Annotated in this window: 49 protein-coding genes, 2 tRNA genes and 2 pseudogenes (2 of these 53 only partly in view); 26 read left to right on the forward strand and 27 right to left on the reverse strand. The window is 73.6% G+C overall.

Annotated elements, in window-relative coordinates:
* From ACPYO4_RS04540 to ACPYO4_RS04555, 4 genes are all read right to left on the reverse strand, one after another.
* Window positions 1-1417, reverse strand: partial view of a DEAD/DEAH box helicase gene (locus tag ACPYO4_RS04540; RefSeq protein WP_425708029.1) — the 5' portion only. Its footprint begins 1190 nt before the window's first position; 1417 of the gene's 2607 nt are visible here — the first part of the coding sequence; the start codon lies at window positions 1415-1417; its stop codon lies off the left edge, out of view.
* 25 nt (window positions 1418-1442) lie between these two features.
* The gene (locus ACPYO4_RS04545; protein WP_425708030.1) at window positions 1443-2120 is read right to left on the reverse strand and encodes a GOLPH3/VPS74 family protein; all 678 of its coding nucleotides are present in this window, start codon (window positions 2118-2120) and stop codon (window positions 1443-1445) included.
* Window positions 2121-2212: 92 nt separating this feature from the next.
* On the reverse strand, window positions 2213-2965 hold the full coding sequence (locus tag ACPYO4_RS04550; protein WP_425708031.1) for a hypothetical protein: 753 nt from the start codon (window positions 2963-2965) through the stop codon (window positions 2213-2215).
* Between the two features lie 14 nt (window positions 2966-2979).
* Entirely contained in the window at window positions 2980-3954 is a 975-nt protein-coding gene (locus tag ACPYO4_RS04555) for a hypothetical protein (protein WP_425708032.1), read from the reverse strand.
* Window positions 3955-4197: 243 nt separating this feature from the next.
* On the opposite strand from ACPYO4_RS04555, the gene ACPYO4_RS04560 reads away from it, so the two are divergent.
* Complete coding sequence (locus ACPYO4_RS04560; protein WP_425708033.1) at window positions 4198-6495, forward strand: sodium-translocating pyrophosphatase; 2298 nt, start codon at window positions 4198-4200, stop codon at window positions 6493-6495.
* 137 nt (window positions 6496-6632) lie between these two features.
* A complete protein-coding gene (locus ACPYO4_RS04565) occupies window positions 6633-8144 on the forward strand; it encodes a DUF7059 domain-containing protein (protein ID WP_425708034.1) in 1512 nt (503 codons plus the stop codon).
* Between the two features lie 132 nt (window positions 8145-8276).
* On the opposite strand, the gene ACPYO4_RS04570 is transcribed toward ACPYO4_RS04565, so the two are convergent.
* Window positions 8277-8846 (reverse strand): dihydrofolate reductase family protein, encoded by a 570-nt coding sequence (locus tag ACPYO4_RS04570; protein WP_425708035.1) that lies wholly within the window; start codon window positions 8844-8846, stop codon window positions 8277-8279.
* Between the two features lie 35 nt (window positions 8847-8881).
* Window positions 8882-9478, reverse strand: a complete 597-nt coding sequence (locus ACPYO4_RS04575) for a CGNR zinc finger domain-containing protein (protein WP_425708036.1) — start codon at window positions 9476-9478, stop codon at window positions 8882-8884.
* Between the two features lie 156 nt (window positions 9479-9634).
* Between ACPYO4_RS04575 and ACPYO4_RS04580 the strand changes: the two genes are divergently transcribed.
* Window positions 9635-10651, forward strand: a complete 1017-nt coding sequence (locus tag ACPYO4_RS04580; RefSeq protein ID WP_425708037.1) for an LLM class flavin-dependent oxidoreductase — start codon at window positions 9635-9637, stop codon at window positions 10649-10651.
* A 205-nt stretch (window positions 10652-10856) separates the two neighbouring features.
* Here ACPYO4_RS04580 and ACPYO4_RS04585 read toward each other — a convergent pair.
* The 4 genes and pseudogenes from ACPYO4_RS04585 to ACPYO4_RS04600 form a co-directional block, all read right to left on the reverse strand.
* Window positions 10857-11144: pseudogene (locus ACPYO4_RS04585) on the reverse strand (23S rRNA (uracil(747)-C(5))-methyltransferase); the annotation flags it as partial.
* Window positions 11145-11626: 482 nt separating this feature from the next.
* Window positions 11627-12058: a winged helix-turn-helix transcriptional regulator gene (locus ACPYO4_RS04590; RefSeq protein WP_425708038.1), complete on the reverse strand. Its 432-nt coding sequence runs from the start codon at window positions 12056-12058 to the stop codon at window positions 11627-11629.
* Between the two features lie 3 nt (window positions 12059-12061).
* Window positions 12062-12823, reverse strand: coding sequence for an alpha/beta fold hydrolase (locus ACPYO4_RS04595; RefSeq protein WP_425708039.1), 762 nt, complete (start codon window positions 12821-12823; stop codon window positions 12062-12064).
* 289 nt (window positions 12824-13112) lie between these two features.
* Entirely contained in the window at window positions 13113-14315 is a 1203-nt protein-coding gene (locus ACPYO4_RS04600) for a methyltransferase domain-containing protein (RefSeq protein ID WP_425708040.1), read from the reverse strand.
* A 262-nt stretch (window positions 14316-14577) separates the two neighbouring features.
* Between ACPYO4_RS04600 and topA the strand changes: the two genes are divergently transcribed.
* The 8 genes from topA (at window position 14578) to ACPYO4_RS04640 (ending at window position 23345) form a co-directional block, all read left to right on the forward strand.
* Window positions 14578-17301, forward strand: coding sequence for a type I DNA topoisomerase (gene topA / locus ACPYO4_RS04605; protein ID WP_425708041.1), 2724 nt, complete (start codon window positions 14578-14580; stop codon window positions 17299-17301).
* A 62-nt stretch (window positions 17302-17363) separates the two neighbouring features.
* Window positions 17364-18095 (forward strand): dTMP kinase, encoded by a 732-nt coding sequence (gene tmk, locus ACPYO4_RS04610; protein WP_425708042.1) that lies wholly within the window; start codon window positions 17364-17366, stop codon window positions 18093-18095.
* Window positions 18092-19276 (forward strand): DNA polymerase III subunit delta', encoded by a 1185-nt coding sequence (locus ACPYO4_RS04615; RefSeq protein ID WP_425708043.1) that lies wholly within the window; start codon window positions 18092-18094, stop codon window positions 19274-19276. Before tmk ends, ACPYO4_RS04615 begins: the two co-directional genes overlap by 4 nt.
* 87 nt (window positions 19277-19363) lie before the next feature.
* Window positions 19364-20932, forward strand: a complete 1569-nt coding sequence (locus ACPYO4_RS04620) for an alpha/beta hydrolase (protein ID WP_425708044.1) — start codon at window positions 19364-19366, stop codon at window positions 20930-20932.
* Window positions 20933-21079: 147 nt separating this feature from the next.
* Window positions 21080-21152, forward strand: a tRNA-Thr gene (locus ACPYO4_RS04625).
* Window positions 21153-21562: 410 nt separating this feature from the next.
* Window positions 21563-21808, forward strand: coding sequence for a hypothetical protein (locus ACPYO4_RS04630; RefSeq protein WP_425708045.1), 246 nt, complete (start codon window positions 21563-21565; stop codon window positions 21806-21808).
* Window positions 21809-22156: 348 nt separating this feature from the next.
* Window positions 22157-22501 (forward strand): histone-like nucleoid-structuring protein Lsr2, encoded by a 345-nt coding sequence (locus tag ACPYO4_RS04635; RefSeq protein WP_425708046.1) that lies wholly within the window; start codon window positions 22157-22159, stop codon window positions 22499-22501.
* Between the two features lie 106 nt (window positions 22502-22607).
* A complete protein-coding gene (locus ACPYO4_RS04640) occupies window positions 22608-23345 on the forward strand; it encodes a phosphoglyceromutase (protein ID WP_425708047.1) in 738 nt (245 codons plus the stop codon).
* A gap of 67 nt (window positions 23346-23412) precedes the next feature.
* On the opposite strand, the gene phoU is transcribed toward ACPYO4_RS04640, so the two are convergent.
* Window positions 23413-24132 carry a phosphate signaling complex protein PhoU gene (phoU, locus tag ACPYO4_RS04645; RefSeq protein WP_425708048.1) on the reverse strand — a complete coding sequence of 240 codons (720 nt, stop codon included), beginning with the start codon at window positions 24130-24132 and terminating at the stop codon, window positions 23413-23415.
* Between the two features lie 163 nt (window positions 24133-24295).
* Here phoU and ACPYO4_RS04650 point away from each other — a divergent pair, with 163 nt between their 5' ends.
* Window positions 24296-25510, forward strand: coding sequence for a sensor histidine kinase (locus ACPYO4_RS04650; protein ID WP_425708049.1), 1215 nt, complete (start codon window positions 24296-24298; stop codon window positions 25508-25510).
* Window positions 25510-26199: a response regulator gene (locus ACPYO4_RS04655; RefSeq protein WP_425708050.1), complete on the forward strand. Its 690-nt coding sequence runs from the start codon at window positions 25510-25512 to the stop codon at window positions 26197-26199. The genes ACPYO4_RS04650 and ACPYO4_RS04655 overlap by 1 nt, the downstream gene beginning before the upstream one ends.
* A gap of 94 nt (window positions 26200-26293) precedes the next feature.
* On the opposite strand, the gene ACPYO4_RS04660 is transcribed toward ACPYO4_RS04655, so the two are convergent.
* The gene (locus tag ACPYO4_RS04660; protein WP_425708051.1) at window positions 26294-26794 is read right to left on the reverse strand and encodes a hypothetical protein; all 501 of its coding nucleotides are present in this window, start codon (window positions 26792-26794) and stop codon (window positions 26294-26296) included.
* A gap of 164 nt (window positions 26795-26958) precedes the next feature.
* Between ACPYO4_RS04660 and ACPYO4_RS04665 the strand changes: the two genes are divergently transcribed.
* Genes ACPYO4_RS04665 through ispF form a run of 3 tightly spaced genes read left to right on the forward strand, consistent with a single transcriptional unit; the run spans window position 26959 to window position 28893 of the window.
* A complete protein-coding gene (locus ACPYO4_RS04665) occupies window positions 26959-27495 on the forward strand; it encodes a CarD family transcriptional regulator (protein WP_425708052.1) in 537 nt (178 codons plus the stop codon).
* Between the two features lie 23 nt (window positions 27496-27518).
* Window positions 27519-28343, forward strand: a complete 825-nt coding sequence (locus ACPYO4_RS04670; RefSeq protein WP_425708053.1) for an IspD/TarI family cytidylyltransferase — start codon at window positions 27519-27521, stop codon at window positions 28341-28343.
* A 10-nt stretch (window positions 28344-28353) separates the two neighbouring features.
* On the forward strand, window positions 28354-28893 hold the full coding sequence (gene ispF / locus ACPYO4_RS04675) for a 2-C-methyl-D-erythritol 2,4-cyclodiphosphate synthase (RefSeq protein ID WP_425708054.1): 540 nt from the start codon (window positions 28354-28356) through the stop codon (window positions 28891-28893).
* Here the strand turns inward: ispF and ACPYO4_RS04680 are convergent.
* Window positions 28835-30244 (reverse strand): MFS transporter, encoded by a 1410-nt coding sequence (locus tag ACPYO4_RS04680; protein ID WP_425708140.1) that lies wholly within the window; start codon window positions 30242-30244, stop codon window positions 28835-28837. The genes ispF and ACPYO4_RS04680 overlap by 59 nt on opposite strands.
* 274 nt (window positions 30245-30518) lie before the next feature.
* Here ACPYO4_RS04680 and cysS point away from each other — a divergent pair, with 274 nt between their 5' ends.
* From cysS to ACPYO4_RS04695, 3 genes are read left to right on the forward strand one after another with little or no spacing between them, the layout of a single operon-like run.
* On the forward strand, window positions 30519-31964 hold the full coding sequence (cysS, locus tag ACPYO4_RS04685; RefSeq protein ID WP_425708055.1) for a cysteine--tRNA ligase: 1446 nt from the start codon (window positions 30519-30521) through the stop codon (window positions 31962-31964).
* The gene (gene rlmB / locus ACPYO4_RS04690) at window positions 31964-32992 is read left to right on the forward strand and encodes a 23S rRNA (guanosine(2251)-2'-O)-methyltransferase RlmB (protein ID WP_425708056.1); all 1029 of its coding nucleotides are present in this window, start codon (window positions 31964-31966) and stop codon (window positions 32990-32992) included. The genes cysS and rlmB overlap by 1 nt, the downstream gene beginning before the upstream one ends.
* Window positions 32992-33345, forward strand: coding sequence for a hypothetical protein (locus ACPYO4_RS04695; protein WP_425708057.1), 354 nt, complete (start codon window positions 32992-32994; stop codon window positions 33343-33345). Before rlmB ends, ACPYO4_RS04695 begins: the two co-directional genes overlap by 1 nt.
* 115 nt (window positions 33346-33460) lie before the next feature.
* Here the strand turns inward: ACPYO4_RS04695 and ACPYO4_RS04700 are convergent, their stop codons facing one another.
* The 4 genes from ACPYO4_RS04700 to ACPYO4_RS04715 all read right to left on the reverse strand — a co-directional run bounded on the left by ACPYO4_RS04700 (window position 33461) and on the right by ACPYO4_RS04715 (window position 38568).
* Window positions 33461-34693, reverse strand: a complete 1233-nt coding sequence (locus ACPYO4_RS04700) for a DUF4032 domain-containing protein (protein WP_425708058.1) — start codon at window positions 34691-34693, stop codon at window positions 33461-33463.
* 76 nt (window positions 34694-34769) lie between these two features.
* Window positions 34770-35894 (reverse strand): ABC transporter ATP-binding protein, encoded by a 1125-nt coding sequence (locus ACPYO4_RS04705; RefSeq protein WP_425708059.1) that lies wholly within the window; start codon window positions 35892-35894, stop codon window positions 34770-34772.
* A 170-nt stretch (window positions 35895-36064) separates the two neighbouring features.
* On the reverse strand, window positions 36065-36925 hold the full coding sequence (otsB, locus tag ACPYO4_RS04710; protein ID WP_425708060.1) for a trehalose-phosphatase: 861 nt from the start codon (window positions 36923-36925) through the stop codon (window positions 36065-36067).
* Window positions 36922-38568: an alpha,alpha-trehalose-phosphate synthase (UDP-forming) gene (locus ACPYO4_RS04715; RefSeq protein ID WP_425708061.1), complete on the reverse strand. Its 1647-nt coding sequence runs from the start codon at window positions 38566-38568 to the stop codon at window positions 36922-36924. Before ACPYO4_RS04715 ends, otsB begins: the two co-directional genes overlap by 4 nt.
* A gap of 121 nt (window positions 38569-38689) precedes the next feature.
* On the opposite strand from ACPYO4_RS04715, the gene ACPYO4_RS04720 reads away from it, so the two are divergent.
* From ACPYO4_RS04720 to ACPYO4_RS04730, 3 genes are all read left to right on the forward strand, one after another.
* The gene (locus ACPYO4_RS04720) at window positions 38690-40837 is read left to right on the forward strand and encodes a protein kinase domain-containing protein (protein ID WP_425708062.1); all 2148 of its coding nucleotides are present in this window, start codon (window positions 38690-38692) and stop codon (window positions 40835-40837) included.
* Between the two features lie 247 nt (window positions 40838-41084).
* Entirely contained in the window at window positions 41085-41963 is an 879-nt protein-coding gene (locus tag ACPYO4_RS04725; protein WP_425708063.1) for a DsbA family protein, read from the forward strand.
* Window positions 41964-42008: 45 nt separating this feature from the next.
* Window positions 42009-42081, forward strand: a tRNA-Thr gene (locus tag ACPYO4_RS04730).
* Window positions 42082-42103: 22 nt separating this feature from the next.
* On the opposite strand, the pseudogene ACPYO4_RS04735 reads toward ACPYO4_RS04730, so the two are convergent.
* From ACPYO4_RS04735 to ACPYO4_RS04765, 7 genes and pseudogenes are all read right to left on the reverse strand, one after another.
* Window positions 42104-43729 (reverse strand): annotated as a pseudogene (locus ACPYO4_RS04735) (ABC-F family ATP-binding cassette domain-containing protein); the annotation flags it as partial.
* Window positions 43730-43949: 220 nt separating this feature from the next.
* The gene (locus tag ACPYO4_RS04740) at window positions 43950-44627 is read right to left on the reverse strand and encodes a uracil-DNA glycosylase (RefSeq protein ID WP_425708064.1); all 678 of its coding nucleotides are present in this window, start codon (window positions 44625-44627) and stop codon (window positions 43950-43952) included.
* A gap of 10 nt (window positions 44628-44637) precedes the next feature.
* Window positions 44638-45195, reverse strand: a complete 558-nt coding sequence (locus tag ACPYO4_RS04745) for an AbrB family transcriptional regulator (RefSeq protein ID WP_425708065.1) — start codon at window positions 45193-45195, stop codon at window positions 44638-44640.
* On the reverse strand, window positions 45192-45728 hold the full coding sequence (locus ACPYO4_RS04750; protein ID WP_425708066.1) for an AbrB family transcriptional regulator: 537 nt from the start codon (window positions 45726-45728) through the stop codon (window positions 45192-45194). Before ACPYO4_RS04750 ends, ACPYO4_RS04745 begins: the two co-directional genes overlap by 4 nt.
* Window positions 45725-46696: an NAD(P)-dependent oxidoreductase gene (locus ACPYO4_RS04755; protein ID WP_425708067.1), complete on the reverse strand. Its 972-nt coding sequence runs from the start codon at window positions 46694-46696 to the stop codon at window positions 45725-45727. Before ACPYO4_RS04755 ends, ACPYO4_RS04750 begins: the two co-directional genes overlap by 4 nt.
* On the reverse strand, window positions 46693-48237 hold the full coding sequence (tcuA, locus tag ACPYO4_RS04760; protein ID WP_425708068.1) for an FAD-dependent tricarballylate dehydrogenase TcuA: 1545 nt from the start codon (window positions 48235-48237) through the stop codon (window positions 46693-46695). The genes ACPYO4_RS04755 and tcuA (ACPYO4_RS04760) overlap by 4 nt, the downstream gene beginning before the upstream one ends.
* 23 nt (window positions 48238-48260) lie before the next feature.
* The gene (locus ACPYO4_RS04765) at window positions 48261-48662 is read right to left on the reverse strand and encodes a universal stress protein (protein WP_425708069.1); all 402 of its coding nucleotides are present in this window, start codon (window positions 48660-48662) and stop codon (window positions 48261-48263) included.
* Window positions 48663-48719: 57 nt separating this feature from the next.
* On the opposite strand from ACPYO4_RS04765, the gene ACPYO4_RS04770 reads away from it, so the two are divergent.
* Window positions 48720-49799, forward strand: coding sequence for an isocitrate/isopropylmalate dehydrogenase family protein (locus ACPYO4_RS04770; protein WP_425708070.1), 1080 nt, complete (start codon window positions 48720-48722; stop codon window positions 49797-49799).
* Between the two features lie 73 nt (window positions 49800-49872).
* Window positions 49873-50568, forward strand: coding sequence for a GntR family transcriptional regulator (locus tag ACPYO4_RS04775; protein ID WP_425708071.1), 696 nt, complete (start codon window positions 49873-49875; stop codon window positions 50566-50568).
* Between the two features lie 154 nt (window positions 50569-50722).
* Here the strand turns inward: ACPYO4_RS04775 and ACPYO4_RS04780 are convergent, their stop codons facing one another.
* The 3 genes from ACPYO4_RS04780 to ACPYO4_RS04790 form a co-directional block, all read right to left on the reverse strand.
* Window positions 50723-52726, reverse strand: coding sequence for a tripartite tricarboxylate transporter permease (locus tag ACPYO4_RS04780; protein ID WP_425708072.1), 2004 nt, complete (start codon window positions 52724-52726; stop codon window positions 50723-50725).
* A gap of 73 nt (window positions 52727-52799) precedes the next feature.
* Window positions 52800-53912 (reverse strand): Bug family tripartite tricarboxylate transporter substrate binding protein, encoded by a 1113-nt coding sequence (locus ACPYO4_RS04785; protein WP_425708073.1) that lies wholly within the window; start codon window positions 53910-53912, stop codon window positions 52800-52802.
* A 78-nt stretch (window positions 53913-53990) separates the two neighbouring features.
* Window positions 53991-55178 carry a 2-methylaconitate cis-trans isomerase PrpF family protein gene (locus ACPYO4_RS04790; protein WP_425708074.1) on the reverse strand — a complete coding sequence of 396 codons (1188 nt, stop codon included), beginning with the start codon at window positions 55176-55178 and terminating at the stop codon, window positions 53991-53993.
* 100 nt (window positions 55179-55278) lie between these two features.
* Between ACPYO4_RS04790 and ACPYO4_RS04795 the strand changes: the two genes are divergently transcribed.
* Both ACPYO4_RS04795 and tcuA (ACPYO4_RS04800) read left to right on the forward strand, forming a co-directional pair.
* Entirely contained in the window at window positions 55279-56229 is a 951-nt protein-coding gene (locus ACPYO4_RS04795) for a LysR family transcriptional regulator (RefSeq protein ID WP_425708075.1), read from the forward strand.
* A gap of 188 nt (window positions 56230-56417) precedes the next feature.
* Window positions 56418-56582, forward strand: partial view of an FAD-dependent tricarballylate dehydrogenase TcuA gene (gene tcuA / locus ACPYO4_RS04800; protein WP_425708076.1) — the start only. The gene runs 1323 nt beyond the window's last position; 165 of the gene's 1488 nt are visible here — the first part of the coding sequence; the start codon lies at window positions 56418-56420; its stop codon lies beyond the right edge, outside the window.

A 56582-nucleotide genomic window follows, 5' to 3' on the forward strand; every position in this document is an offset into this window, starting at 1 on the left:
CCGCCTGCTGCCACATCGAGGCGCGCGAGCCGGGCCACCCGCACAGCAGGACCGCGTCGAGCCCCGAGACGTCGATGCCCAGCTCGAGCGCGTTGGTCGTCGCCATCGCGAGCACCTCGCCCGAGCGTAGCCGGGCCTCCAGCGCACGACGCTCCTCGGGGAGGTAGCCCCCGCGGTAGGCACGGACCGTGTCCACGAGGGCGGGCGAGACGAGCGCGAGGTGTCGGCGAGCCGACTCGGCCAGGGCCTCCGCGCCGCGACGGGACCGGACGAACGCCAGCGTCCGGGCACCGGCGGGCACGAGGTCGGCGACGAGCTCGGCGCACTCCGCGAGCGCCGACCTGCGCTCGACCTCGTCGACCTCGGCGCGGTCGAGCACCTCCTCCTCGGCCGCCACCGCGTCCGCGGGGAGTGCCCACGGGTCGTCGTCGCTGTCGCCGCGCGGCGCGTCGTCGACGAGGGGGACCGGCGGCCCGCCCGGGGACGTGGCCGCCGCCGCGGGCGCGGCGCCGACGCGCGAGGGCTCCGAGGACGCGGACCCGGACGAGGCGATTCCGGCCCCCCACCGGTCGGCCGGGGCCGGCTGCCACAGCGCGAGGTAGCGGTCGCCCGCCGGCGAGGCGTCGTCGTCGACCACGACGACCTCGTCGGTCGACGTGCCGATGATCCGGGCGGCGGCGACGCCGGGCTCCGCGCTGGTCGCGGACAGGCAGACGACCGCCGGATCGGCGCCGAGGTGCCGCGCGACCCGCAGGAGCCGCCGCACGACGAGCGCCACGTGAGCGCCGAGGACGCCCCGGTACGCGTGCGCCTCGTCGACCACCACGACCGACAGCCCGCGCAGGACCCGCTCCCAGCGGCGCCGCGACGGGAGCACGGAGTAGTGGACGAAGTCCGGGTTGGTGAGCACGACGTCGGCGTGCTCGCGCGCCCAGTCACGCTCGGTGTCCGGGGTGTCGCCGTCGCACGTGGCCACCCGCACCGAGGTCAGCGAGCTCGCCGCGAGCAGGCCCTCGAGCGCGGTGGCCTGGTCGTGCGCGAGGGCCTTGGTCGGCGCCAGGTACAGAGCCGTCGGCCGACGTGTGTGCCGCGCGATCGACCCCGCGTAAGGGCCCACGGCGGCGAGCGCGCCCGCGCGTACCGCGGACAGCACGGGAAGCCACACGGCCATCGACTTGCCGGAGCCGGTGCCGGTCGCCACCGCCGTGTGCCTTCCCTCGTGGACGGCCTGCGCGGCGGTCACCTGGTGGGTCCACGGCAGCGCCACGCCCAGCCGGCGGTAGCCGGCCACGAGATCGGGGTCGGCCCACGACGGCCAGTCGGCCGTGCGGGCGGGACGGGCCGGCAGGTGCTCGAGGTGGACCAGCCGGTCGTCCTCGGCGCCCACGCGGCGCAGGAGGTCGACGAGTGAGGTCACCGGGACATTCTGCGCCGTACCCGAGTCAGCTCGAGCCCCCCGAGCCCGTGACCGTGGTGGCGACGACAGCGGACATCACGGCGGCGTCGACGGCAGCGACGGCGTCCCTGACCGCCTTGGCGGCCCAGTCGCCCTCGGCCATCTCCTTCACGCGGCGGCGGACCTCCCGACCGCCGAGCCCCTCGACGGGCAGGACCTTGTGGGCGATGTCCATCGCCGAGAGCACGGAGAGCAGCGCGACGGCTCGCGCGTCCCCTCGGCCCTCGGCGATCGCCGCCGTCAGCGCGGCGCGCATCTCGCGCTCGTGCCTGGCGTCGTCCGTCGGCCACGTGGTGCTCGAGAACAGGCCGAGCACCCGCCCCTCCTCGCGCCGCAGGATGCCGCGCTCCGCGAGCGTCTCGAGCAGCGGCTCCCTGGCGGCGCGGCCGAGCCGCGTGACGAGCTCGCTCGCGGTGCGGTCCTTGGCCGTGACCTCCTCCAGAGCGTCGGCGAGAACGGGGTGCTCGGGGGGCGGCGCACCCGTCGGCTCCACGGTCGAGCGCCGGAACAGCCCGGACGGCTCCCCGATCTGGACCCAGCCGCCGAGGGCGAGCTCGGCCAGCAGTGCGCCGCCGAGCCCGGCGACGAGGTAGGAGTGGTGGGTGAAGCGCCCGGAGTCGTCGTCGAGCAGGAGCAGGGTGAGGTCTTCCGCGAGCAGCGTCACACCAGCACGGTAGCGGGCAGGGTGCCCGCAGGCGTGCCGGCCCCGCGCGGCGACCGACCGGTGGTGCCCAGGCGGCGGTGGCGGGAGCGTGATCAGTCCGCGGCGATCACCCCGTCCGCCACCTCGACGCGGATCGGCTCGGCCGCCCAGCTGATCGGCCGCTCGAACGCCGTGTTCGGCGAGGTGAGATGCCCCTCGATGACCAGCTCGTACTCCCCGTCGGGCAGAGGCGTGACGGCGACCGTCTCCCCCGTCTCGTGGTCCCCGCAGGGCATGGGGAACACGGTCGTGGTGGAGGTGGCCGGTGCGCCGATCTCGATCGGCTCCTCGAGGCCGGCGTACGTGACCGTCTCGTCGTCCCCGGCGAGAACGGCGACGACCTCGTCGCTGACGGGGTCGACGAGAACGACGAAGACGGTGTGTGCGAACAGGTCGGTGGAGGTGTAGCCCGGTCCGCCGAGCTCGACCTCCAGGCCGAGACGGGCCGGCGTCGAGCCGTCGAGCAGGCGGACCGCCACGTGGTCGACGGCGCTGGTGTCGCCCCGGGGTCGGTAGACGTCGTCGATCAGCGTCCCGCACACCTCCTGCGCTCGTTCCGAGTACGCGACCTCACCGGGGGCAGACGGCGGGTCGGACCCGTCCGGGTGGTCGGACCCGTCCGGGTGGTCGGACCGGTCCGGCGGGTAGGAGCCCGCCGGTGGGCCCGTGTCGCAGGCGCCCAGCACGAGCATCGATCCGAGCGCGAGCGCACGGACGACGGACCGAGATCGAACGGGGGGTGCAACGCCCGGGTCGGTGGGGGCGACGCGCCCTCGCGCGCGGCCGTGCCGTGCTGCTGCGGTCATCGGGAGCTCCTGTGCTAGTCGCTGTAGGCGTTCTCGCCGGAGTAGCCGATGCCCTCGACGACGGCGTCCGTGACGGTCACGGTGGTCTGCTCCTGTCCCCACATCGCATGCCCGGTGCGCTCGTCGTCCTCGGGGCCCTCGGCGAGCTGTGCGCTGCCGAAGACCGTCATCGTGTACGTCCCGTCCGCCAGGGGCTGCGCCGTGAACTCGGCGTCCTCCTCGACGTCCGTGGGGCATGCCACCGGCACCACCTGGACCCGCGTGCTCGTCCCGCCGGGGGACGGCGCGATCGGCTCGTCCAGCTGGATGGTGCGGGTCAGCTCCCCGTCGTGCGCGGAGAAGCCGACCCAGCGACGGTCGTCATCGGGCGTGAGGAACGAGACGCTGACCGCGTCCGTCAGGTACGGCTGCTCCTGCTCGGGGCCGGTGAGGGTGATCTCGAGCTCGAGGATCGGGTCGTCCGGGGCGGAGACGACCTCGACGCTCACCTCCTCGACGACGCCCTCGTCCGGCAGGATCAGAGTGCGCGGGGCGGGCGCTGTCGCAGCATGGGCCGTCGGTGCCTGGGCAGTTGCCGCATGAGCCGACGCCGCGTGGGCCGGACCGCTCGCGCGCACGCCGCCGTGGTCGTGCCAGAGGTCGGTCGGGTCGGGGCCGTTCACGTAGATGTCCTCGACCTGGTTCGTCGGGACGTGGCAGAGGCTCTCGGCGCTGCTCGAGAAGATCAGCGCGTCGCCGTAGGGGGCCGGGAGATCCTCGGTCAAGCTCGAGCCTCCCGTGCCCGGCCCCTGCGTGCCCGTGCCCTCGGTCCCCGTGCCCTCCGAGCCTCCGGTGCCCGGGCCCTCGGTCCCCGGCTCGGTGTCGGTCCCCGCGCACCCCGCGAGCAGGCCGACGCCGAGAGCGGCGACGAGCACCGTACGGCGGTGGCGGACGGTGCCGCGGGGAAGGCTCGGTGGTGCGCTGTCGCCGGGGACGGATGCGGTGCTCATGCCGGGAGGATGCCCCAGCGTGGGCGCGGCCACCACGCCGGCGGAGGGGAGCGCTCACCGGGGGAGCTCTGCCCGGGCCCCGCGGCGTGCCGCGCCCACCTGGGAGGACGCATCGCTCCGCGTCAGTTACCCTCCTGAGAAGATCAGCCGGCCCCGGGGGGCGGCCGCGACGTCGCCGCCGACGGCCCTCCGGTACCGGCCCTCGTCAGCGCCGTTCGCGGCGCTCCTCACCGTGGAGGACCCGTGCAGGATCTCTCGACCTCGTCCCTCGTCATCGCCGTGTGCGTCGGCGTCCTCGCGATCGGGGCGCTCGCGTTCGCCGTCGTGCTGCGGCGACAGGTGCTCGCCGAACGGTCCGGCAGCGAGAACATGGTCTCCATCGCCCGGGCGGTCCAGGAGGGCGCATCCGCCTACCTGGCCCGGCAGTTCCGCACCCTGGGGGTGTTCGTCGTCGTCATCACGGGGCTGCTCCTCCTGCTGCCGGGCGACATGGACGTCCGCATCGGCCGATCGGTCGCGTTCCTCGTGGGCGCGGCGTTCTCCGCGGCGATCGGGTACCTCGGCATGTGGCTCGCCGTGCGGGCCAACGTACGGGTGGCCGCGGCGGCGACCCGCGCCGACGGCCGCGCCGAGGGGGCGCGGATCGCGTTCCGCACCGGCGGCGCCGTCGGCATGAGCGTCGTCGGCCTCGGGCTGCTCGGGGCCGCGCTCACCGTCGTCGTCTACGGCACCGACGCGCCGGTCGTGCTCGAGGGCTTCGGCTTCGGCGCCGCCCTGCTCGCGATGTTCATGCGGGTCGGCGGCGGGATCTTCACCAAGGCCGCGGACGTCGGCGCCGACCTCGTCGGCAAGGTCGAGCAGGGCATCCCCGAGGACGACCCCCGCAACGCCGCCACGATCGCGGACAACGTGGGCGACAACGTGGGCGACTGCGCCGGCATGGCGGCCGACCTCTTCGAGTCCTACGCGGTCACGCTCGTCGCCTCCCTCATCCTGGGTCGCGCCGCCCTCGGCGAGCACGGCATGATCCTGCCGCTGCTCGTCACCGCGGTGGGCGCCGTCGTCGCCGTCCTCGGCGTCCTCACCACCCGGGTGCGCGGCACGGAGTCGGGCCTCAAGGCGATCTACCGCGGCTTCTACACGGCGGCCGTGGCCGGCGTCGTCCTCGCCGCGATCGCCGCGTTCGCCTACCTGCCCGCCTCCTTCGCCGACACCGTCGGCACCACCGGGACCATCACGGACGTCCCGATCGACGACCCCCGCGTGGTCGCCTCGCTCGCCGTGCTCATCGGCGTGGCGCTCGCCGGGGTCATCCTCTGGCTCACCGGCTTCTACACCGGTACCGGCACGAGCCCCACGAAGCGGGTCGCCGCCACCTCCCGCACCGGTGCGGCCACGGTCGTCCTCGCCGGCATCGGGGTGGGCTTCGAGTCCGCCGTCTACACCGCCGGCGTCATCGCCGCCGCGATCTGCGGGTGCTTCCTCCTCGCGGGCGGGTCGGTGTGGCTGGCCCTGTTCCTCGTGGCGCTCGCGGGCTGCGGCCTGCTCACCACGGTGGGTGTCATCGTGGCGATGGACACCTTCGGCCCGGTCTCGGACAACGCTCAGGGCATCGCCGAGATGTCCGGCGAGGTCGACGAGGAGGGTGCCCAGATCCTCACCGACCTCGACGCCGTGGGGAACACGACGAAGGCCATCACCAAGGGCATCGCGATCGCCACCGCGGTCCTCGCGGCCACCGCCCTGTTCGGCTCCTACGCCGACGTGGTGTCCACCGCCGTGGCCGGCCTCGCCGAGGAGGGCCGCGCCGAGGCGGGCGGCATCGTCGGCGCGATGATGAGCTACGAGCTCATCAGCCCGGTCACGCTGGTCGGCGTCATCCTCGGTGCCGCCACGGTCTTCCTCTTCTCCGGGCTGACGATCGACGCCGTGACCCGCTCCGCCGGGGCGATCGTGCGCGAGGTGCGCCGCCAGTTCCGCGACCTGCCCGGCATCATGACCGGGGAGCAGCGCCCCGAGTACGGCAAGGTCGTCGACATCTGCACCCGCGACTCGCTGCGTGAGCTCGCCACCCCGGGTCTGCTCGCCGCGCTCGCCCCGATCGCCGTGGGTTTCGGTCTCGGGGTCGGGCCGCTCGCGGGCTTCCTCGCCGGCACCATCGCCACCGGCGTCCTCATGGCCGTCTTCCTCGCGAACTCCGGCGGCAGCTGGGACAACGCGAAGAAGATCGTCGAGGACGGCCACCACGGCGGCAAGGGCAGCGCGCAGCATGAGGCCGTGGTCATCGGCGACACCGTGGGCGACCCGTTCAAGGACACCGCCGGCCCCGCGATCAACCCGCTCATCAAGGTGATGAACCTCGTCGCCCTGCTCATCGCGCCGTTGGTCGTCGAGTGGTCCGTCCCCGCCGACGCCAACCACGCGCTGCGGATCGGGCTCGCGACCGTGGCCGGGCTCGTCGCCGTCGGTGCCGTGCTCGTGTCCCGGAGGCGGGCGGTCCGCGCCGAGGAGCGCGAGCTGGCCGACGCCGGGATCTCCTGACCGCCGGCGCCACGACGCCGTCGGCGCCTCCTGACCGCCTGTGCCTCCTGACCGCCCGCGCCTGGTGACTGCCTGCGGCTCGTGCCCGCCTGCGCCACGTGCCCGCCTGGGGAAGCGGCTCGCCCTACGCTCGAGGGGTGCAGCCGCTTCCCGAGGAGACGCTCGCCGCCGCGTGGCGGCACGCCGGATTCACCCCCGACGGCGTCGCCCGGCTCCTCGGTCCGTTGGCCGAGACGCTGCTCGCGACCGGAAGCCGCGTGCCGGCGCGCGCCGCGCTCGACGCCGCCGGCACCGCGGACCAGGAGCTCGCAGTCTGGGTCCGGCTCTTCGTGCTCGGCGAGCGCGTCGACGCGGCCGACCTGACGTCGCGCGGACCGACGGGGGAGCCGGACGTCGTCGTCCTTCTCGTCGCCCTCGGCCTGACGGAGTCCGACGGGACGACGGTGACGCCGCTCGTTACCGTCGCCCCTGTCGACCTCGGGGACCGGACCGGCTGGGCGGTGTCCGACCGCCTGGTCCCCGGCGTCGCGCCCGGACCGGAGCACGTCGTCGGCGTCGGCGCCGCCACCCGCACCCTCGACACGCTCACCGTGCGGCCCCGCCCGGGGGACCGGCTGCTCGACGTCGGCACCGGCGGCGGCTACCTCGCGCTGCGGGCCGCCGCCGCGGGGGCCCGCGTCGTCGCCACCGACGTCAACCCGCGCGCGCTCGCCCTCACCGGCCTCGGCGCCGACCTCAGCGCCGTGAGCATCGACCTGTGGCGGGGATCCCTGTTCGAGCCCGTCCGCGGCCAGTTCGACCGGATCGTCTCCAACCCGCCGTTCGTCGTCTCCGGCCGCACCGGCGCCGAGCGCACCACCTACCGCGACGGCGGGGCCGCGGGCGACGCCCTGGTCGCCGAGCTCCTCCGCGGCGTCGGTGAGCACCTCGCGCCCGGCGGCACGGCCCAGCTGCTCGCGAACTGGGAGCACCTGGGCGGCGAGGACTGGCGCCAGCGGGTCGGCGGCTGGGTCGATACCGACCTCGACCTGTGGGTCGTCCAGCGCGACGCCGCGGACCCCGCGACCTACGTCGACACCTGGCTGCGCGACGGCGGTGCCCACCCCGCCGCCGGCCGGGAGGAGTTCGAGGCGCAGGCCGCGCGCTGGCTCGGTGACCTTGAGGACCGCGGCGTGAGCGCCATCGGCATGGGGCACGTCACCGTGCGCCGCCCGGGCGCGGACGAGCCGGCCGGCGCGCCGTGGCGCCGCCTCGAGGACGCGGACGGGCTGGGCAGCGGGCGGCTCGGCGACCACGTCGCCGCCGTGCTCGACGCCGTCGCCCTCCTGCGCCCCGCGCTCGTCGACGACGAGGCCCTGCTCGCGGCCACAGTCGTCGTCGCCGCGGACGTCACCGAGGTCCGTCATCATCGGCCCGGCGCGGGCCAGCCCGAGGTCATCGAGCTCGTCCAGGGCGGGGGATACGCGCGGACGGTGCGCGCCTCGACCGGTCTGTCCGCCGTCGTCGGGGCCTGCGACGGGGAGCTGCCGCTCGGTGTACTCGTCGACGCCGTGGCCGGGCTCCTGGACGTCGACGCGACCGGTCTGCGGACCGAGCTGGTCCCCCAGCTGCGCGAGCTGATCGAGACGGGGATGCTCGCCCCTGCCTGACCGGGCGGACGGGTGACGTACCCCCACCGGTGCGGGGGTCGACCGACGAGTGAGGGGACTGGATCCCTGCACTCGTGCTCGGGCCCCTCGCTCGTCGGGCTTCTCCGGTCGTCAGGGCTACGCGACCGTGGGTCAGCTGCGACGCGTGTAGCGGAGCAGGACGACGCCCGCGTCGAACGAGCGGGTCTCGGCGAGCTCCAAGTCACGCAGCTCGTGCGCGTCGGTGAACAGGCGACGACCGGTGCCGACGACGACCGGGTAGACGAACAGCCGCAGCTCGTCGACCGTGCCGCGGGCGAGCAGCTGCTGGGCGAGCGAGATGCTGCCTGTCAGCACGATGTCGGCGCCCTCGCGGGAGGTCAGCTCGCTGATCTGGGAGTCGAGGTCGTCACCGCCGCGCAGGACGGTCGTGCCGTCCCAGCCCGGGTTCTCGAGGCTCGCGGAGACGACGTACTTCTCCACACGGTCGAGGTGGTTCGTCACGCCGGTCGTATCGTCCACCCGCTGCGGCCAGAAGCCGCGCATCTCCTCGAACGTGATGCGCCCGACGAGGAAGCCGTCCGAGGCGGCCGCGTGCTCACGCGTGATCTCCGCGAGCTGCCGGCCCTGGGTCGAGTCGTCAGTCGGGTCGAACCACGACCCGTCGTTCTCGACGACCCCGTCCAGGGTGATGTTCTCCGTGATGACGATTCTGCGTGTCATGTCGCCGGCTCCCTTGTCGGTCCCTGCATGGACGTTCACTGAACGGGCATCTCCTGCATGGCCTGGCGATCTCGGAAGGCGCGGACCTTGGCGCGGTTTCCGCAGCGGGCCATCGAGCACCAGGTGCGCCGGCCGCCGCGCGAGAGGTCGAGGAAGACCATCGGGCAACCGTGGCCGTCGCAGTTCCGGAGGCGATCCGTGTCGTCACGGAGGTGGACGAGCGCGTCCCGGGCGATGGTCGCGAGCGCCTGGCAGGCGGCCGGGTCGGTGGGCGGTTCGTGGCCTGGGAACACCGGCGGCAGGTCGGGCTGGGCGGCCAGCTCGGCGAGGTGGGGGAGGTCGTCGTCGGGGGAGGCCGTGCCACTGCCGTTGCTGACCCCGGCGGCCGAACGGACGAGCCGGGTGAGGCGGTCGCGCAGGTCGAGGGCCGCGGCGAGCTCCTCGTCGGTCAGCGGCAGCAGCGGCCGCCCGAGGTGTTCGCCGAGCCAGCCGTCGAGCTCGTCGGCGGTGGAGATGATGCCGTCCCGCCACTGTCCGACCCCGAACTCGCCGGTGTAGACGTAGTCGAGGAACAGCGCGCCCGAGTCGAACGTCCACGACTGCCCGTCCCACGTGCGGATGCGTTCCGCCATGACCATCACCTCCGGTAACTGTCTAATGAGGTTACGGACGGTGCGCCGGGTCGTCAACGGTTCGGTCGGAGGTCCAGTGCCTGTCCCGCTCGACGAGACACAGGGGAGGCCGCGCGAGCGCGGGAACAACCACGCCGCCACGGAGTTGACCCAGCAGTGAAGCGCATCGGATTCCTCACCTTCGGGAACTGGCGGGACGTCGGCGGCAGCGCCGTGAGCACGGCCGCCGACGCCCACCTGCAGACCATCGAGCTCGCGGAGGCCGCCGAGGAGATCGGCATCGACGGCGCCTACCTGCGGGTGCACCACTTCGCGCCGCAGCTCGCGTCCCCGTTCCCGCTGCTCGCGGCGATCGCAGCGCGCACGTCCCGCATCGAGATGGGCACCGGCGTGATCGACATGCGCTACGAGAACCCGCTCTACCTCGCGGAGGAGGCCGCGGCCACGGACCTCATCGCCGGCGGCCGTCTCCAGCTCGGCATCTCGCGGGGCTCCCCGGAGCCCGCGCAGGACGGCGCCGCGGCCTTCGGCTACCGGGCGCCGGAGGGGCAGACCATGGCCGACGTCGCCCGCACCAAGGCCGACATCGCGCGTCAGGCGATCCGCGGCGCCGGCGTCGTCATGTCCGACCCCGGCCAGACCGGGCAGAGCGTGCCGCTCGCGGTCCAGTCCCTGTCCGACGGCCTCGACCGGCGCCTGTGGTGGGGCGCCGGCAGCCGGGCCACCGCGCGTTGGGCCGCCGAGGAGGGGTACAACCTCATGTCCTCCACGCTGCTCACCGAGGACACGGGCGTGCCGTTCGACGAGCTCCAGGCCGAGCAGATCCAGGTGTTTCGCGACGCCTGGGCCGAGGAGGGCCGCGACTGGGAGCCCCGCGTCTCCGTCTCCCGCTCGGTGTTCCCGATCGTCTCCGACCTCGACCGCCGCTACTTCGGCTCGCGCAGCGAGGACAGCGAGGACCAGGTCGGCGTCCTCGAGGGCGTGCGCTCCCGGTTCGGCCGCACGTATGCCGACGAGCCCGACGTCGTCGCCGCGGAGCTCGCCGCCGACGCCGCGGTCCAGGCGGCCGACACCCTGCTCGTCACCGTGCCCAACATGCTGGGCGTGGACTACAACGCGGCCCTTCTGGAGAGCATCGTGCGGCACGTCGCGCCAGCGCTCGGTCGGGACTGAGCGGCCGGCGAGATGCCCTGGCTCCCTTGGCTCTCCTGAACCCCATGTCGCCGAGTCAGTCAGCTATCCATCGAGTCGGTCGACGAGGGCGGTTGACTGGGCACGTTGCCGATTGCCTCGGCGAGACGGGCGGGGTGGGGGGCGGCCGGCGGGCGGGGCGGGGGCGCCGAGAAGTTGCGGGTGACCGGCCCCGAGCTGGACGCCGTCAGGACCGCGCGAGCAGCACCATGACCTCGTCGTGGGCGGTGTGCGGGAACATGTCGAACAGTCGCGCCGCGACGGGCGCCAGCGACGGCATCCGCCCCAGGTCCCGCGCGAGCGTCGTCGCGTTGCACGAGGAGTACAGGACGTGACCCGCGCCCGAGCCCTCGAGCCGTCCGGCGAGCTCCTCGGAGAGCCCGCGCCGCGGCGGGTTGACCACCACGAGGTCCGGGGCCCCCGACGACGACGCCAGCGCCCAGGCGGTCGCGTCACCGTCGGCGAAGGTCACCCGATCGGCGACGCCGCCACGCGCGGCGGCCGAGAACTACGAGACGACCGAGTAACTGCCCGTACGTGTCCGGGCAGGTCGGCCCAATGCCGGTCGCGGCACCGTTGTGTGCGTGCGTCTCTCCGACGGAGAGCACGGGCGGTTGCAGCGGGCGGTCACGGAGGCCAATCTCCCGGTCTCCTCCCTCATCCGGCTCTGAGCGCTCGATCGGCTGCACGCCGAGGACCAGGGGGTTGGCGGCACGGTCGCGAATCGGCTTGAGCGGGAGGTGTTCCTGCGTCCCGCCTGACACTAAGCTGCCTGCACCCTCGTCATCGTCGTCAGCTGGGGGCGACCACATAGCGCCGACACAATCAGACCGCCGGCATCGCGATCGCCGTGGTCGGCCCGCTCGCGTCCGGTGCCGGCCTGGGGGAGGACTGGAAGGACCGCGGGACATCGAGGCGGCTCTGCCCGCGCAGATGACAGTTCGCACCGCTCGACGCTCAGGGCGCGTCCACCCGAAGATGGCCCGCTCGGAGGGAGTCCATCAGTGCCGCCCAGGTTTCGGGCAGCTCGTAGTGCAGCTCGCGGGCGGATGCTGCCCGGTCGGGGTCTGCCGGGCAGTGCGTCGCGCCCCAGTTCCCGATCGTCGCCAGCACGGGGACCAGGTCCACGCCACGATCGGTGAGGCTGTAGATGGCCTTCTGCTTGTGCGTCGGATCGCCCGATCGGGTGAGGATCCCTGACTCGGTCAGGCGGTCGAGCCGGTCGGCGAGGACGCTGCTCGTGATCCTCTCGTCCGATCCGCGCAGGAGCTCACGGAAGTGGCGGCGGTCGTCGAAGACGATGTCGCGCAGGATGAGCAGCGTCCATCGGTCGCCGAACAACTCGACGGCGAGATTGATCGGGCAGCCGGATCGTCCGGTCGTCGCCACGCCTCAGCCCTGCGTCGTGTCGTAGTGGTGGATCTCCGCCTCGAGCAGGTCGACCGTGGCATCGAGGGCCGAGACCATCGGCCAGTGTCCGCTGACGATGTGTTTCCGTCGCCACTCTGAGGCGGTCTTCGCTACCGGAGGCGCCCCGTTCCATGCCTGTTCGAGGCCGCCGCTCGGCGTCAGGGCGACGTAGGTCGAGGGCTGGTGCTCGACCGGTGCAGACAGCTCGGCGGGGTCGAGGATTGTCCGCCCGGGATGAGGCGTGAACCTCGCGGCCAGGAAGTCGCGGTCGCTCGGTGCGAGGTCTGCCTCGTGGTCGAGCATCTCTCGAGCAGGGGCGAGCCACAGGCCACCCGCCGCTTCGATGTCCGCGCGCTCCCGGGCGCGCTCATTGTCGGAGCTACCCCAGTCATCGAGCAGCGAGCGCCTGGACGTCGGCACGAACGCGCCCACATGGATGAGTCCGAGCACCTGGTCACCGAGCCGGTCCGCGGCGGACGCAGTGACGATGCCGGAGTAGGAGTGCGAGACGAGGATGACAGGTCGGGAGCCCTTGGATTCGACGAGCTCGACGAGCTGCCGGACGTGGTCGTCGAGGCGAACGGCGGCGATGTCTGCGCTGGACTCGTGGGGCTGCAGGCCTCCGAGCGAGATCGTCTCGGCGTCGATACTTCGGTCGCGTAGGCGCTCCACGGTCGGCTCCCAGATCCACCCGCCCATCCATGCGCCTGGAACCAGGACGGTCGTCGCTGCCGATGCGATCATGTTCTCCTCCTTGCTGGTCGTGATTCACGAGCAGTTCTACGTTATTCGCAACTGGTAGCAAATCACAAGCAGTGCGCGGCGGCGCGACGCCTGAGTCTCGATCGGGAGCTGTCCGACGAGAAGTCGCTCTACCTCGCGGAGAAGCCCGCGCTCGACGACTTCGCCGAGTCAGTCAGCTATCCATCGAGTCGGTCGACCGGGGCACTGACTGGGCGCGTTGCCGACTGCCTCGGCGAGACAGGCGGGGGCGCCGAGAAGCTGCGGTGCCGGGGCCCCAGACAGGGTGACCTCAGACTCGCTCGAGCAGCACCATGACCTCGTCGTGGGCGGTGTGCGGGAACATGTCGAACAGTCGCGCCGCGACGGGCGCCAGCGACGGCATCCGCCCCAGGTCCCGCGCGAGCGTCGTCGCGTTGCACGAGGAGTACAGGACGTGACCCGCGCCCGAGCCCTCGAGCCGTCCGGCGAGCTCCTCGGAGAGCCCGCGCCGCGGCGGGTTGACCACCACGAGGTCCGGGGCCCCCGACGACGACGCCAGCGCCCAGGCGGTCGCGTCACCGTCGGCGAAGGTCACCCGATCGGCGACGCCGCCACGCGCGGCGGCCGCTCGGGCCCCGGCGACGGCGTCGGGAGAGGACTCGATGCCGACCACCCGTGGCGAGCGGGCCGCGCCGGCGCCGACTGTTGCGTCTGCCGTTGCACCCTCGCCGGCCCCCGTGCCGACCTTCGCGACGGCGAGGGCGAACCCGCCCACCCCGCAGTACAGGTCCCACGCGGTCCCCGGCCCGATCTCGGCCGCCCACGCCGCAGCCTGGCCGTACATGGCCTCGGCGATCGCCGTGTTCGTCTGGAAGAACGAGCGCGGCGGCAGCTCCAGATCGAGCGGCCCGCCGGGCAGCGAGAGCCGCATCGGCAACGCCGACCGCTCGGTGAGCACGATCTCCTCCTCGCCCTCGAGCAGCGCCACGTGGGCGGGCAGCAGGTTGACGGTGACCACGGCCAGGTTCGGCAGGTCGGACAGCAGCCGGGGCAGATGCCTGCGGATCCGGCCGAGCTGGTCGCGCGAGCGGAGCACGAACCGCATCATCAGCTCACCCGCCGGCGAGACGGTCACGAGGACGTGCTTGAGCTCGCCGCGGCGACCGGGCACGTCGTAGGGGACGAGCCCGGCCCGGGCGATCATGTCCGCGACCACGGGCAGCGCCTCGGTGATCGGCGGCGGGTAGAGGTGGCAGCCGCGCAGGTCCACGCCGGCGCCCGCCGGGTCGAGGATGCCGAGCGTCGGCGCGCCCGTCCGCCCGGCCACGACCATCTTCGCCTTGTTCCGGAAGCCCTCGTCGGCCGAGGCCACCGGCTCCAACCAGGCGCCTGCCGGCACCGAGGTGAGCAGCTCGCGCCGGGCGCGGACCTTGGTGGCAAGCTGCTCGGGGTAGGGGGTGCGCAGGAAGGTGCACGAGCGGCAGCGCCCGTCGTCGAAGTACTCGCACCTCACCCGCGCACGGTATCCCCGACGCCGACGCCGACGCCGACGCCGACGCCGACGCCGACGCCGACGCCGACGCCTCGGCGGCGTCACCCACGAGCGGCCGTCGTCCCCTCGCCGGGCCGCCGTCGCCTACCATCGGCCGGGCCGGCCCGCGTCGTCGCGGGAGGTCGCTGTTACGGTCGGGCCAGGCCGACCAGCCCGTGCCGGCACAGCCCGTCCCGGCACAGCCCCGCCCGCCCAGCCCCCATCGGTAAGGATCGCCCCGCGCATGCCCCGCAAGCTCGTCATCGTCGAGTCGCCCGCCAAGGCCCGCACCATCGGCGGCTATCTCGGCCCCGACTTCGAGGTCGAGGCCTCGATCGGGCACGTGCGCGACCTCCCGCAGCCCTCCGAGCTGCCCGCGGACATGAAGAAGGGGCCGTACGGGAAGTTCGCCGTCGACGTCGAGGGCGACTTCGAGCCGTACTACGTGGTCGACGCCGACAAGAAGAAGAAGGTCGCCGAGCTCAGGCGCAAGATGAAGGACGCCGACGAGCTCTACCTCGCCACTGATGAGGACCGGGAGGGCGAGGCCATCGCCTGGCACCTGCACCAGGTGCTCAACCCGAAGATCCCCGTCTACCGGATGGTCTTCCACGAGATCACCAACGACGCGATCAACCGCGCCCTGGAGAGCCCCCGCGAGATCGACGCCCCGCTCGTCGACGCGCAGGAGACCCGCCGGATCCTCGACCGCCTCGTCGGCTACGAGGTCTCGCCGCTGCTGTGGCGCAAGGTCCGCTCGGGGCTGTCCGCCGGCCGCGTGCAGTCCGTCGCCACCCGCCTGGTCGTCGAGCGCGAGCGCGAGCGCATGGCGTTCCGCGCCGCCTCCTACTGGTCCGTGCAGGGCACCTACACGGCGCCGGACGCGCCGGAGTCCTTCGACGCCCGCCTGGTCGAGCTCGACGGCGCCCGCGTGGCCACCGGCCGCGACTTCGGCGACGACGGCGTGCTCACCGAGAGGGCCCGCGGCGTCGTCGTGCTCGACGAGGCCTCGGCGACCGCGGTGGCGACCGCCCTGCGCGGGGCGACCAGTGCCGTCGAGGGCGTGGAGACCAAGCCCTACCGCCGGCGTCCCGCCGCACCGTTCACCACGTCGACGCTCCAGCAGGAGGCGTCCCGCAAGCTCCGCCTCGCCTCCCGCGAGGCGATGCGCGTGGCGCAGGGCCTGTACGAGAACGGTTTCATCACGTACATGCGGACGGACTCCACGAACCTGTCCTCCGAGGCGGTCGGCGCCGCGCGGCGCCGGGCCACCGAGCTGTACGGCCCCGCGAGCATCCCCGACAAGCCGCGGCTCTACGCGGGCAAGGCCAAGGGCGCCCAGGAGGCGCACGAGGCCATCCGCCCCGCCGGGGACCAGATGCGCACCCCGGACGAGCTGGCGTCCCAGCTCGACCCGGCCGCCCTGCGCCTGTACGACCTCATCTGGAAGCGCACGGTCGCCTCCCAGATGATCGACGCCACCGGCTCGACCGCCACCCTGCGGGTCGCCGCCGACCTCACGGGCAGCGAGGCCGACGCCGAGCGCGCGATCCTCACCGCCTCGGGCACCGTCATCACCGAGCGCGGGTTCCTCGCGGCCTACGAGGAGGGGCGCGACGACGAGCGGCACCGCGACAAGGACGGCGAGACCCGCCTGCCGGACGTGTCCTCGGGCGACGTGCTCGACGTCCTGGGTGCCGAGGCCTCGGGCCACGAGACCACGCCGCCGCCGCGGTACACGGAGGCCTCCCTGGTCAAGGCGCTCGAGGAGCGCGGCATCGGCCGCCCCTCGACGTATGCCGCGACCATCGGCGTGATCACGGACCGCGGCTACGTCACCCGCCGCGGGCAGGCGCTCGTCGCGAGCTGGCTCGCGTTCTCCGTGGTGCGCCTCCTGGAGGAGAACCTGCCGCGCCTCGTCGACTACGACTTCACCGCCGAGATGGAGTCCGACCTGGACCGGATCGCCACCGGCGAGCTCGACCGGACCGACTGGCTCGCCCACTTCTACCGGGGCGGCGAGGGCCGCGAGGGCCTGCGGGCCCTCGTCGAGGGGCTCGGCGACATCGACGCCCGCGCCGTCAACTCGATCGACATCGGCGAGGGGATCACGGTCCGCGTCGGCCGGTACGGCCCCTACGTCGAGGAGGCCCCGGCCGCGGACGCGAAGCCGGGCGAGGACGGTGCCGCGCCCGTGGGGCGCCGCGCGTCGATCCCCGACGACGTCGCCCCCGACGAGCTGAGCGTCGCCAGGGCGAAGGAGCTGCTCGAGGCCCAGGCCGACGACGGCCGCGAGCTGGGCGAGGACCCGGAGACCGGGCACACGATCATCGCGAAGAACGGCCGCTTCGGCCCCTACGTCACCGAGGTGCTGCCCGAGCCCGAGCGGACGGCGTCCGGACGGAAGAAGCCGGGCCAGCCCAAGCCGCGCACCGCCTCCCTGTTCAAGGACATGGACCTGGCGACCGTCGACATCGACGACGCCCTCAGGCTGCTGTCGCTGCCCCGCGTGATCGGTCAGGACCCCGCGAGCGGGGAGGACATCACGGCGCAGAACGGCCGCTACGGCCCCTACCTCAAGAAGGGCACCGACTCGAGGTCCCTCGAGACCGAGGACCAGATCTTCGGCCTCACGCTCGAGCAGGCCCTCGAGATCTACGCCCAGCCCAAGCGTCGCCGCGGCGCGACCGCCCGGCCCCCGCTCAAGGAGCTCGGCACCGACCCCGTCTCGGAGAAGCCGGTGATCGTGAAGGACGGCCGCTTCGGCCCCTACGTCACGGACGGCACGACCAACGCCACGCTGCGCAAGGACGATCCGATCGAGACGCTGACGAACGAGCGCGCCTACGAGCTGCTCGCGGAGAAACGAGCCAAGGGCCCCGCCAAGAAGCCCGCCCGGAAGGCTCCCGCCAAGAAGCCGGCCGCCAAGAAGCCCGCGGCGAGGAAGCCCGCGACGGGGAAGAAGTAGCCGCGTCCACAGGCCCCGGCGGGCGCGGCACAGGTGACGGCCGGCGTCGTTACGCTGGGCCGGTGAGCGCACCTGCCGGAGTCCTGATCTCCCTCGAGGGCGGCGACGGCGCCGGCAAGTCCACCCAGCAGCGGCTGCTCGTCGACTGGCTCGCCGCGCAGGGGCGCGAGGCCGTCGCCACCCGGGAGCCCGGCGGCACCGAGCTGGGGGCGCAGATCCGGCGGCTCATCCTGCACGGCGACCACGTCGACCCTCGCGCGGAGGCGCTCCTGTACGCCGCCGACCGCGCGCACCACGTGGCCACGCTCGTGCGTCCGGCGCTGGAGCGCGGCGCCGTCGTCGTCACCGACCGCTTCGTCGACTCCTCGGTCGCCTACCAGGGCGCCGCCCGCGACCTCGGGGCCGGCGACGTGCGCGAGCTCTCCCGGTGGGCGACCGACGGCCTGGTCCCGGACGTGACGATCCTGCTCGACGTCGATCCCGCCGCCGCGGCCGCGAGGCGGCCGGGGGAGCCGGACCGCCTCGAGCGCGCCGGGGAGTCGTTCCACGCCCGGGTGCGCGAGGAGTTCCTCCGCATCGCCCAGGCCGATCCGGCCCGCGTGGTCGTCGTCGACGCCGACGGGACGGTCGAGCAGGTGCACGCGCGCGTCCGCGCGGCCCTCGCCCCGGTGCTGGCCGTGAGTCGCGGGGACGCCGGGAGCAGTACGGACGCCGGGAGCAGCACGTATGCCGGGAACCGTACGGATGCCGCGGGCCGTACGGATGCCGCGGGCCGCGCGGAGGGGGCGTCGTGAGCGTGTGGGACGGCCTGGTGGGCCAGGACGCGGTCGTGGACACGCTGCGTGGCGCGGCCCGGGCGGCGCGGGGCGCCGACGGTGCGAGCGCCGCCGGGATGACCCACGCGTGGCTCGTCACCGGCCCGCCGGGCTCGGGGCGTTCCGTGGCGGCCCGCGCCTTCGCCGCGGCGCTCATGTGCACCGCCGAGGGGGAGCCCGGGTGCGGCGAGTGCGCGGCCTGCACGACGGCGCTCGCCGGCACGCACGCCGACGTCACCGTGCTCGCCACGGAGAAGGTGACGATCTCGATCGACGAGGTGCGCGAGCTCGTCACGCTCGCCCAGCGCGCGCCCGGGTCCTCCCCGTGGCGGGTCGTCGTGGTCGAGGACGCGGACCGCATGGTCGAGCGGACCTCCAACCTGCTGCTGAAGTCCATCGAGGAGCCGCCGCCGAGGACGGTGTGGCTGCTGTGCGCCCCGAGCCCGCGGGACGTCGTGACGACGATCCGTTCCCGCTGCCGGTCGATCCACCTGCGCATCCCCGACCCCCTGGCGGTCGCCGACCTTCTGGTACGGCGCGACGGCGCGGACCCCGATGTCGCCCTCGAGGCCGCGCGGGCCGCGCAGTCCCACATCGGCCTCGCCCGGCGCCTGGCCCTGCACGAGGACGCCCGCGAGCGGCGCAGCGCGCTGCTCCGGGTCCCGCTCGAGCTGCGCTCGGTGGGCGACGCGGTGCTCGCGGCCGCCCGGCTCGTGGAGATCGCGGCCGCCGACGCCGCGGCGAGCACGGAGGACCGCAACGCCGCCGAGCGCGCCGAGCTGCTCCGCACCCTCGGGGTCGAGGACGGCGCCCGGCTCCCGCCCGCGCTGCGCGCGCAGGTCCGCCAGCTCGAGGAGGACCAGAAGCGCCGCACCACCCGCGCGCAGCGCGACGTCCTCGACGGCTCGCTGCTCGCTCTGATGTCGCTCTACCGGGACGTGCTCCTGCGTCAGCTCGGCTCCGCGGTCGAGCCGGTCAACGCGTCGGCCGCCGACGCCGTCGCGGAGCTCGCCCGCGGGTCGACCGCCGAGACCACGCTGCGGCGCCTCGACGCCGTGGCGACCGCCCGCACCCGGCTCACCCTCAACGTGCCGCCGCTGCTGGCGACCGAGGCGCTCATGGTCGAGCTGTGGTCGGGCACCGACCTCGAGCGGGTCTGAGCGACGACGGACGCCCAGGTGGCCGGGGGAGCGCTCCCCGACGGGCCGCGCACCGCCGGCCGCCCGGCGTGCCTTAGGTTGGGCCGCATGCCGAGGTTGATCAGAATCGTTCCCGCGCTCGCCGCCGCAGCGCTCGTCCTCACCGCCTGCAGCGATGCGGAGGACGCGGAGTCGTCCGGTGCCGAGGCACCGGGCGAGACCGGCTCGGAGTCCGGGGCGGAGGGCAGCGACGCGGGTGAGGAGATGCCGCCCGCGCCCGAGGGCCTCGAGGAGTTCTACGAGCAGGAGGTCTCCTGGACCGACTGCGACGACTACGAGTGCGCGGACATCGAGGTGCCCCTCGACTACGACGCCCCCGACGGCGAGACGATCTCGCTGGCGATCAAGCGCCTGCCCGCCTCCGACGGCGAGCCGATCGGCTCCATGCTCATCAACCCGGGCGGTCCCGGAGGCTCGGGCGTGGAGTTCGTCGAGTACGCGACCTCCTCGATCTCTCCCGAGGTCACCTCCGTGTACGACGTCGTGGGCTTCGACCCGCGCGGGGTGCAGAACTCCACGCAGATCGACTGCGTGAGCGACTCCGAGCTCGACCGGCTGCTCGCGACCGACTATCCGGACACCCCCGAGGGCGAGGCCGACTGGGAGGCCGACGCCCAGCTCATCGGCGAGGGCTGCGCAGCGGAGTCCGGCGATCTGGCGGGCAACGTGGACACCGAGTCCGCCGCCCGCGACATGGACGTCATCCGCGCGGTGCTCGGCGAGTCGCAGCTGGACTACCTCGGCTACTCCTACGGCACCCTGCTCGGTTCGACCTACGCCGACCTCTTCCCGGACAACGTGGGGCGCATGGTGCTCGACGGCGCGCTCGACCCGACCTCGACCGGGTTCGACGTCACGCTCGGCCAGGCCGGTGGTTTCGAGGGCGCCCTGCGCGCCTACATCGAGGACTGCCAGTCAGGTTCGCTGTGCCCGCTGTCGGGAAGCGTCGACGACGGCGCAGAGCAGATCGTCGAGCTGCTGGAGTCGGCCGAGGCGAATCCGCTGCCGACCGGCGACCCCGACCGGCCGCTCACGCAGGCGCTCGCGCTGACCGGCATCATCCTGCCGATGTACGACGAGTCGTCCTGGCCGATGCTGACCGCGGCGCTCCAGGCCGCGATCAACCTCGACGAGGGCTCGGCGCTGCTCCAGTTCGCCGACCTCTACAACACGCGCAACCCCGACGGCACGTTCGCCGACAACTCGACCGAGGCGAACTGGGCGATCAACTGCCTCGACTACCCCGCGGTCGAGCACACGCAGGCCGAGCTCGACGAGCAGGTGGCCGAGCTCGAGGAGGTCGCGCCGACCTTCGGCCAGTTCTTCGGCGGCGAGAACGACGAGCTCTGCCTGAACTACCCCCACCAGTCCGAGCGCGAGCCGGGCCCCGTGTCGGCCGAGGGCTCGGGCCCCATCGTCGTCATCGGCACCACCGGCGACCCGGCGACACCGTACGAGTGGGCGGTCGGGCTGGCCGACCAGCTCGACGAGGGCGTCCTCGTCTCCTACGAGGGCGAGGGGCACACGGCCTACGGCCGGTCCAACGACTGCGTCCAGGGCGCCGTCGACGAGTTCTTCCTCGAGGGCACGCCGCCCGAGGACGAGCTCTCCTGCTGAGCCGGGATGCGGGCGGGCGCCATCCTCGGGTGGTGCCCGCCCGCTCCGCCACGGACCGGTGGCCGACTGTGACGCATGGCGCGCCCCACGGGTTCGTCGACTAGGCGGCCGGCCGCTAGCATGGACGGCGCTGCTCACGGGCGGCAGGCCGCCTTAGCTCAGTCGGTAGAGCGATTCACTCGTAATGAATAGGTCGGGAGTTCGATTCTCCCAGGCGGCTCCGCGCAACCCCTGACCGGGTCACATATCCGGTCAGGGGTTCTTTGTCCCCCGCGCACGCAGTGCATCCGGTCGCGCCCCGGAGGGCCGGCCGAATGAGGGATCGGGGCCTTGCGCAGATCGTCGTCGGACACCGTGTCCCCGGGAAGCCCCGAATCAGCGGCTCCGGTCGGGCGTGGACCCGAATCAGTGGCTCCGGTCGGGCGTGGACCCGAATCAGTGGCTCCGGTCGGGCGTGCACCTGAATCCACGACCGGCGAGAAACAGTGACGACCCCGCGAATCGCGGACGGTGGCCGCATCAGGGACCGTGCCCGAATCGGCGCCGGAACCCGAATGGGCGGCCGCGCCGATTCGGGCAGGGACGGGTGCGCGGGTGTCACGGGCGACGACCGCGGCCTATCCTGGACGCATGGACTACGTGATCGCCCTCGTGCCGCCCATCGGGCTCCTGGTCGCCCTCGTGGTCATCGTGCGCGCATTCCTCGGCGCCGACCGGTCGGAGCGGGAGGCGGAGAAGAAGTTCCGCGCCGAGCACCCCGACCTCGAGCTTCCTCCGCTGCCCCCGTCGCGGTCGAGCGTGGCCGGCGCCCTCGCGGCCGCGGAACGTGCCGAGGACACCGACACCGACACCGGCTCCGCGGGCGATCGCCGATAACGACACGCGCCCGATCGCGGCGCTTCGTCGTCGACCCAGGCGAAAGCACGGTCGCATTTCCGCCGATCATCAGGGCAATTGATGCGTCCGACGTCACGGGGATGCCCCGTGACGTCGATGTATGCCGTGCACGAGATGACAGGATGCGCCGAACGTGTCGCGACATCATGTGTGCGACACCACGAGAAGAAGTGCCGACGACCTCGACCCGGGGTGTGCGGAAATTCATTCGCACGGCGTGCAGAAGTGCGATTCCGTCGGTCGACGTGACAGCGGAGAGCAATTACTCGTACTCTTCACCCAGCCGATTGACATCCAGTGGTCGGTATGAATCCCGGGGAGGGCATCATGGTTCGACAGACCATTACCAAGCTCATCGACGATATCGACGGCACGCCCGCGGACAGCACGGTGACTTTCGCGCTGGACGGCGAGCGTTTCGAGATCGACCTCTCGGACGAGAACGCCGCGAAGCTGCGCGAGTCGTTCGCGCCGTGGGTCGCCGGCGCGCGCCCCGTGCGGGGCGCCGCCAAGCGCACCGGTGCCGGTCGCTCGACCGGTGCCCGCCGTTCGCGCAGCACCAGCGCCTCCGAGGCGCAGGCCATCCGTGAGTGGGCGCGCGAGAACAACATCGAGGTGAGCGACCGCGGCCGCATCAAGGCCGAGATCGTCGAGCAGTACAACAACCGCTGACCCCTCGTGGTCGGAGGAGGACGGCCCGCGGACCATCGGTCCGCGGGCCGTCCCGCATCTGAGGGCCCCGAGCAGCGCACGGGTGATCGGTGGAAGGATGGCGACCATGAGCTATCGACTGGTCCTGCTCCGCCACGGCGAGAGCGAATGGAACGCCAAGAACCTCTTCACCGGCTGGGTCGACGTGCCGCTCTCGGAGAAGGGCGTGCAGGAGGCCCGCCGTGGCGGCACGCTGCTCACCGACGCCGGCGTGCGGCCCGACGTGCTGCACACCTCGCTCCTGCGGCGCGCGATCATGACCGCGAACCTCGCCCTCGACGAGGCGGACCTGCACTGGATCCCCGTCACGCGGGACTGGCGCCTCAACGAGCGCCACTACGGGGCGCTCCAGGGGAAGAACAAGAAGGAGATCCGCGACGAGTACGGGGAGGAGCAGTTCATGCAGTGGCGCCGCTCCTACGACGTGCCGCCGCCGCCGATCGAGCTCGGCTCCGAGTTCAGCCAGGACGCCGACCCGCGCTACGCGGGTGAGCCGATCCCCGCCTCGGAGTGCCTCAAGGACGTCCTCGAGCGCGCCCTGCCGTACTGGGACGCCAAGATCGTCCCCGACCTGCGGGCCGGGAAGACGGTGCTCGTGGCGGCCCACGGCAACTCGCTGCGCGCCATCATCAAGCACCTCGACGGGATCGACGACGAGACCATCTCCGGGCTCAACGTGCCCACGGGGATCCCGCTGCTCTACGAGCTGGACGAGGACCTGCGCCCGCTGACCCCGGGCGGGCAGTACCTCGATCCCGACGCCGCCGCCGCGGCGATCGAGGCGGTCGCCAACCAGGGCAGGTAGCCCCGACGACGACGGCGCCGCTCACCTCCAGGTGAGCGGCGCCGTCGTGCGTGGTGCGGTCGTGGGGTCAGTGCCCCTCGCTGCCGTACTCGTCCGCGATGACGTTCGCGCTCACGCCGGGGTCGATCTCGTCCTCGCCGATCGTGGGCGAGGTGGCTCCGGTGACGAGGTAGTTGATGCGGTGCGCCGCCGAGACGCCGTGGTCGCCGAAGCGCTCGAGGTAGCGGGCGATGAGGATGATGTCGACGATCTCCTGGCGGCTGAGCTCGAGCGAGTCGTCGAGGACCGTGTCGAACGTCCGCAGGTGCAGGCTGTCGAGCACGTGGTCCTTCTCCTCGAGCTCGCGCGCCTTGTCGAGGTCCGCGCCGCGGACGAGCTCGACCACGTCGTCGGCCACCCGGACCGCCTCGTCGGCCATCTGGACGAGCAGCTCGTGCCCGGCGCCGCCCACGACCTGGTCGGGGAACCGGCCGCGCGCGACGAACGCGACGTGCTGAGCGAGGTCACCCATCCGCTCGATGGTCCCGGACAGGCGCAGCGCCGAGATCACCTGGCGCAGGTCCCGCGAGACGGGCGCCTGAAGCGCGAGGAGCGCGATGCCCTGCTCGTTGAGCTGGCGGTCGAGCTCGTCGATGCGCTCGTCGGCGTCGATGACCTGCTCGGCGAGCTGGAGGTTCGCCGTCCGCAGCGCCTCGGCCGCCTTGGTCATCGCCTGGCTGGTGGCCTCGGCCATCCGGACGAGGTTGTCCTGCAGCTGCTCCAGGTCGTGCGTGAAGATCTTGCGCATTGCTTGGCCTCCGCGGCGGTGATGATGGCGGCCGGGTCGCGGCCGCACGGTCCAAGGGTAGCCAAGACCTGTTCGATGAACGCGTGGTGGACGGAGGGTGGCGGTGGGGCGACATCGCGGGGCGGGGTCGGTGAACTCGGGTGGTTCGGCCTAACCTCGACCCGTGCACGACTCCTGGCAGCTCTGGGTGGTCGCCCTGCTCGGACTCGTCGCCGGGCTCGGGGCCGGTCTCGCCCTGCGCGCGTCCGACCGGGAGCGGGACGCCGAGCTCGAGCCCACCGGACCGGCCCCGGGCCTCGACGACGACGTCATCTCGGTGCTCACCGTCCTGCCCCAGTCGATCGTCGTCCTCGACGCCGACGACGACGTCGTGCGGGCCTCCTCCGCGGCGTACGGGTTCGGACTCGTCCGGCACGACCGCCTCGCGCACGGCCGGCTCGCCGAGATGGTCGCCCGGCTGCGCCGCGACGGGCAGATCCGCGACGCCGAGCTCGCGCTGCCCCGCGGCCCCGTCGACGGTGCCGGCACGGTCCACCTCCAGGTGCGCGTCGCGCCCCTCAAGGACGGGCGCGTCCTGCTGCTCGCCGAGGACCGCACCCGGGCCCGCCGCGTGGAGGACATGCGCCGCGACTTCGTCGCCAACGTCTCCCACGAGCTGAAGACCCCGGTCGGCGCGATCGCGCTGCTCGCCGAGACGATGGACGACGTCGCCGACGAGCCGGACAGCGTGCGGCACTTCGCGTCGAAGATGGAGACCGAGTCGCAGCGGCTCGCCGAGCTCGTCCAGGACATCATCGACCTGTCCCGCCTGCAGGAGCCCGACGCCCTCGTCGACCCGGTGGTCGTCGAGGTCGACGAGGTCGTGGCCGAGGCGGTGGACCGGGTCCGAGTCGAGGCCGGGTCCCGCGGGGTGGACATCCGCTCGGGCGGCGCGCAGGGGCTGCGGCTGTACGGCGACCAGGGCATGCTCACCACCGCGGTGCGCAACCTGCTCGACAACGCGGTGCGGTACTCGCCGTCCGGCTCGACAGCCTCGGTCGGCGTGTCCCGCGGCGACGGACTCATCCGCATCGCCGTGGTCGACCAGGGGCCCGGTATCCCCGCGGACGCCCGGGAGCGCGTCTTCGAGCGCTTCTTCCGCGGTGACCTCGCCCGGTCCCGCGAGACGGGAGGCTCGGGCCTGGGCCTGAGCATCGTCAAGCACGTCGCCGCCGACCACGGCGGGCGTGCCGAGCTGTGGTCCACCGAGGGGCGCGGCTCGACGTTCACGCTGGTCCTGCCCGAGGCCCAGGAGCCCGGGCCCCACCCCTCACCCGACGACGAGGTCGACGCCGACGGCGACGACCGCGACGGTCACCCATCCGACGAGGAGCGCTGATGACGAAGATCCTGCTGGTCGAGGACGAGCAGACCTACCGCGAGACCCTGACGTTCAAGCTCGAGCGCGACGGGTTCGCGGTCGAGGCCGTGGGCGACGGGACGGAGGCGGTCGCCGCGTTCGACCGCCACGGCGCGGACCTCGTGCTCCTCGACCTCATGCTGCCCGGACTGTCCGGCACCGAGGTGTGCCGGCAGCTGCGCCAGCGGTCCCAGGTGCCGGTCATCATGCTGACGGCGAAGGACTCGGAGATCGACAAGGTCGTGGGCCTCGAGCTCGGCGCCGACGACTACGTGACCAAGCCCTACTCCTACCGCGAGCTCGTCGCCCGCGTGCGGGCCGTCCTGCGCCGGGGGCCCGCCGTCGAGGAGGGGGAGTCGGCCGTGCTCACCGTCGGCCGCGTCCGGATGGACGTCGACCGCCACGAGATCACGGTCGACGGCGAGTCCGTGGCCATGCCGCTGCGCGAGTTCGAGCTCCTCGAGCTGTTCCTGCGCAACCCCGACCGCGTGCTCACCCGCGGCCAGCTCATCGACCGCATCTGGGGCCCGAACTACCACGGCGACACCAAGACGCTGGACGTCCACGTCAAGCGCGTGCGCGGCAAGATCGAGATCGACCCGGCGCACCCGCAGATGCTGCACACCGTGCGGGGGCTGGGTTACAAGCTCGTCACCGACGCCGACTGACGGACGACGCTCGCGGCGGGCCCCCGGCGCGGCGCCGCAGCGCGGGCGCCCGGACCGCCGACCCCCGTGGTGAGGGCGTCCCGTCAGGGGGCGGTCAGGAGGGGGACTCGGAGCCGGACTCGGGGGAGTCCGCCTGCTCGAGGAACTCCGCGTACTCGGGGAGCGTGCCGTCGAGGACGGGGATCTCGCGGACGTCGTTGAAGCCGTCGGGCCCCTGGATCGCGGTGGGCAGGGTGGCTCCCGGTGCGGCCTCGACGTTCTCCACCGTCACGTTGGCGTCGTGCAGCGCGATGTTGCCCCCCGCGGGCACCTCGAACGGGGACGGCGCCCCGGTCTCGCCGATGTCGAGCTGCACGGTCACGGTCTCGCCCGACCTGTTGACGATGCTCCCGACGACGTGGCCGACCTCGCCCTCGGCCTCGGTCAGCACGAGCAGGTTCTCCACCGCGACGCCGTCCGCGACCGCGATGCGGGTGCCGTCGGACGGGGCGTACTCGTTGAGCGTGGTCACGGGCGAGGCCAGCATGCAGGACGACAGCAGCGAGGCGGACGCGACGGCGAGGCCTGCGCGGGACATGCGCCGGGCAACGGCCATGGTCGAGCTCCTTCGAGGGGGTGGACGGGACCTGCCGCGAGGGTACTAGACCCGCGGCGGCACAGGCCCCCGTACAGTGACCGGGCGCCGCCACGAGGCGCGGAATCACGCCGTTTCGCCGTGGTAGAATGGTCCGTCGCCGAACCTGAGGGAGCATTTCGCACATGACGTTCGCAGTGGGTGAGACGGTGGTCTACCCCCACCACGGAGCCGCCCTCATCGAGGACATCACGGTCCGCACGATCAAGGGCGAGGAGAAGACCTACCTGCACCTGCGGGTGGCCCAGGGGGACCTGAGCATCCAGGTCCCCGCGGAGAACGTCGACCTCGTCGGCGTGCGCGACGTCGTCGGCGAGGAGGGGCTCGAGCGGGTCCTCGACGTCCTGCGTGCGCCGCACACCGAGGAGCCGACCAACTGGTCGCGCCGGTACAAGGCCAACGTCGAGAAGATCGCGTCGGGCGACATCAACAAGGTCGCCGAGGTCGTGCGCGACCTGTCGCGCCGGGACACCGACCGGGGCCTGTCCGCCGGAGAGAAGCGCATGCTCGCCAAGGCCCGGCAGATCCTGTCCTCCGAGCTCGCGCTCGCCAAGGACGTCTCCGAGGAGGAGGCCGAGGGTCTGCTGGACGAGGTGCTCGCCGTCGGGGCCGCGGCCGCCGCCGAGGCGGAGCCCGTCGCCTCGGACGCGCCCGCCTCCTGACCCGCCGGCTGGGGAGCGACGTCGTGACCCGCGTCCACTGCGTCCTCGTGGCGGCCGGGTCCGGGACCCGGCTCGGCGCCCGCGGGCCGAAGGCGCTCGTCGCGCTCGCTGGTGAGCCGCTCGTCGTGCACGCGCTGCGAGGGCTGGCCCGCTCGGGCGTGCTCGACTCGATCGTCGTGGTCGCCCCCGAGGGGCGAACGTCTCACGTGCGGGACCTCGCCGCGGCCACCCTCGCCGAGCACGGGTACGCCGGTGCGCTCGACGTCGCCGCCGGAGGAGCCACCCGGCAGGGGTCCGTCGTCGCCGGGCTCGACGCCCTCGAGGCGTTGGCCGCGCCGGCGGACGACGACGTCGTCCTCGTCCACGACGCCGCCCGCTGCCTCACGCCGCCCGATCAGATCCGTACTGTCGTCGACGCCGTCCGCGCCGGGCACGGCGCCGTCGTCCCGGCGGTTCCCGTCACCGACACGCTCAAGCGGGTCGGGGCCGCCACCGGCACCACGGACGGGGCCGGCGCGGGCGGGGCGACGGCCGCCGGCTCGGCCACCGACGGGCCCCCCGCGGGCGGCGCCGAGCCGGTGCGCGCCACCGTCGACCGCGCCGAGCTGCGCGCCGTCCAGACGCCCCAGGGGTTCACCGCGCGCGTCCTGCGCTCCGCCCACGCCCAGGGGGCGCACCGGGCCGCGGACGAGGGCCTCGCGGCCTCCGACGACGCCGGGCTCGTCGAGGCGCTCGGCGGCGTCGTCGTCGTGGTCCCCGGGACCACCGCCGCGCTGAAGATCACCACCCCGTGGGACCTGCGGGTGGCCGGGCTCGTGCTCGCGGACCGCGCCGCGGGCCAGGACTGAGGCGGCTGGCGTGAACCTGCCCCGCACCGGAGTCGGCACCGACGTGCACGCCGTCTCGACCGATCCCGACCGGCCGATGATGCTCGCGTGCCTCAGCTGGCCCGGCGTCACGGGTCTCGCGGGCCACTCCGACGCCGACGTCGCCGCCCACGCCGCCTGCGACGCCGTCCTGTCCGCCGCCGGCATGGCCGACCTCGGCACCCAGATCGGCACGAGCGACCCACGGTGGAAGGGCGCCTCCGGCGCCGAGCTGCTCACGGAGATGGCGGGCCGCGTCCGCGCGGCCGGCTGGCTGATCGGCAACGTCGCCGTCCAGGTGGTCGGCGCCTTCCCGCGTGTCGGTCCGCGCCGCGAGGAGGCCGAGGCCGCGATGACGTCCGCGTTGGGCGCCCCGGTCTCGCTGTCCGCGACGACCACCGACGGGCTCGGTCTCACCGGTCGCCGCGAGGGCGTCGCCGCGATCGCGACCGCGCTCGTCGCCCGGGCTCCGGTCAGCGGGACGCCCCCGATCCCTCGGCGGGGGACGCCCGGTCCGACCGGACCGGGGTGACGTCCCGGGCGCTGACGGGCAGCACGAGGGCGAGCCCGGCGGCGAGGACGAGGACGATCCCGAGGATCCCCCAGTACTGGACGTCGTCGCCGGTCAGGCCGGTCACGGCCTCACCGATCGCGAGCGCGGCGGCGAACATGGCCGGCGCGAGGAACGAGACCGCGCGGCCCGTGGTGGCGTACAGGCCGAACACCTCGCCGTCCTTGCCCGGCGGGATGAGCCGCGCGAGGAAGGTCCGCGAGGCGGACTGCGCCGGGCCGACGAAGACGCACAGCACGAGGCCCAGGACCCAGAAGAGCGACGCTCCCAGGTCGTGCAGCGCGAAGATGCCGATGCCCGCGACGACCATCGACACCAGCGACAGCACGATGACCTTCTTGGGACCGAACCGGTCGTCGAGCAGGCCGAAGGAGATGGTCGCGATGCCGGCGACGACGTTCGCGGCGACCGCGAAGATGATGACCTCGCCGGCGCTGAACCCGAACGTGCCGGCGGCGATGATGCCGCCGAACGTGAAGACACCGGCGAGCCCGTCGCGGAACACGGCCGAGGCGAGGAGGAACCAGACGGTCCGCCGGTCGGTGCGCCACAGGCCGGCGATCGAGCCGAGGAGCCGGCGGTAGGACTGGGCGATCGACTCCTTGGGTGCCTCGGCCTCGGCGCCGGTGCGCCTGCGCAGCCGGGCGGCGTCGCGCAGGGAGGTGAGGACGAGCGGCAGCGAGAAGACCGCCGTCCAGACGGCTGCGACGAGCGTGGTCACCCGCACGTCCATGCCGCCCTCGCTCGTGACGCCGAACAGGCCGACGTCGGGGTTGATGAGCCCGAAGTAGACGATGAGCAGCAGCACGATGCCGCCGACGTAGCCCAGGCCCCAGCCGAACCCGGAGACCCGGCCCACGTTCTTCGGCGTGGAGATGTCGTTGAGCATGGCGTTGTAGTTGACGCCCGCCAGCTCGGAGGCGACGTTGCCGACCGCGAGCAGGATGAGCCCGAGCCACAGCCACTGGGCCTCGAAGGACCCGTCCGGCTGCACGGCCGGGGCGACGAAGAACATGCACGCGGTGACCACCGCGATGACGGCCGTGTAGAGCGCGAGGTTGAGCGAGCGGTTGCCGGACCGGTCCGCCCGCTGGCCGGTGACCGGGGCGATGAGCGCGACGACGACGCCCGAGACGGCGAGGACCGCGGCGAGGGTGCCGTCCGCCCCCTCGCCGAACAGGTCCTCGTTCGTCAGGTAGACCGTGAAGACGAAGGTCGTGATGACGGCGTTGAACGCGGCCGAGGCCCAGTCCCACAGCGCCCAGACGACGATCTTCGACGGGCGGGTGAGCCTGCGGGCCTCCGTGCGCAGCCACGCCGCCGCGGGGTCGGTGCCCGAGGTGGGGTCGGTGCCCGAGGTGGGGTCGGTGCCGGGTGCGGTGGAGCCGGGGCCCGGTTCGGTACCCGGTGCGGGAGAGCCGCCGGGCGCGGTGGCACCGCCGGGCTGGTCGGCGGTCGAGGGGGCGCGCTCCGTGGGGCGGTGGCGCTCGGGGGGCTCCGGGATGGTCACTCGCGCAACCTAGCCGCCCGTGGTGTCGGCGAGGTGACGTCGGCCGGTTCGCGGGTGTCGTCGTTACGCTGTCCCGGTGACCCTCCACCTGCACGACAGCGCCTCCCGTCGGGAGATCCCCCTCGACCCGGTGACCCCGGGCAAGGTCGGCATCTACCTGTGCGGCGCCACCGTGCAGGGCGCACCCCACGTCGGGCACCTGCGCTCCGGAATCGCGTTCGACGTGCTCGTGCGCTGGCTGCGCCGGTCGGGGCTCGACGTCACGCTCGTCCGCAACGTCACCGACATCGACGACAAGATCCTCACGAGGTCGGCCGAGGCGGGCGCCCCGTGGTGGGCGTGGGCCTACCGCTACGAGCGCGAGTTCACCGCCGCGTACGCCGCCCTCGGTGTCCTGCCGCCGACCTACGAGCCGCGCGCCACCGGGCACGTCACCGAGATGGTCGCCCTCATGCGGCGCCTCGAGGAGCGCGGGCACGCCTACGCCGGCGACCCGGGCAACGTCTACTTCTCCGTGCGCTCCTTCGAGGACTACGGGGCGCTGACGAACCAGCGCGCCGGGAGCTCCGCCGTCGACGAGACGGACCTGGCCCCGGACAAGCGCGACCCGCTCGACTTCGCCCTGTGGAAGGCCCCCCGGCCCGGCGAGCCCGCCTCCGCCGCCTGGGACACCCCCTACGGGCGCGGGCGGCCCGGGTGGCACCTCGAGTGCTCGGCGATGGCGCACCGCTACCTCGGTGAGGACTTCGACATCCACGGCGGCGGGATCGACCTGCGCTTCCCGCACCACGAGAACGAGCAGGCCCAGTCCCGCGCCGCGGGCTACGGGTTCGCGCGCATCTGGATGCACAACGCCTGGGTCGTCGTCGCGGGCGAGAAGATGGGCAAGTCCCTCGGCAACGCGCTGACCGTCGACGCCGTGCTCGGACGGGCAGCCGCCCCGGTGGTGCGGCTCGCGCTGGCCTCGGTCCACTACCGCGGCGCGGTCGAGTTCTCCGACGTCTCGCTCGCCGAGGCCGCCACCCAGTGGGAGAGGATCACCTCCTTCGTCCTGCGGTCCGCCGACGCGACCGGCGAGGCCACGGACGACGAGCTCGCCGCGCCCGACGCGCTCCCGGCGGCGTTCACCGCCGCGATGGACGACGACCTCGGGGTCTCGGCGGCGATGGCGGTCGTGCACGCCGAGCTGCGGGCCGCCAACACGGCGCTCGCCGAAGGCCGGTCGGCCGACGCGCACACCGGCCAGGTGCGGGTGCGCGCGATGCTCGACGTGCTGGGGCTCGACCCGCTCGCCGAGCCCTGGCGGGCGGGGACGACCGGGGCCGGCGGCGCCGCGGGCGGGGGCGCCGCGCACGACGCGCTGGCGGCCCTCGTCGAGGGTGCGCTCGAGGACCGTGCGCAGGCGCGGGCGGACAAGGACTGGGCGCGGGCGGACGCCGTGCGCGACAGGCTCACCTCGGCCGGGATCTCGGTCGAGGACGGCGCGGGCGGCGCCCGCTGGCATCTGGCAGGAGGTGCCTGATGGCGGGGAACTCCCAGCGCCGCGGCGCCGTACGCAAGGCAGGCTCGAAGAAGGCACCCACGAAGGGCTCCGGCGGGCAGCGCCGCCGCGGGCTCGAGGGCCGGGGCCCGACCCCGAAGGCCGAGGACCGCGAGTACCACCCGGCGGCCAAGCGGGCGGAGGCGAGCCGGCGGCGCGCCTCGAACGACCCCAAGGCCCAGGCCGCCCTCGCGGCCGACCGCGCGGCCCGGCTCCGCACGCGCATCGGCATCCCCGCGGACGCCGAGCTCGTCGTCGGGCGCAACCCGGTGGCCGAGGCGGTGCGGGCCGGCGTCACCATGTCCCACGTCCTCATCTCCGGGGCCGCCGCCTCGGACGAGCGCCTCGCCGAGCTCGTGCGTACCGCGACCGCGCTCGGCGCCCCGCTGGTGGAGTCCAGCCGCGTCGAGCTCGACCTCCTCACCGACGGAGGCGTGCACCAGGGGGTGGCCATCGCCGTCGCCCCGTACGCCTACGCCGACCTGGCGGACCTGCTCGACCGGGCCGAGCGCCGCGGGCACGCCCCCCTCGTCGTGGCGCTCGACTCCGTCACCGACCCGCACAACCTCGGGGCCGTGCTGCGCTCCGCGGCGGCGTTCGGCGCCGACGGCGTGCTCCTGCCCGAACGACGCTCCGCCGGCGTGACCTCGACCGTCTGGAAGGTCTCGGCCGGAGCCGCGGCCCGCGTGCCGGTGGCCCGCGAGACCAACCTGACCCGGGCGCTCACCGAGGCGAAGAAGGCCGGCTGCTTCGTCGTCGGGCTCGACGGCGAGGGGACCACCTCGGTCCGGGACCTCGAGCTCGCCACCGAGCCGCTCGTGCTCGTCACCGGTTCCGAGGGCAAGGGACTCTCCAGGCTCGTGCGGGAGACGTGCGACGTCGTCGCCTCGATCCCCATCGCCGAGGACGTGGAGTCGCTCAACGCCGCGGTCGCCACCGGCGTCGCGCTCTACGAGATCTCCCGTCGTCGCGCCGAGGCCGGGCCGGCGCCGGCCGGGCAGGGGGCGTGATGTCACGCGTCGACGAGTACCTCGACCGCGCCGCGGAGGCGGTCCTCGCGGGGGACGGCCTCGTCGTCGACGAGCGGGACCCTCAGATCCCGCTGCCGGTGCGCGACCTGTGGGGCTTCTACCGCAGCGTCGCCGTCGACCGCCCGTGGATCGCCCGCACCGTCGTGGCCGCGGAGGTCGGCGCCGCGATCCTCCTCGCACGCCGGGGCTCCGCACTCGGCAGGATCGGCAGCGTCCTGCTGGTCGTGGACGCCGTCGGCGAGCTGGTCACGCAGGCCTACGCCCGCCGGCACACCGACGCTGCCGGGCGCCTCGTCCTCCCGCCGCGGCCCCGCGGCGACCGGACGGACTGAACCGGCGACGTCCCCGGGGCGCGGATCATCGTCGAGGGGGCGCGAAGGTGCACGGATACCGGCACCACAGGTGCGTGGTCGCGCCCTCTCGACGTACCCCGCGCCGCCCGGTCGGCTACTCGTCGTCGGGCCCGACCGCGTCGATGACACGGCGTTCGTCCATCCGGTGCCGCAGCTCGGTCTCGATATAGGACTGCACGGCCTCCGCGGTGGGCACGTCCCGCCCCTGGGCCTGGGACATGTACCAGCGGTGCTCGAGGATCTCGTGGAAGATCTCCGCGGGCTCGAGCTTGCGGCGCAGCTCGCGCGGGACGGCCCGCACCGTCGGTTCGAACACCTCGGCGAGCCAGTGGTGGGCGACGACGACGAGGTCCTGGCCCGCCCCGCCCCGGGTGGCCCGGAACTGCTCGAGGTCGTTGAGCATCCGCCGGCCCTGCCCCTCCTGGACGTCGAGGCCGGTCAGCCGCATGACCTGGCGGTGGAAGTGGCCCGCGTCGACGACCTTCGGCTGGATCGAGACGTTGGTGCCCGTGACGTCGGTCGTGATGTCGATCTCGTCGACGTCGTAGCCCAGCTCGTTGAGCCGGTTCATCCGGGCCTCGACCCGCCACAGCTCGCCGGCCGCGAAGCTCTCCCTCCGCGTGAGCTCGGCCCACAGCGACTCGTAGCGGGAGACGATCCGGTCCCCGACGGCGATGGTGTCGATGTCCTCCGGCGCGATCTCGCCGGCCTGGAGGTCCATGAGCTCGCCGATGATGTTCGTCCGCGCCAGGTCGAGGTCGTAGGAGCGCTTCGCGTCGGACAGCGGCGGGTGCAGCTCGCCCGTCTCGGCGTCGACGAGGTAGGCCGCGAACGCGCCGGCGTCCCGGCGGAAGAGCGTGTTCGACAGCGAGACGTCGCCCCAGAAGAACCCGAGCAGGTGCAGGCGGACGAGCAGGACCGCCAGCGCGTCGATGAGCCGGCCGACCGTCTCGGGTCGCATGTGCTGGCTGAACAGCGCGCGGTAGGGCAGGGCGTACTCGAGGTGCCGGGTGACGAGGGCGGAGTTCAGCGGTTCGCCGTCGGCGCCCGTCCGTCCGGTGACCACGGCCAGCGGCGCGACGGCCGGCGCCTCGAGACGACCCAGGGCGCGCAGCACCTCGTACTCGCGGTAGGCCACCGACTCGCCGATCTCCTTGACGGCCACCAGCCCGCTGGACGTGCGCACGAACCGGACGACATGGCGGGACAGGCCGCGGGGGAGGGCCGCGAGGACGTCGTCGGGCCAGTCCTCCAGCGGGACGTCCCAGGGCAGGGCGAGCAGGCCGGCGTCGACGACGGCCGCGGTGATCTGCCGTTCCTGGGGCACTCGCGGACTCCTCGTCGTGCTGGTCGGGAACGGGCCGGCGGCGGAGCGGGAGACCCGCGCCGCCGCCGGTCGGCGTTCAGCGGGGCAGGCGTCGGCCGGTCGAGGGCGAGAAGTCGTGCTGCTCGTCGGGCCGGATCGCGACGTGGATGACGGACCCCTTGTCCGGCACGTCGCGCGGGTCGATCCGGATGACGACCTGGTCCGGGTCCTCGCCCGAGCCGACGTTCGCGGCGGCCTCGCGCCCCACGAGGGAGCCGTAGACGTAGGCGTCGGAGCCGAGCTCCTCGACCAGGTTGACCTCGACGGCCAGCGCACCGGGGGTCTCGGCGGAGACGCGCTCGGTGGACTCCGGGCGGAAGCCGATCGTCACCGTCGTGGCGCCCTCCTCGCGCAGGGCCGCGAGGCTCGCCGGGCTCAGCGGGATGCGGGCCGCGCCGAGCGTGGCGTGCTCGCCGTCGAGCGTGAACTCACCGAGGTTCATCGCGGGCGAGCCGATGAAGCCGGCCACGAACACGTTCTCGGGCCGGTCGTACATCTCGCGCGGCGTGCCGACCTGCTGGAGGAGGCCGAAGTTGAGGACCGCGATCCGGTCGCCCATCGTCAGCGCCTCGGTCTGGTCGTGCGTGACGTACACGGTGGTGACCCCGAGCCTCCGCTGCAGGGACGCGATCTGCGTGCGGGTCTGGACGCGGAGCTTGGCGTCGAGGTTCGACAGCGGCTCGTCCATGAGGAACACGCGCGGCTGGCGGACGATCGCCCGGCCCATCGCCACGCGCTGCCGCTGCCCGCCCGAGAGGGCCTTCGGCTTGCGCTGGAGGTAGTCCGAGAGGTCGAGGATCTTCGCGGCCTCGGCCACGCGGGACTCGATCTCGGACTTCGGCGTCCCGGCGATCTTCAGGGCGAAGCCCATGTTGTCGGCGACGCTCATGTGCGGATAGAGCGCGTAGTTCTGGAACACCATCGCGATGTCCCGGTCCTTGGGCTGGACGTCGGTGACGTCGCGGTCACCGATGAGGATGCGGCCGGCGTTGACGTCCTCGAGGCCCGCGAGCATCCGCAGGGAGGTGGACTTGCCGCAGCCGGAGGGGCCGACGAGGACGAGGAACTCGCCGTCGGCGACCTCGAGGTCGAGCGCGTCGACGGCCGGCCGGTCCGAGCCGGGGTACACGCGCGTGGCCTTGTCGAAGGTCACTGAAGCCATGGTGGTTGATTCCCTTCACCGGCAGGTACGTGCCGGACGATCCGTCGTGAAGAGCGGTGGTGTGTCTACACCGACACGCGCGGAAGCCACACGGGACCGCCGCAGGAGCATCATGGCACGCCGCGTCCGCCCCCGCGGGGCCGGAACCCTCGCGGGGCCGGACCCCTCGCTCAGGCGCGCAGCTGCGCGAGCCGGTCGAGGACGACCGCGAACTCGTCGGGGTCACCCACGCGGAAGCGGGCGGCCGTCTCGCCGTCGCCGACCTTGACCGAGAGGTCGTGCTCCCGCAGCACGGCGAACGCGTCCTCGTCGGTGCGGTCGTCGCCGGCGTAGAGCACGGCGTCCGCCCCGGTCTCGGCGCGCAGGTCGAGCACGCCGTCGCCCTTGGTCACGGTGAGTACCGCCATCTCCAGGACGTCGTGCCCGGAGATCACGCGTACGCCGGGCAGGCCTGCCGGGCCGGTGAGGAGCTCGGTGGTCGCGGCGCGCGCGGCGTCCTCGCTCATGCCGCGCGTGTGGAGGGTGATCGACGCCGGCTTGGCCTCCAGGTGGGTGCCCGGGTGCGCGGCGACGACCTCCTCGGTCCCCCGCAGCACCTCGGCACGCAGCGCGGCGAGCTCGTCGTCGAGGTCGATCGGCTCGCTCGTCAGGCCGGTCTCGGAGCCCGCGTCGATGCGACCCCGCTCGGCACCGTGGGAGGCGACGACGAGGGTCCCGTCCGGGAGGTCGGCGAGCGAGGCGAGGGTGCCCGCGTCCCGGCCCGAGACGACCGCGACCGTCACGTCCGGCAGCGCGGCCAGGCGGTCGACGGCCCACACCGCGGCGTCGGTCATGCGGGAGGTCGTGGGGTCGTCCACCAGCGGGGCGAGGACGCCGTCGAAGTCGAGCGCGACGAGCAGGTGCCCCCGGCGGGCGAACGCTGCCACCGCCTCGTCGAGCTCGTGCTCCAGGCGCGCGGTGAACATCGGGGCGTCGATCCCCGGTCCGGGGACGCCGCGGTCCGCCGAGGGGTCGGGCTGGTGGTCGTTCATTGCTTCTCCTCGGTGGTGGTGCCGGTCCCGGTGCCGGTCCCCGGCTCGCCGGCGCCGTTGTCCGTCGTCGTGTCCTGGGTCGTCTCCTCCTCCGCCGCGGGGGCCCGGCCCCGCGGGGTGGCCTGGGCGAGGTAGCCGAGGAAGTCGTCGGCCCAGCGCTGAACGTCGTGGCTCATCACCCGTCGGCGCATCGACCGCATCCGGCGTCGGCCCTCCCGGGCGTTGACGTGCGTGGCCTGGACGATCGCCGCCTTGAGCCCGTCGATGTGGTGGGGGTTGACGAGGAACGCCTGCGGGAGCTCGTCGGCCGCCCCGGTGAACTCCGACAGCACGAGCGCACCGCCCAGGTCCTCCCGGGCGGCGATGTACTCCTTGGCCACGAGGTTCATGCCGTCGCGCAGGGAGGTCACCAGGGCGACGTCGGCGGCGAGGAAGAGCGCGGCCATCTCCTCGGGCGGGAACGACTGGTGGAGGTAGCTGATCGGGGCGGACCCGATGTCGCCGTGGTCGCCGTTGATCCGGGCGACCGCGACCTCGACGTCGTCGCGCAGCACCTTGTACTGCTCGACCCGCTCGCGCGAGGGCGAGGCGACCTGGACGAGCACGGTCTCGTCGGCGTCGAGCAGGCCGTCGCGGACGAGCTCCCCGTAGGCCTTGATCCGGTGGAGGATCCCCTTGGTGTAGTCGAGTCGGTCGACGCCGAGGAGCATGGTCCGCGGGCTCCCGAGCTCCTTGCGGATCTCCTGCGCGCGCTTGCGCACCTCGGGCCGCGACGCGGTCGCCGCGAAACCCTGGGAGTCGATGGAGATGGGGAACGCGCGGGCGCGCACGGACCGCTCCTCGGGCAGGAGGCTGCTGGCCCGGACGCGCACCTGGTCGCGGCGGGTGGGGTGGTCGGTGAGACGGCGGACGGCCGCCAGGAAGTTGCCGGCGTCGGACTCGCGCTGGAAGCCGATGACGTCGGCGCCGAGGAGGCCGTCGACGACCTGCTGGCGCCACGGCAGCTGGGTGAAGATCTCCACCGGCGGGAACGGGATGTGGTTGAAGAAGCCGATCCGCACGTCGGGCCGGCGCGTGCGGATGAGCGCGGGCACGAGCTGCAGCTGGTAGTCGTGCACCCACACGGTGCCGCCCTCGGCGACCGTGGCGACCGCCGCGTCGGCGAACCGCTGGTTGACCCGCCGGTAGGCCTCCCACCACTCCCGGTGGAACTCGGGCTGGACGATGACGTCGTGGTACAGCGGCCACAGGGTCCCGTTGGACATGCCCTCGTAGTAGCGCTCGACCTCCTGGGCGCGCAGCGGGACCGGCACCAGGTGCATGCCGACGGCGTCGAACGGCTCCGGGGTGTCCGCCTCCTCGGCGGTGTCCCCGGTCCAGCCGATCCAGGCGCCGTCGACCGACTGCATGATCGGGGCCAGCGCGGTCACCAGGCCGCCGGGGGAGCGGCGCCACTCGCGCTCGCCGTCCTCCCCCTCCACGGCGTCCACGGCGAGCCGGTTGGCGACGACGACGAGGTCGTAGCCCTCGCCGGACGGTCCTGCGGCGTCGTCGTGCGCGTGGTCCGCCGCGTCCGCGCCGTCGTGCGCCCGGTCCCGGCCCGCGCCGTCCGCGTCCTGCTCGCCGTGGGTGCTGCTCGTCATCGGTCCGTCCTCCTCCGGCGCCGACCGGGCGCCCGTGTCCACCGTAGGCCTCCCCGTGACCTGGTGCATCTGCGTCGGAGCGCCCCGGGCGCCGGGCGGGCCACCCGGATAGCCTCGGGCCGTGGACAGTGCGACGGACCCCGGGCGGGCGGCCGGCGGGAGGGACGGTCACGAGGTGACCGCTGCCCGCGCCACCGCGCCGGCGGAGCCCCAGCGTGAGCTCGGCGGCTACCGGCTGCTGCGCAGGATCGGCTCCGGCGGCATGGGCGAGGTCCACGAGGCCGTCGACGGCGACGGGCACCGCGTGGCCCTCAAGCTGCTCCACCCGCACGTGGCCAGGGAGGCGGCTTCGCGGGCCCGGCTCGCCCGGGAGGTCCAGCTCCTCCACCGCGTCAGGGCGCCCGGCGTCGCCCGCGTCATCGATGCGGAGGTCGAGGACTCCGAGGCGTTCGTCGTCACCGAGCTCGTGGACGGGCCCACCCTCGAGGCCGACGTCGCGGAGCACGGCGCGTTCTCCGCCGAGGAGATCGTCATGCTCGCGCACGGGCTCGCGGACGCCCTGCGGGCCATCCACGCCGCCGACATCGTCCACCGGGACCTCAAGCCCGGCAACGTCATGCTCTCGCCGGACGGGCCGGTGCTCATCGACTTCGGCATCGCCCAGGTCGTCGACGACGAACGGCTCACCCAGACCGGCCTCGTCACCGGCACGCCGGGCTATCTCGACCCCGAGGTCCTGGCCGGCGCGGAGCCGTCGCCCGCGTGCGACTGGTGGGCATGGGCGGCCGTGCTCGTCCACGCCTCGACCGCCCGCCCGCCGTTCGGCCGGGGACCGACCGCCGCCGTCCTCGGACGGGTGGCGACCGGCCGGGTCGACCTCGAGGGCGTCGAGCCCCTGCTGGCCCGCGCCCTCGCGGCCGCGCTGAGCCCCGACCCGGCGCACCGGCTCGACCCGTCCGCCGTGCTCGACGTCATCGACGGGGAGATCGGGCGCGACGGTCTCGAGGAGCGGATCGCCGAGCGGCAGGCCAGGGAGCCGTCGTCGGCGGTGCACGGCGTGCTTCCCGCCGACCACGCGGCGACCGGCGTGCTGCCCGGCGGCGCCCCGGGCGCGCCGCACGCTCCGCACGATTCGCGCGGCGCGCACGGCGGCGCCGGGCACGGGGCCGAGGTGCAGGGTCCGGCCGGGTACCGAGCGGCCGGCCACGTCGCGTCGGGCCACGGACCGTCGGACCACCGGTCGTCGGACCACGGCGCGCCCACCTACCCGCCGGGCGGCGGCGCCGACGGGCGGACCCGCGTGGCCGACCCCGCGTGGGCCGAGGTCGCGGGGCACGGGGCCGCCGGCGGCTACGACGCCCACGGCTACGACTCCCACGGCGGAGCGCCGGCCGGCGCACCCCCCGGCGGCCAGGCCCCGCGCAGCTACCCGCCCGGGTCCGCCGAGCGGCAGGACGCGGAGCCCTGGGCCGACGGCGGCGGGCAGCGCGGCGCGCAGCGGTACGGATCGGGTCCGAGCGGGGGCCAGGGCCGTCCGATCGGCCCCCTCGGGCTCGATCGTCCGGACCCGGAGACGGGCCCCTACGGGCGCAACCCCGGCGGCCTGGCCGCCTACGGCAACGCCGGCACCGAGCCGCCCGACGGAGCGGGTGCGCGATCCTTCCTCGGCGAGGACGGGCGACCGCCCGCCTGGGCCCGCCCGCCGGCGAGACGGACGGGCGTCGCGGCCGCGGCCGGGCTCGCCATGGCCACGATCGCCCCGCACGCACCGGGCTGGTTCCTCGTCCTGCTCGTGATCTCCACCGTCCTGCTGGCGGCCTGGGGGCAGGCGGACCGCGCCCGGCGCAACGCGCGCCTCAGGCGGGGCGTCCGCGCGGGCGACACCGGTCGGATGCTCGCCGCGATGCCCTGGTACCTGGTCGTCGGCGCGCTCACCAGCGCCGTCGGCATGATCATCGGGCTCGTGCTGGCGGCGTCCGTCGTCCTGGGGGCCGAGCTGCTCAGCGGCGAGCCGGCGTCACCGCCGGTCCTGCTGCTCGCCGGGATCCTCGCGGTGTGCGGCGTGTGGCTCGCGCCCACCGGGAGCAACGCGCGCGAGGGGTTCCGGTCCGTCGTCGGCGCCCTGGCCCCGGGACGGCTCGGACGGATCGTGCTGCTCGCGGCGTTCCTGGCGCTCGCCGCCGTCGCGGGCGGGACCGTCGCCCTCGGTGCCGCGCCCGAGCCGACGTGGTGGCCGCTGCCGGACCTCGGCTCCCTCACGGCGGGCTGACCTGCAGCACGCGGGCGCCGTGGTCCACGGCGGACCGCGGCCCGCCCCGTCCGGCGCGGCGGACCGACGCCCGACGGCGCTGGGAGCCGACGCATCCCGTCCGTGAGACGCGCGAAGGAGCTGAGAGACCGGCCACGTTCGTCCGGTCGCGAGACAGACGCCGCCCCGCCGCGGTGCCGGCCCGTCGTAGTGTGGGCTCGCCTCCGGCCGGTCGCGGGAGGTGACGGTACGACGGAGGACTGGACCCATGGCCAAGAACGACCGACCCACCGCGAACGAGCGGCGCGAGGCCGCCCGCGAGCGAGCCCGCAAGGTCAAGGCGGAGCAGGCGCGCCGGGCCCGCCGCAACCGGATCCTCACGATCGTCGCCGTCGTCGCGGGAGCCGCGCTCGTCGTCGGCGTCATCGGCTACATCGTCTGGCAGGGGACGCGCTCCCCGCTGGACGAGTACGAGGGGCCGGTGCCGGAGAACGTCGAGGCCGACGGCGCGATCATGGTGGGTCAGGACGGCAGCGCCGGCAGCACGACCGACGGGGCGCCGGTCATCGACGTCTACGCCGACCACACGTGCAGCTACTGCGCGAACTTCGAGGAGGCCAACGGTGAGGGCCTGCAGATGCTGGTCTCCGAGGGCGAGGCCCAGGCCGCGCTGCGTCCCGTCGGCCTGCTCGACCGGTCGGGCGACTACTCCGGCTACTCGGGCCGCGGGGTCGAGGCCATGTACGTCGTCGCCGACGGCGCTCCCGAGCTGATCTTCGAGGCCAACGACGCGCTGTTCGACCTGTGGGTCGGCAACCTGGAGGTCATCCAGTCCACTGGGCAGGAGCCCAGCGACGAGGAGATCATCGCCGCCCTGGAGGGTGCCGGCGTGCCGTCCGAGGTCGCCTCGAGCATCACCGACGACGAGTACACGGAGTACGTCGAGGCCGTGACCGCGCAGGCCGTCGCCGACGGCGTGGAGGGCACGCCGACCATCCTCATCGACGGCGACGAGTTCACCGAGGGCCGGTACACCCCGGGCGGTCTCTACCTCGAGGTGACCGGCAACGAGCAGCCCGCCGCCGAGACGTCGAGCGACGCCCCGGCCGAGGCGCCGAGTGACGAGAGCCAGTCCGTCGCCCCCTGACACCTCGCGTACCCTCGGCGCAGGCCCGGCTCCGGCCGGGCCCGCGCCGACTTAGCTCAGCTGGTAGAGCACCCGCCTTGTAAGCGGACGGTCGCGGGTTCGAGTCCCGCAGTCGGCTCCGCGCCCAGGGGCGTCACGGGCGAGAGCTCGAGCCGCGGCCAGTGCGCGACGTCGCGGAGCATCTGCCGGTCGTGGCTGGCGATCACCACGGCAGCCTGGGTCGCCTCGAGCGCCTCGGTCAGCTCCTCCACGAGCGCGATCGACAGGTGGTTCGTCGGCTCGTCGAGCAGGAGGACGTGCGGCCTCGAGGCCAGGGCGAGGGCCAGGTCGAGCCGGCGCTGCTTGCCCATCGACAGCTCCCGCACCGGCCGGCGCTGCTCGTCCGGCCGCAGCAGGCCCAGACCGGACAGTCCGACGACCCGGCCCTGGGGCAGCACGCCCTCGGACACGAGCCGGCCCACGTGCCGCTCGTACACCTGGTGGGCGGTGAGCCGGCCCGGGGACGGCGACTCCTGGCCGAGCAGCTCGACCCGGGCCGTCCGGGCGACGCGAGCGGTCCCGGACGTCGGCTCGAGCCGCCCGGCGAGGAGCGCGAGCAGAGTCGACTTGCCCGCCCCGTTGGGACCGGTGACGAGCAGCCGCTCGCCGGCGGGGACGTCCACCGTGGTCGGCCGGTCCAGCCGACCGGCCACGGTGACCTCCTCGGCCGCCAGCATCGTCACGCCCGTGCGGGTCCGCAGCTCCGGCATCTGCAGGCGCAGCGGTGGGTGGGGCGTCGCAACCGACTGGGCCTCGAGCGCCTCCCGGCGCCGGTGGACGGACTTCACGAGTCCCGGCGCGCGGGACTGGCGCTGGTGCTTGCCGGTGCCCTTGTCCGGCCGCCAGCCGGTGACCAGCCGGTCCTGCGCGGAGGCGAGGTCATGCGTGAGGCGGGCGCGCTCGACCTGCTCGGCCTCGTGCTCGGCCACCCAGCGTTCGTACTGGGCCCGTCGGCCGGTCTGGTAGCCGGCGAACCCGTCGCCGTAGACCGTCGGGCGGCCGTCGGGGCTCGGGTCGAGATCGATGATCGAGGTCGCCACGTCCGTGAGCAGCGCCCGGTCGTGACTGACGAGCACGACTCCGCCGCCGTGCTCGCGCAGCGACGTGGTGAGGAAGTCCAGGCCCGTGGCGTCGAGGTGGTTCGTGGGTTCGTCGAGCAGCAGGAAGTCGTGGTCCGCGCCGAGGAGCGCCGCGAGCCGCACCCGGTAGCGCTGTCCCACGGAGAGCGTGGCGAGCAGGCGGGTCCGGTCGGTGACGGCGTCGAGCCGCTCGAGGGCGACGTCGACGCGGCGGTCGGCGTCCCAGGCGTCCAGCAGGGTGGCTGCCTCGAGGGCCGCCGCGTACCGGGCGTCCGCGCCGTCGGTGCCGTCCGCGAGCCCCCTCGCAGCCTCGTCGAGCCGGGCGAGCGCCCGGCGCGAGTCGGCCAGCTCGGCGTCGACGAGGTCGCCGACGGTGCGGCCGTCGCCGGCGGGCATCTGCTGCTCCGCGACCCCGATCGTCCCGGTGCGGTTCACCGTCCCGGAGTCGGGCGTGAGATCGCCGACGAGGACGTGGAGCAGGGTCGACTTGCCGCGGCCGTTCTCGCCGACGACGCCCCACCGCGAACGCGGGGAGACGGTGAGGTCGACGCCGGTGAGCACCGGGATGCCGCCCCTGGTGAGGTGGAGGTCGGTGGCGGAGAGCTGGGCGAGGGTGCGCGCGGGCACGGTGGGTGGGGTGATCGTCATGCGTTCCTCCTGACGGGCGCGCGCGGCGCGGCATCCGTCGGTCCGCGGGCGCCGTGCGTGCGGCGGCCCGCCGGTGTGCAGGGTCCGGTCGACCGACCCGCGGGCCGTCAGGCGGGCGGGTCGGGAGCGGGAGTCCTCAGAGGAACAGCAGCTGCTGGATCACGGGGGCCAGCCTAGGCGCGTCCGACCGGACTGTCCCGTGCATTTTCCGTGGCACCCGCTACGGCAGGCGCCAGTCGACGGGCTCCGCGCCGGCCGCGAGGAGCAGCTCGTTGGTCCGCGAGTAGGGCCGGGAGCCGAAGAAGCCCCGGTAGGCGGACAGCGGCGACGGGTGCGGCGACGCGACGACCGGGGTGTCGCCGAGCATCGGGCGCAGCGTGCCGGCGTCCTTGCCCCACAGGATCGCCACCAGGGGTGCGTCGCGCTCGACGAGGACCTTGATCGCGTGCTCGGTGACGGCCTCCCAGCCCCACCGGCGGTGCGAGGCTGCGGCGCCGGGCCGCACGGTGAGCACGCGGTTGAGGAGCATGACGCCGCGCTCGGCCCATGGCGTGAGGTCACCGTTCGAGGGCGGGGGAGCTCCGAGGTCGTCTGCGAGCTCGGTGAACATGTTCCGCAGCGACGGCGGCAGCGGGCGGACGTCAGGCGCGACCGAGAAGCTGAGGCCGATCGGGTGCCCGGGTGTGGGGTAGGGGTCCTGCCCGACGATCAGCACCCGAACGTCCGCCAGCGGGTAGGTGAACGCGCGCAGCACGTGATCGGCCGCCGGGAGGTAGGTGCGCCCCTGGTCGAGCTCGCCGCGCAGGCGCTCGCCGATCTCGGCGATCTGCGGGGCGACCGGCTCCATCGCGGCCGCCCAGCCGGCGTCCATGATCTCGGTCAGGGGGCGTGCGGGCATGTCGGCCAGGCTAGTCGGGGACCGGGCCGGGGTCCGGGGTGGCCGCGGGAGGGTGCGTGCCGCCCGGGCCGCCGAGGTGCCGGGCGAAGCGCACGAGCAGCGGCAGGGTCCACATGACGACGAGCAGGCGGACGAGGTGCATCCCGGCGACCACCGCGCTGTCGACCTCGAGCGAGATCGCCGCGGCGACCATCTCTCCGACGCCGCCGGGCACCATGCCGAGCACGGCCTCGGCCGGCGGGAGGAGGCCGAACCCGTACAGCGCGAATCCGAGTCCTACCCCGACGACGACGACGAGCACCACGGCGATGACGCCGGGCGTGAGGAAGCGCGCGAACTCCCGGAAGATGTCGGGCCCGATCGTGGCGCCGATCGCGGCGCCGACGAGGATCTGCGCGGTGGGCGAGAGGAACGGGGGCATCGTCGTCGTGCCGCCGATGACGAGATGGACGGCCGCGGCGCCGACGACGCCCCCGGTGATCGGCCACATGGGCACGCGCAGGAGCCGGAACACGGCGGCGACCGCGATGGCGCCGGCGATGATGGCGAGGACCTCGAGCCAGTTCATCGGGTCGAGAGATAGGCGACGAGGAGCGGGAGCGCGACGAGCACGATGACCATGACCCGCACCGTGTGTATGGCGACCACGAGCGACGTGCGCGCGCCCCAGTCCATCGACACCCCCACGATCTCGCTGAGCCCGCCGGGGGCCGTGGCGAGCACCGCGGTCATCGCGTCGACCCTGTACCTGCGTACGAGGACCAGCGCGAGCGCCACGTTGATGAGCAGGAGGATCGCCACCGAGCCGAGCACGGGAAGTGCGACGCGGGCGAGGATGCCGAGGGCGTGCGGCTCGAGCCGGACACCGGTCAGCGCACCGAGGAGGACGAACCCGACCACCCGCACGGCGCGCGGCATGTTCACGGCGGAGGTGCCCGGGACCGCCCGGTTGGCGAGCGCGCCGCCGATCACCGAGCCGAGCAGGATGCCCGCGGGCACCGACAGCAGGTGCAGGACGAGCGCGCCCACCGAGGCCCCGGCCAGGACCCGCGCGATCCCGAGGCCGGCCGCGAGCCGTCCGCGACCGTCCCCCGGCGTCACAGGCCGGCAGCCCCGGGGTTGAGCTCGTCCGGGGACAGGGTGCCGCCCAGGTAGGCCTCCAGCTGGTCGGCGGCCATCGTGGCGAACTCGTCGAGCACCTCGTCGACCGTCCAGCCGACGTGCGGGGTGAGCAGCGCGTTGGGCAGCGAGCGCAGCGGTGAGTCGGCAGCCAGGGGCTCGTGCGCGAACACGTCGAGCCCGGCGGCCGCGAGGGGCCCGGCGCGCAGCGCCTCGACCAGCGCGTGCTCGTCGACGATCGCGCCGCGCGAGGTGTTGACGAGGACGGAACCCTCGCGCATCGAGGCCAGCTCGCCGGCGCCGAGAAGCCCGTGGACCTCGTCCGAGAGCCGCAGGTGGATGCTGACGACGTCGCAGGTGGCGAGCAGCTCAGGCAGCGGCACCCGCGGGATCTCGGGGTTGGCCCCGGCCGAGCCCGGACGGGCCCAGGCGACGACGTCCATGCCGAAGGCCTGGGCGATGCGCGCGACGTTCGTCCCGTGCCGCCCCGTGCCCAGCAGCCCGAGCCGGCGTCCGGCGAGCGTGCGCCCCGTGAGCGCGGGCCAGGCGCCGGCATCCATCTCGCGCAGCGCGACCGGGAAGTGCCGCAGCGCCCCGATCATCAGCGCGAACGTCAGCTCGGGCACGGCCGCACGGGGGCCGTGCGCACGCCTCCCGTGCGTGACGACGATCCCGCGCTCGCGCGCGGCGGCGGCGTCGAGGTGGTAGGCGTGCCCGCCCGACTGGAGGACGACCCTGAGGGCCGGCAGGCGGTCGAACGTGGCGGCGTCGAACCGCGTCCTCTCGCGCACCGCCATGAGGTGCTCGACGTCGGCGAGATCGGCGTCGGGGACCTCGGCGAGGGGACGGTCGAGAACGGTGACGTCCGCGAGCTCGCGCATCCGGCGCACCCCCTCGGAGCGGGCGAGCCGGCCCTCCCAGTCGTCGAGGACGAGCAGGCGGGGCCTCACGCGCCGACCTCCGCCGCGGCGGGCGAGCCGGAGCGGGCGAGGGCCTCGGCGGCGGCGCCTGCGCCCCCGATGCGGCCCCATACGGCGCCGCGGGGGAGCCCGGAGCCGGCCGGGTAGTTGTGGTAGAAGAACCCGCCCGTGATCTCTCCCGTGGCGTACAGGCCCGGCATGACGCGGCCGGCGACGTCGAGCACCCGCCCCTCGGCGTCGATCCTCAGTCCGCCGTAGGTGAAGGTGATCCCGCAGGTGACCTGGTAGGCCACGAAGGGGCCCTGCTCGATGCGGGTCGACCAGTTCGACTTCACGGGCTGCCCGTGCGGGGCCGACCGCAGGCCGTCCATCCGGAAGGGGTCGAACTCCTGCTCCGGGCAGGCCGCGTTGTACGCCTCCACGGTGGCGAGGAATCCCTCGACGTCGAGGCCGAGCTTCTCGCCGAGCTCGGCGAGGGTGTCCGCGACGACCGGTGTGCCGGTGGAGTAGCGGGTCTCGAGGAGGTGGACGGTCTGCGCGTCGAAGATCTGCGCGGCCCAGGCGCCGGGCTGCTCGCGGATCTTCGAGCCCGTCTTGGCATAGGTCATCCACACGTGGTCCGACGCCTCGTCGACGAACCGCTCGGCGTCCCGGTTGACCATGATCGAGTAGGGGTAGGAGTACCGGCTCATCTTGTCCGTGTACCGCAGGTCGCCCACGGCGGGGGCGTCGAAGTCCAGGGGGGAGGCGTGGCAGCCGCCCCAGTGCCCGTGCGCCTGCGCGCCGCGCTCGAGCGCGTGCTCGAGGACGTGCCCCTGGTTGAACCGGGTGCCGCGGACCTTGGCGAGGTCCCAGCCCGGGCCGAGCCAGCGCTGGCGCATCTGCGGGTTGGCCTCGAAACCACCCGAGCCGAGCACGACGACGCCCTCGACCGGTCGCTCGCCGTCCGGCCCCTTGACGACGACGCCGGTGACCGCCGTGCCGTCCATCATCAGCTCGAGGACGGGGGAGTCGTACCAGACCTCGATCCCCTCGCGCTCGACGGCGGCGTACAGGTCGGCGATGAGGCCGACCCCCTCGTCGTGGGCGCGCAACGCGCCGCCCGGGGGCAGGACGTACTCCTGGTCCGGGTCGATGTTCTCCGGGTCGATGAGCTTGCCCACGGCGAGCTCCCAGCGCACACCCTTGCCGGCCATCCAGCGGATCGTGTCGAGCGCCTTGTCGACCAGCCCGTCCTGGAGGTCGGGGTCGATGCGGCCCTGCGTGGAGAGCTGGAGGTCGGCGACGTAGTCCGCACGGGTGTAGGGGTCGACGCGCACGCGGTCGGCCCAGGCGGCGGACTCCTCGACGAGCAGCGGCAGGAGGTCGTCCATCCCGCCGTGCGCGCAGCGGAACAGCCCGCCGGAGAACCGGCTGTTGCCCCCGCGCTCGGCGTGGGGCGCGGCCTCCAGCACGAGGACCCGGGCCCCGTTCTCGTGCGCCGAGAGCGCCGCGGTGAGCGCGGCGTTGCCGCCCCCCACCACGACGACGTCGACGGAGGTGATGGATCGAGCGTCGTCGGTCGTTCCCATGTGGTTCGGTGCTCCTGTCCGGGTCAGGCGGTGGCGGTGGCCTTGACGACCACGACGGGGCACTCGGCGGAGAGCAGCAGCCGCTGCGTGCTGGAGCCGAGCAGGAACTTGCCGACGGCGCTGCGGTGCCTGATGCCGACGATGATGATGTCCTCGGCCGGGTCCTGGACCTCCGCGGCCGTCGTGTCGTCGAGGTTGGCCCCAGGCGCGGCGGGGGCGGCCACGGAGAACTCGACGCCTGCGTCCGTGAGCAGGGTGGTGACGTCGTCGTAGGGGACCTCGCCCTTCTCGCCGCCGACGCTCGAGCGCCCTCCCGACCCGTCGACGACCCGCAGGCTCTGCCCGCGGTCACGCGCCGTGCGGACGGCGTGCTGCAGGGCGGCGTGCCCCTCGGGCGTGGGCACGTAGCTGACGATGACTGCCATGGAGCGATCTTGCATGCAACGTGTTCCGTGCGCAAGGTCATGTTGCATACTTTCCTCATGGACGGAGCGACGACGACCCTCGACCTCGCGGTGATCCGCGGTGACGGCATCGGACCGGAGCTGGTGGACAGCGCGCTGGCGGTCCTCGACGCGGTCGCGCAGGTCGACGGTTTCTCGGTCGCCGTCCACGACGAGCCCGGGGGAGCGGCCGTCTACCGCGAGCTCGGGGAGCCCGTCCGGGAGGGCGCGCTCGACCGTCTGCGTGCCGCCGACGCCGTCATCAAGGGACCGGTCGGGCTGCCCGACGTCCGGCGCCCGGACGGCACGGAGGGCGGGCTGCTCGGCGGCGTCCTGCGGGTCGGGCTCGACACCTACGCCAACGTCCGGCCCGTGCGGCTGCTCCCCGGTGTGGACGGCCCCACCCGGCACGGCGCCGGCGAGATCGACTACGTCATCGTGCGCGAGAACACCGAGGGCCTGTACCTCTCGCGCGGCAACGGGGTGGCGACGCCGCACGCGGCCTCGGACCAGATGCTCATCACCCGGTTCGGCACCGAGCGCGTGGTGCGCCACGCGTTCGAGCTCGCCCGCTCGCGTTCCGGCGCCCCGAGCGACGGCGTGCGTCGGGTGACCTGCGTCGACAAGAGCAACGTGCTGCGCAGCTTCGCGCTGTTCCGCGCCGTCTTCGACGAGGTGGCCGCCGAGTTCCCCGACGTCGCTGCCGACCACCTCTACGCCGACGCCGCCGCGCACGCGCTCGTCGCCCACCCCGAGCGCTTCGACGTGCTCGTCATGGAGAACTTCCTCGGCGACATCCTCTCGGACCTGGGGGCGGGGACCGTCGGCGGGCTGGGCATGTGCGGGTCGGGGAACATCGGCGCGGACGCCGCGTACTTCGAGCCCATCCACGGCAGCGCACCCGGCATCGCGGGGCAGGACCTGGCGAACCCGCTCTCGCAGCTGCTCAGCGTCGTCATGCTGCTCGACCACGTCGGCCGGCCCGGATCCGCCCGGCGCGTCGGGGCCGCGGTCACGGCCGCCCTCGCCGACGGGGCCGTGCGCATCGGACCGACCGGCTCCCCGGCAGGCGGGACCCGCGCGGTGACGGCTGCCGTCGTGGAGCGGATCGCGGGATGAGGGGGCGTCTCGGGGCGGGACCCGCCCGTGGCACGGTGCCGGGGTGCCCGCCGCTCGCCTACCGTGGGGCGCTATGACGACCTCCGAGGGCCCGGACGGGCTGAGCGCGTACCTCAAGCCGGGCACGGCGCGGGGGCGGACGACCGAGGCCGTCACCGATGCGATGCGGGAGGCGATCCTCGACGGCGTGCTCGCTCCCTCGACGTGGTTGCGGGAGGACGAGCTCGCCCAGTCCCTGGGCGTGAGCCGGACCCCGGTGCGCGAGGCGCTGCGCCGGCTCTCCGACGAGGGCCTCACGGTCAAGACGGCCCATCAGGGCACCGTCGTCGCGCCGATGACGCTCGAGGACCTGCTCGCCCTGTACGTCGTGCGGGAGAACCTCGAGGGGCTGGCCGCGCGTCTCGCGGCCGTGCGCGGGAACGACGTGCTGGCCGCGACGCTGCGGGAGATCAACGACCGGATCCGGACCGCGCACGAGGCCGGCGACGTGCCGGAGGTGCGGAAGGTCAACCTCGAGTTCCACCGGGTCCTGCGCGACGCCTCCTCCAACCCCTACCTCGGGCGCTTCCTCCAGCAGGTCGAGCACGCCGTGCGTCGCCTCAACGCGACGACGCTCGAGGCGCCGGGTCGGGTCGAGGAGGTGCTCGCCGAGCACGAGGGGATCATCACCGCGGTGGCCGCCCAGGACGCGGCGGCGGCGGAGTCCGCGGCGAAGGCGCACATGCGGCGCGCGCGCGAGCTGCGGCTGAACGCGGTCCTCGGCTCCTGACGACCGTCCGCCGTCGGACGGCGTCCCGGCCGGGTCGGTGCCCGTCCGGACGCCGGCGCCCGAGGTCGCGCCGAACGAGGTCGCGCCGAACGAGGTCGCGCCCCCGGCGCACCCGCGCGAGGCGGGGCGCCGGGAGCGCGACGTCGGATCCGGGTCAGACGATGCCGGGGATTCCGACCGGCGTGAGATAGCCGATGGGTAGCCCGATGTCGGCGAACTCGCGCAGCGCGACCATCACGGCGATGGTGACCGCCGTGTAGACGGCGATGTGCCACCACTTCATCTCGGCGACGACGCGGAGGAAGACCGGGATGAACACGACCGCGGCGAGCAGCATGCCGAGGACGTAGACGAGCACGATGAAGCTGATGAGCCAGCTGAAGGCCGAGAGGACCCACCTGAGCTCCTGGCGCCACTCCGCGCGGTCGACGTCGGCGTCGATCTTCCTGCGGTTGCGGAGCTCCATGACGAGCACGATCGCGGCGAGCACCGCCCCGAGCGCAGTGATGAGGCTCGGCACGAGCCGGGCTCGCTGGCTGAAGTCCTGGGCGAGGACGAACGCGCCGACGAACACCAGCAGGAACGCGGCGGCGATGACCACGCGCCAGATCGCGGGCGGCTCGGCGCTCTCGCCGCCCTCGGCGTCGTCGTCGTCGTCCGGCATGAGGCCCGGGACGTCCGGGTCGCGACGGGCACGGACCCGACGGTAGACCGCGAGGGCGACCGGGACGAGCAGGATGATGATCATGACGATCACCGCCGGCCGGACGAGCCACTCCGCGGGGGTGTACAGGTTCTCGGTGAGGTAGTAGTAGCGCTCGAGCGGTACCGCGAGGACGAAGCCGATGAGGAACGGCGCGCGTGGGATGTGCGCGATCTTCATCAGCCAGCCGATGATGCCGAGCGCGAGCATGACGAGCAGGAGCTGGATCTCCTTGGAGTCCTGGTAGCCCGCCATGAACAGGATGACGATGAGGCCGCCCGCGATCACCGGGAACCGCACGAAGCTGAGCTTGGCGAGCGGGGCGGCGAGGAAGAAGCACAGCGCGGCGCCGACGACGCTCGCGATCGCGAAGGACCAGACGATGACGTAGACGGTGTCGAGGTTGTCCTCGATGATCCGGGGGCCGGGCTCGATGCCGAAGATGAGCAGCGCGCCGAGGAGCAGCGCGGCCGGTGCGCCACCGGGGATGCCGAAGAGCAGGGTGGGGATGAGGTCTCCCGCCTCGACCGAGTTGTTGGCGCTCTCGGGGGCGATGATGCCGCGGGGGTCGCCCTTGCCGAACTTCTTGCGGTCCTTGCCCTTCATGGAGGCCTTGGCCTGGCCGTAGGCCATCCATGTGCCGGCCGTGGCGCCGAGGCCGGGCAGCACCCCCGCCCAGATGCCGACGAGAGCGCCGCGCAGGACGTGGCCGAAGTTCGAGAACACGTCCTTGATGCCGGTGCCCCAGCCCTGGCCGATCCCCATTCCGGTGGCGACGGAGGTCTTCTTGGCCACGCGGGAGATGACCTCGGCGATGCCGAAGATGCCCAGGGCGACCGCGACGAGGTCGAGCCCCTCGGTGAGGAACAGCGAGTCGAACGTGAAGCGGTAGTCGGGGGCCGCGGGGGCGCCGCCGATCTGACCGAGGAGCACACCGAACGCACCCGCCAGCAGCCCCTTCATCATGTTGCCCTTGGACAGCAGCGCCGTGATCGAGATGCCGAGCACCGTGAGCATGAAGAGCTCGGGAGACCCGAAGGAGAGCACGAGCGGCCGGGCGATCGGGATCGAGAGCGTGAGGCCGAGGGCGCCGAGCAGACCGCCGAACATCGACGACAGGAATGCGATGGCGAGCGCACGGGCCGCCATGCCCTGCTTCGCCATCTCGTGACCGTCGAGCATGAGGACGGTCGCCGACGCGGAGCCGGGTATGCCCATGAGGACGGAGGCGATGGTGTCGGAGGTATGGACGACCGCCACCGCCCCGATCATCAGGGCGAGGGCCTGGTTGGGCTCGAGGACGAAGATGAACGGCAGCAGGATCGCGACCGCGCCGGTGCCGCCGAGCCCGGGGATGATGCCGATGACGAGACCGGCGACGATGCCGGCGCCGAGGAAGACCAGGGTCGCCGGATCGAGGAGGGAGGACAGTGCGCTTGATGCGGCTTCGAGCATCGGATCGCCTTTCGCGTGAGGTCACGCGCGGGTGCCGGCCGGATCACCTGGCCGACGGGCACCCGCGCGATGATCAGAACGTCGTGTCGTGCTGCTCGGCGAGCATGTCGATCGTGTACTGCTGGACCTCGGGGTCGATGTTGAAGGCCTCGCGCAGGTCGTCCTCGGCGACCTCGCCCGGGTAGAGGGGGTAGCCGCCCAGCACGTCGGCGGCCGCCTCGTTGAACTCCTCGTCGTCGGTCAGGGCCCCCGCCGCGTCGCGGACGCTCTGGACGATCTCCTCGGAGGTGCCCTCGTTCGCCCAGATGCCCTTCTGGTAGACGAACCCGGGGATGAGGAACGCGCGGTAGGCCTCGTACGCCGGACCGGACGGGGCCTCACCGTGGATCGACTCGAACGCCTCCTCGACGGTGGGCAGGTCGGGGACGTTCGGGTCGCGGACGATCTCTCCGTCCTCGATGACGCCGAACGACATCAGCGGTACGGCGTCGCCGCTCTCGACCAGCGGGGCGACCTGCGTGAGGTAGGCCGACGTCGTCTGGTAGTCGAGGTTGACCTCGCCGCGCTCGAGGGCGAGCCGCGCGGGACCGCGTCCCTCGAAGCCGAAGGTCGCCTCGATGTCGACCTCGAGGACGTCCATCGCCTGCAGGAGGGAGAGGTCGAGCCCGGTGGCGCTGATTCCGCCGTAGGTGAGGGTCTCGGAGTAGTCGGCGAGGTCCTCCACGCTCTCGATGCCGGTCGAGGAGGACACGTAGATGACGCCGCCCGTGCCGTTGAGGACGAGGGGCTCCATGACGGAGAAGTCGAACTCGACCTCCGGCCGCCCGAGCAGCGCCTGGAAGTAGGTGGTGCCCGAGGTGACGAGGAGCTCGGAGCCGTCCGTGCTCCCGTCCTGGACGAACTGGTTGGAGCCGGTGATCGACTCTCCGCCGGGGCGGTTCTCGACGACGAACGACGAGCCGCTCTCGACGTTCTCCTCGAGGTAGGGCGTGAGGAACCGCGCCCAGGTGTCGGTGCCGCCGCCCTCCGAGTAGGGGACGACGAGGTTGACGCGCTCGGGCAGCTCGGAGGCGCCCTCCTCGCCCTCCTCGCCGCCGATGCCCTGCGGGTTGCCGCACGCGGCGAGCAGGAGAGCGACGGTGGCGGCGGAGCCGGCCAGGGCGGCACGGCGGTGGGTGAACTTCATGGTGTCTCCTTCGTGGTCCGCGGGCGTCGGTGCCCGTGGGGGACGTCGGTCATGGTCGGGGAGCAGGGGACGGCTCGATCAGTCGTGCAGGAGCTCGTCGGGGACGAGGACGGTGCCCTCCATGAGGCGACGTGCGGTGCGGTAGCCCGCCACGCTCGGCACCTGCCAGGAGCCGTCCTCGGCCTGGACGACCTCGGCGGAGAGCTCGAGGACGCCGGCAGTGTGGCCGATGAGGCAGGGGCCCGCCACGCCGCCGGACGCCTCGTGCACGACGGTGCCCGGGATCGCCGAGGCCACCGCCGTGGCGATGCCACCGGTGAGCGCGTAGCTGCGGTGCAGCCGGCCCATCGACATCATGGCGGCGCGGATCGTCGTGCCCGTGGCGGCCTGGGTCGTGCCGTCGCTCAGCGCGTAGTCGCGCGGTGCGCCGACGAACGCGATCTTCGGCACCGAGGGCACCTCCTTCGTGGCGATCTCCACCGTCTCGGTGATGCCGGACAGTACGGCGGCCTGCGCGCGGACGGACTCGATGCGCGCGAGCAGCTCCGGGTCGCCGTCGATCTGGTCGGGGTGCTCGAGGCCGGTCAGGCCGAGGTCCTCCCAGCGCACGAACACCAACGGGTTGGCGGCGTCGACGATGGACACCTGGGCGGTGCCGGTGCCGGTGCCGGGCAGGTCCACGGTGTCCGTGACGTTGCCCGTGGGCAGCGTGGCCCCCGTGACGGCGCCGCCCGGCTCGATGTAGTCGAGCTGGATGCGTGCGCCGGTCCCCGGGACGCCGGGCAGGTGGAAGTCGCCGACCGGGTCGAACCGGCCGTCCCTCGTAGGGACGTGGGCGACGATCACCTTGTCCGTGTTGGTGTTGAGGAACCGGACGATCGTCACGGGGTCCGTCGGGGTGACCAGGCCCTCGTCGACGGCGAACGGCCCGACCGCGGAGGAGATGTTCCCGCAGTTGCCTCTCCTGTCCACGAGCGGACGGTCGATCGCCACCTGACCGAAGTCGTAGAGGACGTCGACGCCGCGCTCGCGACCGTCGGAGATCACGGCGACCTTGCTCGTCGTCGACGTCGCGCCGCCCAGGCCGTCGATCTGACGGCCGTACCGGTCGGGGGAGCCGTAGGCGGCGAGGATGAAGGCGTCCCGCCCGGCGGGGTCGGTGGGCAGGTCCCTCTCGTGGAAGAACACGGCCTTGCTGGTCCCACCCCGCATGATCACACCGGCTGCTCGCATCGACCAGGTCTCGCTCTCGTCCTTGAGTTGCATGCACGCTGCACGCTGGCTCCGTGCATCTTGCATGGTCGGTGAGGTCAACGCAATCGATAGTTTCTCGAGCCACCCTTAAGCAGCCCTTAAGGTTTGTCGCATGAGCCCGGACATCCATCAGATCCGCGTCGTCTCCGAGGTGGCGCGCTCGGGCAGCATGACGGCGGCCGCCAGGTCGATGGGCTACACCCTGTCCGCCATCTCCCAGCAGGTCCGGCGCCTCGAGTCCGAGATCGGGCTCGCCGTGCTCGAGCGGCACGCACGGGGCGCCCGCCTGACCGATGCCGGGCGGGCGGTGGTCGAGGCCGGCGGGGCGGTCGAGTCGCAGCTGGCCGCGCTCGACGACCGGCTGGCGGACATCGCCGGCCTGCGAGCAGGGACGCTCCGGCTCGCGACCTTCCCGACCGCGGGAGCCGGTCTGCTCCCGGTCGCGATCACCCGCTTCGCCGCCCGGCACCCGGGCGTGACGCTGTCGCTGCGCAGCGCCCGCATCGGCGCGTTGCTCGACCTGCTGCGGGCGCGGGCCGTCGAGTCGGCCCTGCTGTGGGACTACGAGTGGACACGATTCGACGAGTCGGACCTGCACCTCGAGCTGCTCATGCGCGACCCGACCGACCTGCTCGTCGCCGTCGGTCACCCGCTCGCCGGGGCGCCGAGCCTGCGCATGGCCGACCTGGCGGGCGAGCGCTGGATCACCCGCGCCGAGGGGCACCCCGTGGCCGACGTCCTGCGGCGCAGCGCGGTCGCCGCCGGGTTCGAGCCCACCGTCGCGTTCGAGGCGCACGACTACCAGGAGGTGCAGGGGATGGTGGCGGTCGGTCTCGGTGTCGCCCTCGCGCCACGGCTCGCGACCGCGAACCTGCGCGCCGACGTCCGGGCGATCCCGCTGGGCGACGACGCCGCCCATCGGCGGATCCTGCTCGCGCGCGACGCGCGGCGGGTGCCGGCGCCGCCGGAGCTCGCGATGCTGGAGGTGCTCAGGGGCGTCTCGACGGAGGTGGCCGGCCAGCTGCGTCCGGGATCGCGCGAGTCGAGGGCGGGCTCCCGCTGAACGCACCCGGTGGCGCGCGCCCTGCTCGCCGACCTGCGACTCCGGTCGTCGAGGATCGGCGGCTCCGATCATCCGAACGGCCGCCCTTGCCGCCCGGACCCACGTTGCATACAATTTGCATCCGGCGGCTGCCGGGGCGACCCGCGTCGCTGTGCCCCGGCCCCACCGACACTCCCGAGGACGCCACCATGACTGCAGAGACCAGCTCGCCCGGAACGACCGACGTCGTCGTCGTCGGCGGAGGCAACGCCGCCTTCGTCGCGGCGCTCGCTGCCGCGGACCGCGGCCGGAGCGTCGTGCTCCTCGAGGCCGCCGTCGACGGCGAGGAGGGTGGCAACAGCTTCTACACCGCC

Origin of the sequence: Georgenia sp. Z1491 (genome assembly GCF_049856175.1) — a bacterium.
Lineage (GTDB): Bacteria > Actinomycetota > Actinomycetes > Actinomycetales > Actinomycetaceae > JB111.

Bases quoted from the DNA above. Each gene is read 5' to 3' on its own strand.
- topA (WP_425708041.1), top strand. From the start codon at position 14,578: ATGCCCCGCAAGCTCGTCATCGTCGAGTCGCCCGCCAAGGCCCGCACC.
- ACPYO4_RS04635 (WP_425708046.1), top strand. From the start codon at position 22,157: ATGGTTCGACAGACCATTACCAAGCTCATCGACGATATCGACGGCACG.
- tcuA (WP_425708068.1), bottom strand. From the start codon at position 48,237: ATGGGAACGACCGACGACGCTCGATCCATCACCTCCGTCGACGTCGTC.
- ACPYO4_RS04555 (WP_425708032.1), bottom strand. From the start codon at position 3,954: ATGAGCACCGCATCCGTCCCCGGCGACAGCGCACCACCGAGCCTTCCC.
- ACPYO4_RS04770 (WP_425708070.1), top strand. From the start codon at position 48,720: ATGGACGGAGCGACGACGACCCTCGACCTCGCGGTGATCCGCGGTGAC.
- ACPYO4_RS04790 (WP_425708074.1), bottom strand. From the start codon at position 55,178: ATGCAACTCAAGGACGAGAGCGAGACCTGGTCGATGCGAGCAGCCGGT.
- ACPYO4_RS04570 (WP_425708035.1), bottom strand. From the start codon at position 8,846: ATGACACGCAGAATCGTCATCACGGAGAACATCACCCTGGACGGGGTC.
- ACPYO4_RS04705 (WP_425708059.1), bottom strand. From the start codon at position 35,894: ATGGCTTCAGTGACCTTCGACAAGGCCACGCGCGTGTACCCCGGCTCG.
- ACPYO4_RS04785 (WP_425708073.1), bottom strand. From the start codon at position 53,912: ATGAAGTTCACCCACCGCCGTGCCGCCCTGGCCGGCTCCGCCGCCACC.
- ACPYO4_RS04620 (WP_425708044.1), top strand. From the start codon at position 19,364: ATGCCGAGGTTGATCAGAATCGTTCCCGCGCTCGCCGCCGCAGCGCTC.
- ACPYO4_RS04630 (WP_425708045.1), top strand. From the start codon at position 21,563: ATGGACTACGTGATCGCCCTCGTGCCGCCCATCGGGCTCCTGGTCGCC.
- otsB (WP_425708060.1), bottom strand. From the start codon at position 36,925: ATGAACGACCACCAGCCCGACCCCTCGGCGGACCGCGGCGTCCCCGGA.
- rlmB (WP_425708056.1), top strand. From the start codon at position 31,964: ATGGCGGGGAACTCCCAGCGCCGCGGCGCCGTACGCAAGGCAGGCTCG.
- phoU (WP_425708048.1), bottom strand. From the start codon at position 24,132: ATGCGCAAGATCTTCACGCACGACCTGGAGCAGCTGCAGGACAACCTC.
- ACPYO4_RS04715 (WP_425708061.1), bottom strand. From the start codon at position 38,568: ATGACGAGCAGCACCCACGGCGAGCAGGACGCGGACGGCGCGGGCCGG.
- ACPYO4_RS04740 (WP_425708064.1), bottom strand. From the start codon at position 44,627: ATGCCCGCACGCCCCCTGACCGAGATCATGGACGCCGGCTGGGCGGCC.
- ACPYO4_RS04775 (WP_425708071.1), top strand. From the start codon at position 49,873: ATGACGACCTCCGAGGGCCCGGACGGGCTGAGCGCGTACCTCAAGCCG.
- ACPYO4_RS04665 (WP_425708052.1), top strand. From the start codon at position 26,959: ATGACGTTCGCAGTGGGTGAGACGGTGGTCTACCCCCACCACGGAGCC.
- ACPYO4_RS04640 (WP_425708047.1), top strand. From the start codon at position 22,608: ATGAGCTATCGACTGGTCCTGCTCCGCCACGGCGAGAGCGAATGGAAC.
- ACPYO4_RS04725 (WP_425708063.1), top strand. From the start codon at position 41,085: ATGGCCAAGAACGACCGACCCACCGCGAACGAGCGGCGCGAGGCCGCC.
- ACPYO4_RS04780 (WP_425708072.1), bottom strand. From the start codon at position 52,726: ATGCTCGAAGCCGCATCAAGCGCACTGTCCTCCCTCCTCGATCCGGCG.
- ACPYO4_RS04765 (WP_425708069.1), bottom strand. From the start codon at position 48,662: ATGGCAGTCATCGTCAGCTACGTGCCCACGCCCGAGGGGCACGCCGCC.
- ACPYO4_RS04595 (WP_425708039.1), bottom strand. From the start codon at position 12,823: ATGATCGCATCGGCAGCGACGACCGTCCTGGTTCCAGGCGCATGGATG.
- ACPYO4_RS04655 (WP_425708050.1), top strand. From the start codon at position 25,510: ATGACGAAGATCCTGCTGGTCGAGGACGAGCAGACCTACCGCGAGACC.
- ACPYO4_RS04695 (WP_425708057.1), top strand. From the start codon at position 32,992: ATGTCACGCGTCGACGAGTACCTCGACCGCGCCGCGGAGGCGGTCCTC.
- ACPYO4_RS04745 (WP_425708065.1), bottom strand. From the start codon at position 45,195: ATGAACTGGCTCGAGGTCCTCGCCATCATCGCCGGCGCCATCGCGGTC.
- ACPYO4_RS04575 (WP_425708036.1), bottom strand. From the start codon at position 9,478: ATGGCGGAACGCATCCGCACGTGGGACGGGCAGTCGTGGACGTTCGAC.
- ACPYO4_RS04795 (WP_425708075.1), top strand. From the start codon at position 55,279: ATGAGCCCGGACATCCATCAGATCCGCGTCGTCTCCGAGGTGGCGCGC.
- ACPYO4_RS04660 (WP_425708051.1), bottom strand. From the start codon at position 26,794: ATGGCCGTTGCCCGGCGCATGTCCCGCGCAGGCCTCGCCGTCGCGTCC.
- ACPYO4_RS04550 (WP_425708031.1), bottom strand. From the start codon at position 2,965: ATGACCGCAGCAGCACGGCACGGCCGCGCGCGAGGGCGCGTCGCCCCC.